Source organism: Sphingomonas lycopersici, assembly GCF_026130605.1.
GTDB classification, from domain to species: domain Bacteria; phylum Pseudomonadota; class Alphaproteobacteria; order Sphingomonadales; family Sphingomonadaceae; genus Sphingomonas; species Sphingomonas lycopersici.
The window spans coordinates 1-55,915 of sequence record NZ_JANFAU010000002.1; the positions used below are offsets into that span (position 1 = coordinate 1).

At 67.5% G+C, this 55,915-nt stretch carries 56 protein-coding genes and 2 tRNA genes (1 of these 58 cut by a window edge); 26 read left to right on the top strand and 32 right to left on the bottom strand.

The features are described 5' to 3' along the window. The first annotated feature begins 164 nt into the window (after positions 1–164). Positions 165–1,304, top strand: a complete 1,140-nt coding sequence (locus NED98_RS03220) for an aromatic ring-hydroxylating oxygenase subunit alpha (RefSeq protein WP_179511416.1) — start codon at positions 165–167, stop codon at positions 1,302–1,304. Then, entirely contained in the window at positions 1,304–2,149 is an 846-nt protein-coding gene (locus tag NED98_RS03225; RefSeq protein ID WP_265312296.1) for an HpcH/HpaI aldolase/citrate lyase family protein, read from the top strand. Before NED98_RS03220 ends, NED98_RS03225 begins: the two co-directional genes overlap by 1 nt. Positions 2,150–2,291: 142 nt before the next feature. On the opposite strand, the gene NED98_RS03230 is transcribed toward NED98_RS03225, so the two are convergent. The 6 genes from NED98_RS03230 to NED98_RS03255 form a co-directional block, all read right to left on the bottom strand. After that, positions 2,292–3,521: a M20 metallopeptidase family protein gene (locus NED98_RS03230; protein WP_265311943.1), complete on the bottom strand. Its 1,230-nt coding sequence runs from the start codon at positions 3,519–3,521 to the stop codon at positions 2,292–2,294. 179 nt (positions 3,522–3,700) lie between these two features. Then, positions 3,701–4,804 carry a PA0069 family radical SAM protein gene (locus NED98_RS03235; protein ID WP_265311944.1) on the bottom strand — a complete coding sequence of 368 codons (1,104 nt, stop codon included), beginning with the start codon at positions 4,802–4,804 and terminating at the stop codon, positions 3,701–3,703. Positions 4,805–4,835: 31 nt separating this feature from the next. After that, positions 4,836–5,042 (bottom strand): DUF2842 domain-containing protein, encoded by a 207-nt coding sequence (locus NED98_RS03240; RefSeq protein ID WP_179511420.1) that lies wholly within the window; start codon positions 5,040–5,042, stop codon positions 4,836–4,838. Next, positions 5,039–5,590: a 5-formyltetrahydrofolate cyclo-ligase gene (locus NED98_RS03245; RefSeq protein ID WP_179511421.1), complete on the bottom strand. Its 552-nt coding sequence runs from the start codon at positions 5,588–5,590 to the stop codon at positions 5,039–5,041. The genes NED98_RS03240 and NED98_RS03245 overlap by 4 nt, the downstream gene beginning before the upstream one ends. Positions 5,591–5,889: 299 nt before the next feature. Beyond that, complete coding sequence (gene zapA / locus NED98_RS03250; protein ID WP_265311945.1) at positions 5,890–6,195, bottom strand: cell division protein ZapA; 306 nt, start codon at positions 6,193–6,195, stop codon at positions 5,890–5,892. Then, positions 6,195–6,371, bottom strand: coding sequence for a hypothetical protein (locus NED98_RS03255; protein ID WP_179511423.1), 177 nt, complete (start codon positions 6,369–6,371; stop codon positions 6,195–6,197). The genes zapA and NED98_RS03255 overlap by 1 nt, the downstream gene beginning before the upstream one ends. Positions 6,372–6,533: 162 nt before the next feature. Between NED98_RS03255 and gap the strand changes: the two genes are divergently transcribed. The 3 genes from gap to NED98_RS03270 are packed head-to-tail and all read left to right on the top strand — an operon-like array spanning position 6,534 to position 9,215. After that, positions 6,534–7,538, top strand: coding sequence for a type I glyceraldehyde-3-phosphate dehydrogenase (gene gap / locus NED98_RS03260; RefSeq protein ID WP_218850056.1), 1,005 nt, complete (start codon positions 6,534–6,536; stop codon positions 7,536–7,538). A 28-nt stretch (positions 7,539–7,566) separates the two neighbouring features. Beyond that, a complete protein-coding gene (locus NED98_RS03265; RefSeq protein ID WP_349293241.1) occupies positions 7,567–8,100 on the top strand; it encodes an MOSC domain-containing protein in 534 nt (177 codons plus the stop codon). Continuing rightward, positions 8,025–9,215 carry a phosphoglycerate kinase gene (locus tag NED98_RS03270; protein WP_265311946.1) on the top strand — a complete coding sequence of 397 codons (1,191 nt, stop codon included), beginning with the start codon at positions 8,025–8,027 and terminating at the stop codon, positions 9,213–9,215. Before NED98_RS03265 ends, NED98_RS03270 begins: the two co-directional genes overlap by 76 nt. A 164-nt stretch (positions 9,216–9,379) precedes the next feature. On the opposite strand, the gene NED98_RS03275 is transcribed toward NED98_RS03270, so the two are convergent. Continuing rightward, positions 9,380–9,838, bottom strand: coding sequence for a TlpA family protein disulfide reductase (locus NED98_RS03275; protein ID WP_265311947.1), 459 nt, complete (start codon positions 9,836–9,838; stop codon positions 9,380–9,382). A gap of 167 nt (positions 9,839–10,005) precedes the next feature. On the opposite strand from NED98_RS03275, the gene NED98_RS03280 reads away from it, so the two are divergent. The 3 genes from NED98_RS03280 to NED98_RS03290 are packed head-to-tail and all read left to right on the top strand — an operon-like array spanning position 10,006 to position 12,082. Then, positions 10,006–10,914, top strand: coding sequence for a class I fructose-bisphosphate aldolase (locus tag NED98_RS03280; protein WP_179511427.1), 909 nt, complete (start codon positions 10,006–10,008; stop codon positions 10,912–10,914). A gap of 5 nt (positions 10,915–10,919) precedes the next feature. Beyond that, complete coding sequence (locus tag NED98_RS03285) at positions 10,920–11,603, top strand: O-methyltransferase (RefSeq protein WP_179511428.1); 684 nt, start codon at positions 10,920–10,922, stop codon at positions 11,601–11,603. Next, on the top strand, positions 11,600–12,082 hold the full coding sequence (locus tag NED98_RS03290) for a hypothetical protein (protein WP_265311948.1): 483 nt from the start codon (positions 11,600–11,602) through the stop codon (positions 12,080–12,082). The genes NED98_RS03285 and NED98_RS03290 overlap by 4 nt, the downstream gene beginning before the upstream one ends. A gap of 75 nt (positions 12,083–12,157) precedes the next feature. Here NED98_RS03290 and NED98_RS03295 read toward each other — a convergent pair whose 3' ends face one another. From NED98_RS03295 to yaaA, 4 genes are all read right to left on the bottom strand, one after another. Further along, entirely contained in the window at positions 12,158–12,517 is a 360-nt protein-coding gene (locus NED98_RS03295) for a DUF952 domain-containing protein (protein WP_179511430.1), read from the bottom strand. Next, positions 12,514–15,228 carry a DNA gyrase subunit A gene (gene gyrA / locus NED98_RS03300; RefSeq protein ID WP_265269158.1) on the bottom strand — a complete coding sequence of 905 codons (2,715 nt, stop codon included), beginning with the start codon at positions 15,226–15,228 and terminating at the stop codon, positions 12,514–12,516. The genes NED98_RS03295 and gyrA overlap by 4 nt, the downstream gene beginning before the upstream one ends. A gap of 111 nt (positions 15,229–15,339) precedes the next feature. Further along, positions 15,340–15,690, bottom strand: coding sequence for a hypothetical protein (locus tag NED98_RS03305; protein ID WP_265311949.1), 351 nt, complete (start codon positions 15,688–15,690; stop codon positions 15,340–15,342). Positions 15,691–15,823: 133 nt separating this feature from the next. Then, positions 15,824–16,570 (bottom strand): peroxide stress protein YaaA, encoded by a 747-nt coding sequence (yaaA, locus tag NED98_RS03310; RefSeq protein WP_265311950.1) that lies wholly within the window; start codon positions 16,568–16,570, stop codon positions 15,824–15,826. 139 nt (positions 16,571–16,709) lie between these two features. Between yaaA and NED98_RS03315 the strand changes: the two genes are divergently transcribed. After that, the gene (locus tag NED98_RS03315) at positions 16,710–17,990 is read left to right on the top strand and encodes a YfgM family protein (protein ID WP_179511434.1); all 1,281 of its coding nucleotides are present in this window, start codon (positions 16,710–16,712) and stop codon (positions 17,988–17,990) included. Positions 17,991–18,202: 212 nt separating this feature from the next. On the opposite strand, the gene NED98_RS03320 is transcribed toward NED98_RS03315, so the two are convergent. Further along, positions 18,203–18,664, bottom strand: a complete 462-nt coding sequence (locus NED98_RS03320; protein WP_265269161.1) for an Lrp/AsnC ligand binding domain-containing protein — start codon at positions 18,662–18,664, stop codon at positions 18,203–18,205. Positions 18,665–18,843: 179 nt separating this feature from the next. On the opposite strand from NED98_RS03320, the gene NED98_RS03325 reads away from it, so the two are divergent. The 4 genes from NED98_RS03325 (at position 18,844) to NED98_RS03340 (ending at position 22,069) form a co-directional block, all read left to right on the top strand. Beyond that, entirely contained in the window at positions 18,844–20,571 is a 1,728-nt protein-coding gene (locus NED98_RS03325; RefSeq protein ID WP_349293242.1) for a sensor histidine kinase, read from the top strand. Between the two features lie 41 nt (positions 20,572–20,612). Beyond that, positions 20,613–21,584 (top strand): polysaccharide deacetylase family protein, encoded by a 972-nt coding sequence (locus NED98_RS03330; RefSeq protein WP_265312297.1) that lies wholly within the window; start codon positions 20,613–20,615, stop codon positions 21,582–21,584. Between the two features lie 33 nt (positions 21,585–21,617). Further along, a tRNA-Pro gene (locus NED98_RS03335) sits at positions 21,618–21,694 on the top strand. 111 nt (positions 21,695–21,805) lie between these two features. Continuing rightward, positions 21,806–22,069, top strand: coding sequence for a GlsB/YeaQ/YmgE family stress response membrane protein (locus NED98_RS03340; protein ID WP_179511436.1), 264 nt, complete (start codon positions 21,806–21,808; stop codon positions 22,067–22,069). Positions 22,070–22,087: 18 nt separating this feature from the next. On the opposite strand, the gene NED98_RS03345 is transcribed toward NED98_RS03340, so the two are convergent. The 11 genes from NED98_RS03345 to miaA form a co-directional block, all read right to left on the bottom strand. Next, positions 22,088–22,163 (bottom strand) — tRNA-Ile (locus NED98_RS03345). A 157-nt stretch (positions 22,164–22,320) separates the two neighbouring features. After that, positions 22,321–22,545 (bottom strand): hypothetical protein, encoded by a 225-nt coding sequence (locus NED98_RS03350; RefSeq protein ID WP_179511437.1) that lies wholly within the window; start codon positions 22,543–22,545, stop codon positions 22,321–22,323. A gap of 139 nt (positions 22,546–22,684) precedes the next feature. After that, the gene (locus tag NED98_RS03355) at positions 22,685–24,091 is read right to left on the bottom strand and encodes a M20/M25/M40 family metallo-hydrolase (protein ID WP_265311951.1); all 1,407 of its coding nucleotides are present in this window, start codon (positions 24,089–24,091) and stop codon (positions 22,685–22,687) included. A gap of 191 nt (positions 24,092–24,282) precedes the next feature. Next, positions 24,283–25,941, bottom strand: coding sequence for a 2-isopropylmalate synthase (gene leuA / locus NED98_RS03360; protein ID WP_179511439.1), 1,659 nt, complete (start codon positions 25,939–25,941; stop codon positions 24,283–24,285). Between the two features lie 249 nt (positions 25,942–26,190). After that, positions 26,191–26,802: a TMEM175 family protein gene (locus NED98_RS03365; RefSeq protein WP_179511440.1), complete on the bottom strand. Its 612-nt coding sequence runs from the start codon at positions 26,800–26,802 to the stop codon at positions 26,191–26,193. Between the two features lie 6 nt (positions 26,803–26,808). Further along, positions 26,809–27,426, bottom strand: coding sequence for a YceI family protein (locus NED98_RS03370; RefSeq protein WP_179511441.1), 618 nt, complete (start codon positions 27,424–27,426; stop codon positions 26,809–26,811). Positions 27,427–27,621: 195 nt separating this feature from the next. Next, positions 27,622–28,395, bottom strand: coding sequence for a hypothetical protein (locus NED98_RS03375; RefSeq protein ID WP_179511442.1), 774 nt, complete (start codon positions 28,393–28,395; stop codon positions 27,622–27,624). A gap of 102 nt (positions 28,396–28,497) precedes the next feature. Beyond that, the gene (ilvC, locus tag NED98_RS03380) at positions 28,498–29,517 is read right to left on the bottom strand and encodes a ketol-acid reductoisomerase (protein WP_179511443.1); all 1,020 of its coding nucleotides are present in this window, start codon (positions 29,515–29,517) and stop codon (positions 28,498–28,500) included. Positions 29,518–29,597: 80 nt separating this feature from the next. Continuing rightward, the gene (gene ilvN, locus NED98_RS03385) at positions 29,598–30,113 is read right to left on the bottom strand and encodes an acetolactate synthase small subunit (RefSeq protein WP_179511444.1); all 516 of its coding nucleotides are present in this window, start codon (positions 30,111–30,113) and stop codon (positions 29,598–29,600) included. A gap of 68 nt (positions 30,114–30,181) precedes the next feature. Then, positions 30,182–31,927, bottom strand: coding sequence for an acetolactate synthase 3 large subunit (locus NED98_RS03390; RefSeq protein WP_265269165.1), 1,746 nt, complete (start codon positions 31,925–31,927; stop codon positions 30,182–30,184). Between the two features lie 78 nt (positions 31,928–32,005). Next, on the bottom strand, positions 32,006–32,932 hold the full coding sequence (gene miaA, locus NED98_RS03395) for a tRNA (adenosine(37)-N6)-dimethylallyltransferase MiaA (RefSeq protein WP_265311952.1): 927 nt from the start codon (positions 32,930–32,932) through the stop codon (positions 32,006–32,008). Here miaA and serB point away from each other — a divergent pair. Continuing rightward, positions 32,925–33,806: a phosphoserine phosphatase SerB gene (gene serB, locus NED98_RS03400; protein WP_179511446.1), complete on the top strand. Its 882-nt coding sequence runs from the start codon at positions 32,925–32,927 to the stop codon at positions 33,804–33,806. The two genes, miaA and serB, sit on opposite strands and share 8 nt — an antisense overlap. Before the next feature lie 140 nt (positions 33,807–33,946). Here serB and NED98_RS03405 read toward each other — a convergent pair whose 3' ends face one another. Continuing rightward, entirely contained in the window at positions 33,947–34,927 is a 981-nt protein-coding gene (locus tag NED98_RS03405; protein WP_265311953.1) for an SPOR domain-containing protein, read from the bottom strand. A 237-nt stretch (positions 34,928–35,164) separates the two neighbouring features. Here NED98_RS03405 and NED98_RS03410 point away from each other — a divergent pair, with 237 nt between their 5' ends. From NED98_RS03410 to NED98_RS03420, 3 genes are read left to right on the top strand one after another with little or no spacing between them, the layout of a single operon-like run. Next, the gene (locus tag NED98_RS03410; protein ID WP_265269168.1) at positions 35,165–35,881 is read left to right on the top strand and encodes a ParA family protein; all 717 of its coding nucleotides are present in this window, start codon (positions 35,165–35,167) and stop codon (positions 35,879–35,881) included. Next, positions 35,881–36,345, top strand: coding sequence for a hypothetical protein (locus NED98_RS03415; protein WP_265269169.1), 465 nt, complete (start codon positions 35,881–35,883; stop codon positions 36,343–36,345). Before NED98_RS03410 ends, NED98_RS03415 begins: the two co-directional genes overlap by 1 nt. A gap of 14 nt (positions 36,346–36,359) precedes the next feature. Beyond that, positions 36,360–37,658 (top strand): SPOR domain-containing protein, encoded by a 1,299-nt coding sequence (locus tag NED98_RS03420; protein ID WP_265311954.1) that lies wholly within the window; start codon positions 36,360–36,362, stop codon positions 37,656–37,658. A 108-nt stretch (positions 37,659–37,766) separates the two neighbouring features. Here the strand turns inward: NED98_RS03420 and NED98_RS03425 are convergent, their stop codons facing one another. The 4 genes from NED98_RS03425 to NED98_RS03440 are packed head-to-tail and all read right to left on the bottom strand — an operon-like array spanning position 37,767 to position 41,558. After that, positions 37,767–38,981, bottom strand: coding sequence for a dihydroorotase (locus NED98_RS03425; protein ID WP_265311955.1), 1,215 nt, complete (start codon positions 38,979–38,981; stop codon positions 37,767–37,769). After that, positions 38,978–39,961, bottom strand: a complete 984-nt coding sequence (locus tag NED98_RS03430; RefSeq protein ID WP_265311956.1) for an aspartate carbamoyltransferase catalytic subunit — start codon at positions 39,959–39,961, stop codon at positions 38,978–38,980. Before NED98_RS03430 ends, NED98_RS03425 begins: the two co-directional genes overlap by 4 nt. 44 nt (positions 39,962–40,005) lie before the next feature. Beyond that, positions 40,006–40,464 (bottom strand): Holliday junction resolvase RuvX, encoded by a 459-nt coding sequence (ruvX, locus tag NED98_RS03435; protein WP_179511452.1) that lies wholly within the window; start codon positions 40,462–40,464, stop codon positions 40,006–40,008. Beyond that, positions 40,461–41,558, bottom strand: a complete 1,098-nt coding sequence (locus tag NED98_RS03440; RefSeq protein WP_265311957.1) for a DUF3089 domain-containing protein — start codon at positions 41,556–41,558, stop codon at positions 40,461–40,463. Before NED98_RS03440 ends, ruvX begins: the two co-directional genes overlap by 4 nt. 95 nt (positions 41,559–41,653) lie before the next feature. On the opposite strand from NED98_RS03440, the gene gatC reads away from it, so the two are divergent. The 3 genes from gatC (at position 41,654) to NED98_RS03455 (ending at position 44,633) form a co-directional block, all read left to right on the top strand. Then, entirely contained in the window at positions 41,654–41,941 is a 288-nt protein-coding gene (gene gatC, locus NED98_RS03445; RefSeq protein ID WP_179511454.1) for an Asp-tRNA(Asn)/Glu-tRNA(Gln) amidotransferase subunit GatC, read from the top strand. 58 nt (positions 41,942–41,999) lie between these two features. Then, entirely contained in the window at positions 42,000–43,484 is a 1,485-nt protein-coding gene (gatA, locus tag NED98_RS03450; protein WP_265311958.1) for an Asp-tRNA(Asn)/Glu-tRNA(Gln) amidotransferase subunit GatA, read from the top strand. Between the two features lie 186 nt (positions 43,485–43,670). Next, positions 43,671–44,633: a glycosyltransferase gene (locus tag NED98_RS03455; RefSeq protein ID WP_265269175.1), complete on the top strand. Its 963-nt coding sequence runs from the start codon at positions 43,671–43,673 to the stop codon at positions 44,631–44,633. Here NED98_RS03455 and NED98_RS03460 read toward each other — a convergent pair whose 3' ends face one another. Further along, positions 44,634–45,434 (bottom strand): FkbM family methyltransferase, encoded by an 801-nt coding sequence (locus NED98_RS03460; RefSeq protein ID WP_265311959.1) that lies wholly within the window; start codon positions 45,432–45,434, stop codon positions 44,634–44,636. Positions 45,435–45,585: 151 nt separating this feature from the next. Here NED98_RS03460 and gatB point away from each other — a divergent pair, with 151 nt between their 5' ends. From gatB to NED98_RS03475, 3 genes are all read left to right on the top strand, one after another. Then, complete coding sequence (gene gatB / locus NED98_RS03465) at positions 45,586–47,037, top strand: Asp-tRNA(Asn)/Glu-tRNA(Gln) amidotransferase subunit GatB (RefSeq protein WP_265311960.1); 1,452 nt, start codon at positions 45,586–45,588, stop codon at positions 47,035–47,037. Positions 47,038–47,110: 73 nt separating this feature from the next. Continuing rightward, positions 47,111–47,773 carry a hypothetical protein gene (locus NED98_RS03470; RefSeq protein ID WP_265311961.1) on the top strand — a complete coding sequence of 221 codons (663 nt, stop codon included), beginning with the start codon at positions 47,111–47,113 and terminating at the stop codon, positions 47,771–47,773. After that, entirely contained in the window at positions 47,770–48,678 is a 909-nt protein-coding gene (locus NED98_RS03475) for a hypothetical protein (RefSeq protein ID WP_265311962.1), read from the top strand. The genes NED98_RS03470 and NED98_RS03475 overlap by 4 nt, the downstream gene beginning before the upstream one ends. 33 nt (positions 48,679–48,711) lie before the next feature. Here the strand turns inward: NED98_RS03475 and moaB are convergent, their stop codons facing one another. The 3 genes from moaB to NED98_RS03490 form a co-directional block, all read right to left on the bottom strand. Beyond that, positions 48,712–49,236, bottom strand: a complete 525-nt coding sequence (gene moaB / locus NED98_RS03480) for a molybdenum cofactor biosynthesis protein B (protein ID WP_179511461.1) — start codon at positions 49,234–49,236, stop codon at positions 48,712–48,714. Positions 49,237–49,346: 110 nt separating this feature from the next. Continuing rightward, positions 49,347–51,185, bottom strand: coding sequence for a lytic transglycosylase domain-containing protein (locus NED98_RS03485; RefSeq protein WP_432423286.1), 1,839 nt, complete (start codon positions 51,183–51,185; stop codon positions 49,347–49,349). After that, on the bottom strand, positions 51,182–51,952 hold the full coding sequence (locus NED98_RS03490) for a uracil-DNA glycosylase family protein (protein WP_265311963.1): 771 nt from the start codon (positions 51,950–51,952) through the stop codon (positions 51,182–51,184). The genes NED98_RS03485 and NED98_RS03490 overlap by 4 nt, the downstream gene beginning before the upstream one ends. 122 nt (positions 51,953–52,074) lie before the next feature. On the opposite strand from NED98_RS03490, the gene NED98_RS03495 reads away from it, so the two are divergent. The 3 genes from NED98_RS03495 to NED98_RS03505 form a co-directional block, all read left to right on the top strand. Then, positions 52,075–53,736, top strand: a complete 1,662-nt coding sequence (locus NED98_RS03495) for an electron transfer flavoprotein-ubiquinone oxidoreductase (protein WP_179511463.1) — start codon at positions 52,075–52,077, stop codon at positions 53,734–53,736. Between the two features lie 152 nt (positions 53,737–53,888). After that, positions 53,889–55,472 (top strand): tetratricopeptide repeat protein, encoded by a 1,584-nt coding sequence (locus tag NED98_RS03500; protein WP_265311964.1) that lies wholly within the window; start codon positions 53,889–53,891, stop codon positions 55,470–55,472. After that, positions 55,469–55,915: the 5' portion of a 4-(cytidine 5'-diphospho)-2-C-methyl-D-erythritol kinase gene (locus NED98_RS03505; RefSeq protein WP_265311965.1), read on the top strand. It continues 381 nt past the right edge of the window; the window shows 447 of its 828 coding nt (coding positions 1–447); the start codon lies at positions 55,469–55,471; its stop codon lies off the right edge, out of view. Before NED98_RS03500 ends, NED98_RS03505 begins: the two co-directional genes overlap by 4 nt.

Below are 55,915 nucleotides of genomic sequence, written 5' to 3' on the forward strand. Positions count from 1 at the left end.
CCCTTCGGGGCGGGCGGATTTTGGCGCCAGGCGTCGTCGCGCGTCGGTTACGATGCATGGGCATCGCTCCCTCCTTGCTCCTAGCCTGGCGCCAAAATCCGCTCCGTCACGGCGTTGTCCTGAGCGGGTTTGGACCCTAGCGGGAAAAATGTGAGAGGACAGCCATGAACGCACCCACCGGCCGCCTCCAGCCAACCGCCGGGCAGCTCGCGCTGGCGGCGGCGCTGGCCGACGGCGGCACCGAGCGGGCGGCGCGCATCACCTATGTCGACGCCGCCGCTTATACCGATCCGGCGCGGCACACCGCCGAGCAGCAGCGCATCTTCGCGCATGCGCCGCTGGTGATCGCGCCCTCTGCGCTGCTGCCCGAGCCCAATATGGCGGTGGCGCATGACGGGTTCGGCAAGCCGCTGCTCGTCACCCGCGACAAGGCGGGGGAGGCGCATGTCTTCCTCAACGTCTGCCGGCATCGCGGGACGCGGCTGGTCGAGGGTGGCGAGATCGTGTGCGGCGGGCGGCTGGTCTGCCCCTATCATGCGTGGAGCTATGCGCTCGACGGCACGCTCGTCGGGTTGCCGCGCACCGATGCCTTTCCGGGCCTCGACAAGGCCGATTACGGGCTCAAGCGATTGCCCACGCGCGAGGCGGGCGGGCTGATCTGGTTCAGCTTCGACGAGGCGGCGGATTTCGCCGAGGCCGACGCGCTCGGGCATGATTTCGACGCCTTCGGGCTCGCCGGGCTGCATCTGTTCCGGCGGCGGACGCATGACGTGGCGGCCAATTGGAAGCTGATCATGGATGCGTTCCTCGAAAGCTATCATGTGCTCCGTCTCCACGCGAACACGATCGGGCCCTTCTTCAAGGACGGGGTGTCGACCGCCGATACGATCGGGTCGCATCTGCGCTCGGCTGTCGGGCGCGAGGTCGAGGCGGCGGCGGTGCGCGCGGGCGACTGGCCCACGCTGCGCTCGGCGATCACCTTTACCTATCAGATGTTTCCCGGAACGGTGCTGATCGTCAGCCCCGATTATGTGAATCTGATGGTGCTGATGCCGCAGGCCCACGATCGCGTGCTGGTGGAGGATTTCATGCTGATCCCCGAACCGCCCGCGACCGAAAAGGCGCTGAAACATTGGGAAAAGAGCTGGGAGTTGCTCGACGCCGGGGTGTTCGGCGGGGAAGATTTCCGTGCCGCTGCGCTGGGGCAGGAGGGGCTGGCCTCGGGCGCGATCGAGCGGCTGACGATCGGCGCGATGGAAGGCGGCATCCGCACCTTCCACGATCAGGTGGAGGCGCGGCTGTGATCAGGCCCCGGCGCAGCGCGCTTTATATGCCCGCGTCGAATGTGCGCGCGATCGAGAAGGCGCGCGGGCTCGATTGCGACGTGGTGATCCTCGATCTCGAGGATGCGGTATCGCCCGACCAGAAGGAACTGGCGCGCGAGCAGGCGGTGGCGGCGGTGCGTGAAGGCGGGTTCGGACGGCGCGAGCTGGTGGTGCGCGCCAACGGCCTCGACAGCGAATGGGGGGCGGCGGATCTTGCCGCGATCGCCAAGGTGCGGCCCGATGCGGTGTTGCTGCCCAAGGTCTCCTCGCCCGAGACGTTGCGGGAGGCGCGCGCTGCGCTCGGCAACGGGCCGGCCTTATGGGCGATGATCGAGACGTGTCGGGGAATCGTCGATCTGCCGGCGATCGTCGGTGCGGCGGCGGCGACCGGGCTGGCGGTGTTGGTGCTCGGCCCCAATGATCTCGCCAAGGAAATGCGCTGCCGCCCCGGCGTGGATCGCGCGCCGTTGCTGCCGGCGATCTCGCAACTGGTACTGTGCGCGCGGATGGCGGGGCTCGCGGCGCTCGACGGCGTGTGCAACACGATCGACGACCTCGCACGCGTCGAGGCGGAATGCCGGCAGGGGCTGGCCTGGGGGTTCGACGGCAAGACGCTGATCCACCCGGCGCAGATCGCGCCGGCCAATGCGGTGTTCAGCCCGAGCGAGGAGGAAATCGCCTGGGCCCATACGGTCGTGGAGGCGTTCGACGATCCGGCCAATGCCGGGCGCGGCGCGATCCGCGTCGCGGGGAAGATGGTCGAACTGCTCCACCGCGACGAGGCGCGGCGCACACTGGCGATCGCGGCGGCAGTGGCGGGGTAGGGCGCGCGCCGCCAAAGCTTTCCTCGTCATTCCCGCGAAGGCGGGAATCCATTCCGGTCGGCCTCCGCGATAGCATCGAACGCTCAGCGTTTATGGATTCCCGCCTTCGCGGGAATGACGGAGCAGGGCTGGAAACGCGGGCTCAGTCGAACCCGTTCGCCAGGAAATGCTCCGCCGCCGCGACGTGCATCGCGACGCCCTTGGCCATCGTCGCTTCGTCGATCGTCATCTTCACATTGTGCAGCGGGGGATTGGTACGCGGGTCGGTGCCCTCGCTGGCGACCCCGATGAACGCCATCGCGCCGGGCACCTCGCGCAGCACATAGGAGAAATCCTCCCCGCCCATCATCGGCGCGGGCATCGTCGACCAGCCGCCTTCGCCCGAAATCTCGGTCGCCAGCGCGCGCATGATCCCGGTCGCGCGCGGATCGCACATCGTCACCGGATAGCCCGGCTTGATCTCGACCTGGGCGGTGCAACCGTGCGCGGCGGCGATCTGCGCGACGACATGACGGATCGCCTCGCGGCCCTTCTCGCGCGTCGTTTCGGAGAGCGTACGTAGCGTGCCCTTCAACTCCACCTCGTCTGGGATGACGTTATACGACGCCCCGGCGTGGATCTGGGTGACGGTCAGCACCGCCGGGTCGGATACCGGGATGCGGCGCGCGATGAAGGTCTGCAGCGCGACGACCACCTCGCACCCGACCGGGATCGGATCGATCGCGTCGTGCGGCATCGCGGCGTGACCGCCTTTGCCGCGGATCTTCACGTTGAACGTGTCGGTCGAGGCGAGCAGCGGCCCCTCGCGCCCGATGAACACGCCCGCCGGGGCGTTGGGCGAGATATGCAGCGCGAAGGCGGCATCGGGCTTGGCGATATCGAGCAGCCCGTCCTCGATCATGAAGCGCGCGCCGTGATGCCCTTCCTCGCCGGGCTGGAACATGAACACGATCGTGCCCGCGAGTTCGTCCTTGCGCGCGCACAACGCCTTGGCCGCGCCGGCGAGCATCGCGCTATGCGCGTCATGCCCGCAGGCATGCATCGCGCCGGGGATGGTCGAGGCGAAATCGAGCCCGGTTTCCTCGGTCATCGGCAGCGCGTCCATATCGCCGCGCAGCAGCACGGTGCGGGTATTGCTGCCGGTGCCGGCCTGCCCGCCGCGCAGGATCGCGACGAAGCCGGTGGTCGAGGTGCTGTCGTGGATTTCGAGCGGCAGTCCCTCCAGCGCGGCCTTGAGCTTGGCGGTGGTGCGCGGGCAATGGTTGCCGATCTCGGGCTCGGCGTGGATCGCGCGGCGCAGCGCGATCACATCGGCAAGCTCGGCGGCGCCGATCGCGCTCCAGTCGGTCTGGCGGTCGATCGTGGTGGTCATGGGGGAGGCTCTCCTTTGCCCCCGATCCTACGCGCCTGAGCGGTGAAGGGTCCAGCCCCGGCGCCAATTGCCCACCAACGCCATTCCCGCGAAGGCGGGAATCCATTCGCGCAGGTCGGGGAAAGAATCGAGAGGCCAGCCAGAATGGATCCCCACCTCCGCGGGGATGACGGGGGGGATCAGAACAATTCCCCCTGGGCCCCGCGCGGCGGGTGGAACAGATCGGTGCGGAGCTGCATCTTCTCGCCGTTGCGATCGATCCCGAAGCGGCGCCGCGCGATGAGGAAGCGCGCGCGCAGCAGCTCGGCCCAGGCGCCTTGTCCGCGCATCCGGGCGAAGAAATTGGGATCATTGTCCTTGCCGCCGCGCAGCGAGTTGATGATCGACATCACCTTGCCCGCGCGATCGGGGAAATGCTCGTCGAGCCACGCGCGGAACAAGGGCGCCACTTCATAGGGCAATCGCACCGGGATGAACGAGACGCCGCGTGCGCCCGCCTCTGCGGCGCGCTCGACGATCGCCTCGACCTCGCTGTCGGTGATCGCGGGGATCACCGGCGCCATATTGACGTAAACCGGGACGCCGGCGTCGGCGAGCCGGCGCACCGCGGTCAGCCGCCGTTCGGGATGCGGCGCGCGCGGCTCGATCGTCATCGCGATCTTCGGCACCAGCGAGGTGACCGATACCGCCACCGCCGCCAGCCCCTTCTTCGCCATCGGCTCGAGCAGATCGAGATCGCGCAGCACGCGATCCGATTTGGTGGTGATGAACAACGGGTGATCGCATTCGGCGAGCACCTCGATCACCCCGCGGGTGACGCGCCATTCGCGCTCGATCGGCTGATAGGGATCGGTATTGGTCCCCATCGCCATCGGCTGGCAGACGTAGCCCGGCTTGGCGAGTTCGGCGCGCAGCAGCTCGGCCGCATCGGGCTTGGCGAACAGCTTGGTCTCGAAATCGAGCCCGGGGGAGAGATCGTGGAAGGCGTGAGTCGGTCGCGCGAAGCAATAGATGCAGCCGTGCTCGCACCCGCGATAGGGGTTGATCGAGCGATCGAACGGCACGTCGGGCGATTTGTTGCGGCTGATGATCGTCTTGGGGCGCTCGATCGTGACCGTAGTGCGCAGCGGCGCTGGCTCGCCGTCGATCAGGTCGCGATCGTCGAGCCAGTCGCCGTCCGCCTCGGTCTGCGGCAGGTTGAAGCGGCGGCTCGAATCGTTGCGCGTCGCGCCGCGCACGGCGCGGGCCTTGGAGCGATCATGGTGGGGGCGGGCATGATCCATTGCCCGACAATATCAGAACAAAGTAAGAACATCAACGCCAGCGGCCGGTCTCCATCCAGCGTAGCAGCGGCTTCAAGGGCGTGATCCAGATGATCCCGGTGACGATGTAAAACGGCAGTTGCAGCGCCCAATGCCACGCGCCGACAATGCCCGACAGGCTGACGACGGCGACGCACCAGATCGCGATGAGCGCGAGGATGATCAACATCCCGGCAGGTTTGCGCCAGCTTGGCGTCATGCGGTGATCCATTCCCTTTCGGTGGCGATCGCGTGGAGCGGCATGTCCCACGGATCGACCGGCAGCGCCTTCACTTCCTGCGCGGAAAGCGCAACCCCGATCCGCTTCGCATCGGGAAAACGCGCGAAGGCGCGGTCGTAATGCCCGGCGCCTTGCCCGAGCCGGTCGAGCGCGCGGGTGAAGGCGACGAGCGGGGTGAGGATGATATCGGGCTCGAGCTCGGCGGCATGGTCGTGCGGCTGCGAGAGGCCGAACGGCCCGGCGGCCAGCGCCGCCTCGGTATCCCAGGCGAGGAAACGGATCGGGGTGGCGCGATCGACGACATGCGGCAGCGCGATCGCGCACCCGGCTTCGACCGCGACACGCGCGAGTGCCATCGGATCGGCCTCGCTGCCGACGGGGACGTAGCTTGCCACCGTCAGCCCGTGCGAGAGGAGGGTGCGAAACGGGGCGGGGCAGGGCACGACCCGCCCGTGCGCCGCGACGAAGCGCGCGCGCGCGGCACGGGTGGCGGCGCGGATCGCACTCTTGTCGGTCAGATCGATCATGCCAGCCCCTGTCGTTCCACCCCGGCGAAGGCCGGGGTCCAGTTGCGACCGGCTCGAAGCTGGACCCCGGCCTTCGCCGGGGTGGAGAATGATATTTTGCTCGCCCCGCCTCAAGCGGGATCAAAGGACGGTGGCGGGACCGCCATGGCCGTTTGCCGGAATATCCACTGACGCCCAGTACGTCAGGTGGGGACCATGTACGTCAGACCAGGATCTGCGCAGGGACAGCCCCCATGGATGATGAATAGCCTCAGGGATAAGTCTTGGCTCGTACCGGGCAGTGCCCGCCGTCGACCGATCTAGGGGTTCGCGGGCCGTTTCTCAAGGCGTGTCGCGAGCGCTTCGAGCTTCTCGGCGACCGCGGCCAGCGCATCGGCCTCTTCCGGGGTGCGCGCGCCGCCCGATTGCGCGTCGGCCAGATCGTCCGCCAGCATCAGCGCCGCAAGCAGCAGCGCCTGCAGCGTCCCCGAATTGCCCGCGACGCGCGCCGCATCGGGCCAGCGCTCGGCGATCATCGATCCCAGCAGTTCGAGTCGCGCTTCCTCGCCGTCGCGGCACGCGACCGGCCAGCGGTGGTCGCCGATCTCCAGCGTCACCGTCGCCATCAGCCATTTTCCTTTGCGATGATCTCGTCGAGCGCGGCCACGGCGCGCGTCATCGTTTCGCGCAACGTGGCGTGGCGACGCGCGAGCGAATCGCTCTCCTTGCGCTGGGCTGCGGCGGCGGCTTCGATCCGCGCGACCGCCGCCTCGATCCGGTGCAACAGCGAGGGGTCTGTCATCGCGCCACGATAGGAACCAGCCGGTTTCGGGACAAGCCCGCCGCACGCGGCCCGTCGCACGGTTGACGCAAGCCGTGTCCCTCGCGCAAAGGCACGCGCGAGTTCCTTAGGGTTTTGCCCGCCGCGAGCGGTCCACCGGTATCGGGAGGTTATGAGGCTATTATGACGAAGGTTGCGATCAACGGTTTCGGGCGCATCGGCCGCCTGGTGGCACGCGCGATCCTGGAGCGCGGCGGCGAGCTCGAGCTGGTCGCGATCAACGATCTGGCCGATGCCAAGTCGAACGCCTGGCTCTTCTCGCGGGATAGCGTCCACGGCCGCTGGCCGGGCACCGTCACCGCCGAGGGCCAGGATCTGGTGGTCGACGGCAAGCGCATCCGCGTCACCGCCGAGCGCGATCCCGCCAACCTGCCGCACAAGGAACTGGGGGTCGAACTGGTGCTCGAATGCACCGGCTTCTTCACTGACCGCGCGTCCTGCCAGAAGCATATCGATGCTGGCGCCAAGAAGGTGCTGATCTCCGCCCCGGGCAAGAATGTCGATCTCACCGTCGTGTACGGCGTCAACGACGACAAGCTCGAGCCCAGCCACACGATCGTGTCGAACGCATCGTGCACCACCAACTGCCTCGCCCCGGTGGCGAAGGTACTCAACGACGCGATCGGCATCGAGCGCGGGCTGATGACCACCGTCCACGCTTATACCAACGACCAGAAGATCCTCGACCAGATCCACCCGGACCTGCGGCGCGCGCGTGCTGCGGCGATGTCGATGATCCCGACCACCACCGGCGCGGCGCGCGCGGTGGGCGAGGTGCTCCCGGAACTCAAGGGCAAGCTCGACGGCTCGGCGATCCGCGTGCCGACCCCGGACGTCAGCCTCGTCGACCTGACTTTCACCCCGAAGCGCGACACGACCAAGGAAGAGGTCAACCAGATCCTCAAGGCCGCGTCGGAAACCGGCCGCCTCAAGGGCATCCTCGATTTCACGGACGAGCCGCTCGTCTCGATCGATCTGATGCACACCCCGGCCTCGTCGACCGTCGACAGCCTGGAGACCGCGGTGATCGACGGCAAGCTGGTGCGCGTCGTCAGCTGGTACGACAATGAATGGGGCTTCTCCAACCGCATGGTCGACACCGCGACCGCGATGGCGCGGCTGGGGTAATGGGCAACGCGCGATATCGGTGGAGGCAATGACGGACGTCGGCCGCCTCGCCGGAATCGCGCGTCACGCCTTTCCCAAGGCGCCGATGGAGACGATCGCCCGCGCGACGGTGACGCTGGAAGGCGGCATCGCTGGCGACTATCGCGGCGGCGTCAAGGGGCGCCCGCATAAGAGGCAGGTGACGCTGATCGAGCGCGCCGACTGGGATCGCGCAATGGCCGCGCTGGGCGCGGATGTGCGCTGGGCCGAGCGTCGCGCGAACCTGCTGGTCGAGGGCGTCGATCTGCCGCAAATTCCCGGCGCGCGGATCGTTATCGGCGATGTCGTGCTCGAAGTGACCGTCGAATGCGACCCGTGCAGCCGCATGGAGGCGGTGGCGCCGGGGCTCAAGGATGCGCTGACCCCCGATTGGCGCGGCGGCGTATGTACCCAGGTGATCGCCGGCGGCGAGATCGCCGTCGGGGATGAGATCAGGATCGAACAATCATGTCCAAACCCTTCCGAACGCTCGACGATATCGGTGACGTCCGCGGCAAGCGCGTCCTCGTCCGCGAGGATCTGAACGTTCCCGTCGCCGACGGCCGGGTGACCGACGACACGCGGCTGCGCGCCACTGTTCCCACCGTCGCCGAACTGGCCGACAAGGGTGCGATCGTTCTCGTCCTCGCGCATTTCGGGCGGCCCAAGGGGCAGCCGAGCGTTGAGAATTCGCTGGCGCCGATCGCCGAAGCCTATGCCGATGTGCTCGGGCGCCCGGTGAAATTCATCGACTGGGAAGGCGCCGATGCGGCGGCGGCGGAGCTCGTCGCGGGCGACATCGCGGTGCTGGAGAATACGCGCTTCTTCTCGGGCGAAGAGAAGAATGACGAGAAAGTCATTGAGCGGTTTGCGCAATTTGGCGATCTCTACGTCAACGACGCTTTCTCCGCGGCGCATCGCGCGCATGCCTCGACCGAGGGACTGGCGCGGCGCCTTCCGGCGTTCGCCGGCCGCGCGATGGAAGCCGAACTCGACGCGCTGGAAAAGGCGCTCGGCAACCCCGAGCACCCGGTCGCGGCGGTGGTCGGCGGCGCCAAGGTTTCGACCAAGCTCGATGTGCTCAAGCATCTGGTGGCGAAGGTCGATCATCTGATCATCGGCGGCGGGATGGCCAATACCTTCCTCGCGGCGCGTGGCGTCAACGTCGGCAAAAGCCTGTGCGAACATGATCTTACCGGCACGGCTGAAGAGATCCTCGAAGCGGCGGACCGCGCCGGCTGCACCGTCCATCTGCCCTATGACGTGGTGGTGGCGAAGGAATTCCGCGCCAACCCGCCGACGCGCACGATCAACGTGCATCAGGTCGCGGCGGACGAGATGATCCTCGACGTCGGCCCGGCCGCGGTCGAGGCGCTGGCCGATGTGCTCAAGACCTGCCGCACTTTGGTGTGGAACGGCCCGCTCGGCGCGTTCGAGACTCCGCCATTCGACGCCGCGACCGTCGCGCTTGCCCGCACCGCGGCGGCGCTGACCCAGGACGGCAGCCTCGTGTCGGTGGCCGGCGGCGGTGACACGGTGGCGGCGCTCAATCATGCCGGGGTGGCGGACAGCTTCACCTTCGTCTCGACCGCAGGCGGGGCCTTCCTCGAATGGATGGAAGGCAAGGAACTGCCCGGCGTGAAGGCGCTGACGCAGTAAGGTCGCCGCGTAGTAGCGAGATTGCCTCTCCCCGTTCGGGCTGAGCCTGTCGAAGCCCTGCACTTTTCTTCGCAAAGAAGAAGTACAGCCCTCCGGCGGGTCCCATGAAAGTATTACTTTCATGGGCGCCCTCACAAGCTCAGGGCGAACGGTGGTGGGGGAGGCTAACCCGCCGACCGCTCGTTGAGCAGCGGGACGAGGATCCTGTTGAGATCGTCGAGGTCGAACGCCCCGGCCTTGGCGTAGCGCACCACCCCCGCGCGATCGATCACGTAATTGGTCGGCACCCCGCCCATCACCGCGAACGGCCCCTTGATGTGGCGCACCGGCGGGATTGCCATTTTCTTGAACAGCGGCTTGAGCTGGTAGGTGGGCACCGAATCCTCGGTGGTTACCGCGAACACGCGCAGCCCGGCCGGCTGCTGTATCCGATAATAGCTGTCGAGCGTGGGGAGTTCGGCGCGGCACGGCACGCACCAGGTCGCCCAGAAGTTGAGCACCACCACCTGCCCCTTGAGATCGGCGAGCCGCACCTTGCTGCCGTCGATCATCGTCAGTTCGAAATCGGGGGCGGGCTGGCCGACCTTTGGCGCGCGTTCCGCGGCGGCCGGCGCAGTCAGCATGACGGCACCCAGCGCCAGTATGATATCGCGTATGCGCACCCTCATCGTCCCCCTGTTTCGACAGGAGACAATGACGGGGCGACGGGGCGCGTCAATCCCTCTGGCGCGAGACGCCCCCCCTCGCTAACAGGCCGGGGATAAAACTGAGGTCAGGCAAAGGGAAAAAGATGACGCCGACGGTCAAGGCCATTCTCGACAAATACGAATCGGATTCGCCCGCCACCAAGGCGAATCTCGCCCGCATCCTGATGCACGGGCGGCTGGGCGGCACCGGCAAGCTGATCATCCTGCCGGTCGATCAGGGGTTCGAGCATGGCCCGGCGCGCAGCTTCGCGATCAATCCGCCGGCCTATGACCCGCATTATCACTATCAGCTCGCGATCGACGCCGGGCTGTCGGCCTATGCCGCGCCGCTCGGGATGCTCGAGGCGGGCGCCGACACCTTTGCCGGGCAGGTCCCGACGATCCTCAAGGTCAACAGCTCGAACAGCTGGGCGACCACGGTCGATCAGGCGGTGACCGCGGGGGTCGACGATGCGCTGCGGCTCGGCTGCGCCGCGATCGGCTTCACCATCTATCCAGGCTCGGATCAGATCTTCGAGCAGATGGAAGAGATCCGCGAGCTTTCCGCCGAGGCGAAGGCCGCCGGCCTCGCAACGGTGATCTGGTCCTATCCGCGCGGCGGCAACCTCTCCAAGGCGGGCGAGCTGGCGCTCGATGTCGGCGCTTATGCCGCACATATGGCCGCGCTGCTCGGCGCGCATATCATCAAGGTCAAGCTGCCGACCGACCATATCGAACAGGCCGATGCGAAGAAGGCCTATGAGGGTGGCGACTGGTCGACCCAGGCCAAGCGCGTCGCGCATGTCGTCCAGTGCAGCTTCGCCGGGCGGCGCATCGTGGTCTTCTCGGGCGGCGCGGCGAAGGGCGCCGATGCGGTCTATCAGGACGCGCGCGACATCCGCGACGGCGGCGGCAACGGCTCGATCATCGGCCGCAACACCTTCCAGCGCGAGCGCGGCGAGGCGCTGGCGATGCTCGACAAGCTCGTCCGCATCTACAAGGGCGAGGAATAAGCAAGATGGTCGACCGCACCCAGCCCCAGGACGCGGGTTGGGCCGCGGTCGATCACTATATCGGCGACAAATTGCTCGGCGCGGATGACGCGCTGAGCGCCGCGCTCGCCGCCAATGCGGCGGGCGGGTTGCCCGATATCGACGTTTCCCCGGCGCAAGGGAAATTGCTCCATCTGCTGGCATTGGCCGCCGGCGCGCGGCGCGTGCTCGAAGTGGGGACGCTCGGCGGCTATTCGACGATCTGGCTCGCGCGTGCGGTCGGCGACGGCGGGCGGGTGACGACGCTGGAGATCGACCCGCATCACGCCGATGTGGCGCGCGCGAACCTCGCCGCGGCGGGGATGGGGGGGCGCGCGGAGGTGCTCACCGGCGCGGCGCTCGATACGCTGGCGCGGCTCGACGGGCCGTTCGATCTGATCTTCATCGACGCTGACAAGGAAAACAACGCCGCCTATGTGCGCGAGGCAATCCGGCTGTCGCGGCCGGGGACGGTGATCGTCGTCGACAATGTGATCCGCGAGGGCGGGGTGGTCGATACGGCGAGCGAGGATCCGCGGATTCGCGGGACGCGGGCGCTGTTCGATTATGTGTCGAGCGAACCGCGCCTCACCGCCACTGCGATCCAGACGGTCGGGGTGAAGAAGTGGGACGGGTTCCTGCTGGCCGTGGTGGACGTGGACGGGGCGTGACCGCCTTCGCCTATCATCGCGCGATCGCGCCGATGTTATGGGTGTTTGCCGGGCTGGCGTCGATCGAACTGGTGGTCGTGCATCTGCTGGTGTCGTTCTGGCATCCGCGGGTGGCGCTGGTGTTGTCGCTGGTCAGCCTTGCCGGGCTGGTGTGGCTGATCTGGGCGATTGCCCTGATGCGCCGGCCGCCGGTGGAGATCGCGCCGGATGCGCTGTTGATGCGGACCGGCGGGTTCAAACAGGTGCGCGTGCCGCTCGATATGATCGCGGCGGTGACGGCAGCGGGCAACGAGCGAGACCGCAGCGCGCTCAACCTCGCGCTGATCGCGCATCCCAATGTGCTGGTCGAATTGCGCGCGCCTTTGCGCGGGCGGCGTGCGGCGCGTCGGATCGCGCATCGGTTGGACGATCCGCAGGGGTTTATCGTGGCGCTCGAGACGGCGATTTCCCGTCATTCCCGCGAAGGCGGGAATCCATAAGCACGGCGGTCGCGATTCTACCGCGAGGTCAGGATGAATGGATTCCCGCCTTCGCGGGAATGACGAACTGGCAGATTACCCCGCCACCGGCAGCCTCACCCGCCCGTCGGCGTCACGCTCCAGCGGGCCATAAGCGATCACCGTCTCCAAGAGCAGCGGCCCATCGTAGAGATGCGGAAACAATTGCCCGCCGCGCGAGGCTTCCCAGCGCAGCGAGATGTCGTCGAACGAGGTGAGGTCGACCGCCGCGACATGCAGGTCGCTTTGCCCGGCGAAATGCTTGTCGACCGTCTCGGTGAGCTGCGCCGCGGTGGAGAGGTGGATATAGCCGTCGGCCAGATCCACCGGCGCCCCGGCGAAGCCGCCGTCGCGCTCCAGTGCCGCCATCTGATCGGCGGTCAGCACCTTGTACGCGACGGTCGGCCGGTCGCTCATGCCTCGGCTTCCGGGGTTTCGAGGTCGACGTCGACCACCGCTTCGGCGTCTTCCTCGCTTTCCTCGATCCGCGCGGCGGAGACGACATGCTCGTCGTTCGCCACGTTGAACAGCCGGACGCCGGCCGAGCCGCGCCCGATGACGCGCAGATCGGCGAGCGGGATGCGGATCATCTTGGCCTGATCGGTGACGAGCATCAGCTGTTGCGCCTTGGTCGCCGGGAAACTGCCGACGACCGGCCCGTTGCGCGCGATATTGTCGATATTGGTGATGCCCTGGCCGCCGCGCCCGGTGCGGCGATATTCATAGGCTGAGGAGAGCTTGCCATAGCCGTTGGCGCAGATCGTCAAGATGAACTGCTCCTTTTCCGACAGATAGGCATAGCGCTCGTCGTCCATCACGCGCGGGGTGCGCTCGGGATCGTCGCCCTTCCACGGTGCGTGGCGCAGATAATCCTCGCGCTCGTCCGAATCGCGGATGCCGATCTTGTGGAGGATCGAGAGCGAGATCACCTCGTCGCCCTTCGCCAGCCGCATCCCGCGCACGCCGGTCGACGCGCGGCTCTGGAATTCGCGCACGTCGCTGCCCGGGAAGCGGATCGCCTTGCCCTGGCGGGTCGCCAGCAGCACGTCATCCTCCTCGTCGAGCAAGGCGACGCCGATCAGCCGGTCGTCCTCGTCCTCGCCCTCGAACTTCATCGCGATCTTGCCGTTCGAGGGGACGTTGGTGAAGGCATCCATGCTGTTGCGCCGCACATTGCCCTTGGCGGTGGCGAACATGACGTGGAGCTTGCCCCATTCGGCCTCGTCCTCGGGCAGCGGCAGCACGGTGGAGATCGTCTCCCCCTCGGCGAGCGGGAGGAGGTTGATCATCGGCCGCCCGCGCGTCGCGGGGCCGCCCTCGGGCAGCTTCCACACCTTGAGGCGATAGACCTTGCCGAGCGTCGAGAAGAACAGGACCGGGGTGTGGGTCGAGGTGACGAACAGCTCGGTCACCACGTCCTCGTCCTTGGTCGCCATCCCGCTGCGGCCCTTGCCGCCGCGCGCCTGCGCACGGAATGCCTCGAGCGGGGTGCGCTTGATATACCCCTGCATCGTCACGGTGACGACCATCTCCTCGCGCTCGATGAGATCCTCGTCCTCGATCCCGTCGGCGGCGGCGGCGATCTCGGTGCGGCGCGGGGTGGCGAAGAGCTCGCGCACCTCGGCCAGCTCGTCGCGCATCACCTGGTAGAGCTTGACGCGGTTGGCGAGGATTTCGAGCAGTTCGGCGATCGACGCCGCGAGCTGTTCCAGCTCGGCGCCGATCTCGTCGCGGCCCAGCGCGGTGAGGCGATGCAGCCGCAGATCGAGGATCGCGCGGACCTGGATCTCGCTCAGGCGATAGCTGTCGCCGGCGACTTCGGCCTCGACCGCCTCGACCAGTCGGATATAGGGCGCGATCTCGGCGATCGGCCATTCGCGTGCAAGCAGGGTGGCACGCGCCTCGGCCGGGCTCGCCGACCCGCGGATGATCCGCACCACCTCGTCGAGATTGGTCACCGCGATGACCAGCCCGAGCAGGATATGCGCGCGATCGCGCGCCTTGGTCAGCTCGAACTTCGAGCGGCGAGTGATCACCTGTTCGCGGAACTGGATGAACGCCTGGATGATGTCTCTGAGCCCGAGCATCTCCGGCCGGCCGCCGCGGATCGCGAGGATATTGGCCGGGAAGCTGCCCTGTGCCGGGGTGTGCCGCCACAATTGGTTGAGCACCACCTCGGGGGTCGCGTCGCGCTTGAGGTCGATGACGATGCGCACGCCGAGACGGTTCGATTCGTCGCGGATATCGCTGACGCCCTCGATACGCTTGTCCTTGGCGGCCTCGGCGATCTTCTCGACGAGCGCGTTCTTGCCCTGCTGATAGGGGATTTCGGTGAGGACGATCGAGCGGCGATCGCCGCGTCCTTCCTCGATCACATGGCGCGAACGCACGATGATCGACCCGCGCCCGGTGGCGTAAGCGGAGCGCGCGCCCGAACGGCCGAGGATGATCGCGCCGGTCGGGAAATCCGGCCCCGGCACGATCTCCATCAGTTCCTCGGTGGTGATCGCGCCATTGTCGAGATAGGCGAAACAGGCGTCGATCACCTCGCCGAGGTTATGCGGCGGGATATTGGTCGCCATGCCGACCGCGATGCCGCCGGCGCCGTTGACGAGGAGATTGGGGAAGCGCGCGGGCAGGACCTGCGGCTCGCTTTCCGATGCGTCATAGTTCGGCTGGAAGTCGACGGTATCCTTGTCGAGATCGTCGAGCAGATAATCCGCGATCTTGGCGAGGCGCGCCTCGGTGTAGCGCATCGCGGCGGGCGGATCGGGGTCCATCGAGCCGAAATTGCCCTGACCGTCGATCAGCGGCGCGCGCATCGACCAGTCCTGCGTCATGCGCGCCAAGGCGTCGTAGATCGCGGTATCGCCGTGCGGGTGATATTTACCGATCACGTCACCGACGATGCGCGCCGATTTGCGATACGGGCGGTTCCACACGAATCCGCTCTCGTTGGCGGAATAGAGGATGCGGCGATGCACCGGCTTCAGCCCGTCGCGCACATCGGGCAACGCACGGGCGACGATCACGCTCATCGCGTAATCGAGATAGCTGGTCTTCATCTCCTCGACGATGGAGATGGGGGCAATGTCCGAAGGGTCGGCGAGGACGGTCTCGTCGGTCAAGAATCAGTGCTTTCGGCTTGTGTCGTTTCGATGACGAACCCTAGCCGAGAGTAGAAGCGCTGACCACCCCCGCGCGCCTGCGCGCGCGAGGGCGGTGCGTGGAATATCAGCTTATTTGCACGCCTTCTTGTTGGCGTTGCCGGCCTTCGAGCAATCATAATGCACGGTCTTGCCGGTCTTGGTCGTGGCGGTGACGATGCGGCCCGACGGGGCGGCGGCCTTGTGCCAGGTGGCGGCCGGCTTGGCGGCGGTCGTCACGGCCGCGGTCTTGACCGTGGTGGTGGTCTTCGTCGCGGCGGCCTTGGCCGGGGTGGTCACGGTCGTCTTCGCGGCGGTCGTGGTCTTGGCCGCGGTCGTCTTCACTGCGGTGGTCGCCTTGGCGGCCGGGGTCTGCGCATAGGCCATGCCGCCCGACGCAAGTGCTGCGGCGGAAATGGCGGCGAGGATTGCGGACTTGATCATGGCATCACTCCATTGCGAACGCCTTTCCCGGCGTCGGGGTGTGTAATGCCAAAGCACTGCTCGCCGGCGAATGACGCGGAGATTAAATATCCTTCAGGGAATTGAAGGGCTTCGTTCGGGCTGGATTAAGCTTCTACTGGCGGCGGAAGGTCCAGTTGTCGCCCGCGCTCGCGGCGGCATCGAACGCATAGCCGTCGCTGTCGAACCCGCGCATCGCCTCCACATCGGTGATGCGATGCTCGACCAGCCAGCGCGCCATCATCCCGCGCGCCTTCTTGGCGTGGAAGCTGATGAAGCGCCCGTCGGCCTCGCGGAAATCGACCGTGACGATGCGGGCGCCGCGCGGCAGCCGCCCGTCGACCGCCGCCCAATATTCCTGGCTGGCGAGGTTGAGCACCGCTCCCGATCCTTCCGCGGCGACATCGGCGGCGAGCGCATCGGCGATGCGCTGGCCCCACCAGTCGGTCAGCTTCTTACGGCGCGGCGCCCAGCGCGTCCCCATCTCCAGCCGATAGGGGCGCATCCGGTCGAGCGGGCGCAGCAGCCCGTAAAGCCCGGAGAGCATCCGCAGATGATCCTGCGCGAAATCGATCGCCGCCTCGTCGAGCGTCGCGGCTTCCAGCCCGGTATAGACGTCCCCGGCGAAGGCGCGGATCGCCGGCCGCTCGGGCAGGGTATCGAATCCGCGGAACCGTTCGACGTTGAGCTGCGCCAGCTTGTCGGAAATGTGCATCAGCTCGCCGAGCTTCTTGCGCGACAATTTCGCCGCCGCGGTGGCGAGCGTCGCCGCTTCGTCGGCGAAGCGCGGCGCGGTGGTCGGCATCGCGGGCAGCGGGGTGGCGTAATCCAGCGTCTTGGCGGGGGAGATAACGGCGATCATCGTGGGATTGCGCCTATCGACGGAACCCGTCACGTTCAATCCATGTTCAGTGCCTCTCGGGTTTCTTGAACCGGCAGAGGCAGGGGAGTAGAGCGACGGCGAGGCGCCGGCCGCCTTCCAGTATGGAGAGACTAACGCGATGAAAACCATCTACCGGGCCGCGATCGCCGCCGCCCTTCTTTCGGGCGTCGGTGGGGTCGCGCTCGTGGCGCCCGCGTCCGCCAAGGAAAAAGACAAGAAGGAAGAGGCCGGCAAGGCGCCGCCGCTGAAGCTCAGCAAGGACGTCCAGCCGCTCGCGGTGAAGGCGCAGACCGCGCTTCAGGCGAAGGATTATGCCACCGCCGAGCCGATCGTCCAGCAGGTGGCGGCCGCCGCGAAGAGCGACGACGACAAATATATCGCGTCGGTGTTCCAGCTCCAGCTCGCCGTCGGCAAGATGGGCAACCAGATCGACGACAATCAGATCAAGGGCCCGCTCGACGCGCTGATCGCCAACCCGCGCACCCCGCAGGCCGATCAGGCGCGCTTCAACTATCAGCGCGGCATCATCGCCGCCAATGCCAAGCAGCCGCAGGAGGCGATCGCCTTCTTCCAGCGCGCGCAGCAGCTCGGCTACACCGATCCCAACCTTCCGCTCCAGATGGTCAAGATCAAGATGGAGGGCGGTGACGTCGCGGGCGGCTCGGCCGATCTGCAGAAGGCAATGGATGCGCAGATCGCCGCCGGCCAGAAGCCCGACGAATCGCTCTATCGCTACGCGATGGCCAAGACGCTGCAGAAGCGCATGATCCCCGACACGATCGGCTGGATGAAGCGCTATATCGCGGCCTATCCGAACGCCAAGAACTGGCGCGACATCCTGTTCGTCTACGGCCTGCAGCAGGGCAGCGCGCTGACGCTCGACAAGGGGCAGAAGGTCGATCTGTTCCGCCTGCTGCGCCGCGAAAAGGCGCTGGCGGACCAGTATGACTACGAGATCTACGCGCAATATGCGATCGATCTCGGCCTGCCGTACGAAGGCAAGACGGTGATCGACGAGGGCCGCGCGGCGGGCAAGCTGCCGGCGGATTCGGCGACCGCCAACGATCTCTATCGCGTCGCCAAACAGTCGATCGCCAACGAAGGCTCGCTCGATCCGCTCGAGGGCAAGGCCAAGGCGGCGGCCAACGGCAAGCTCGCCGCCGGCACCGCCGACGCGCATCTCGGCGCGGGCAATTATGCCAAGGCGATCGAGCTGTATAAGGTCGCGCTGCAGAAGGGCGGGGTGGATGCCGATGCGGTCAACACGCACCTCGGCATCGCGCTCGCCGGGTCGGGCGACACCGCCGGCGCCAAGGCGGCCTTCGCGCTGGTGAAGGCCTCGCCGCGCGCCGATATCGCCTCCTTCTGGGAGACGGCGCTGGGCACCCCGGCCGCCTGACACGCCGGCTCAGGACAAAAGGAAAGGGCGGTCCCGCAAGAGGCCGCCCTTTTTTTGTTGGGTAGAATGGAACCTCCGTTCGCCCTGAGCTTGTGAGGGCACCCATGAAAGTATTACTTTCATGGGACCCGCCGGAGGGCTGCACTTCTTCGCTCGAAGAAAGTGCAGGGCTTCGACAGGCTCAGCCCGAACCGGATTGGGTAGTCCCTGAATTACTCCAGGATCGGCACCCCCGCCGCCGACTTGGCGCTGCGGATCGTCAGCGAGGATTTGACGCTGGCGACATTGGGTGCGGTGGTGAGGTGGGTGGTCAGGAAGCGCTGGAAGCTTTCCAGATCGGTCGCGACGATCTTCAGCACGAAATCGATCTCGCCGTTGAGCATATGGCATTCGCGCACCTCGGGGAGCGCGGTGACATGCGTCTCGAACGCCGCAAGATCGGATTCGGCCTGGCTTTTGAGGCTGACCATCGCGAACACCGTAATCGGGAATCCGAGCTGTGCCGCATCGCATTCGGCGTGATAACCGCGAATCACGCCCGCCTGCTCCAGCGCGCGCACCCGCCGCAGGCAGGGCGGGGCGGTGAGGCCCACGCGATCCGCCAGCTCAACGTTGGTCATCCGCCCGTCTTCCTGGAGATAGGCCAGAATCTGTCTGTCTATCCGGTCGAGCACGTTATTCTCCGTTATCGCCACGCACATTCATGGCGATTTCAATGCCGTCGTTCATAGGATTATTGCGCATAAACGCAATTGTCCCACATTGCGACGTGTAGAAATCGGTTGTTCCGCAAGCGGGCGATGGCGGTTAATTGTTAAGCTCCGGTGGCGGAATGGTCGTCTGCCGGAACAGGGTGATTCGATTGCGATTCGACGACAGCCTCAAGACCGTCCTCGCTGCGGACGCCTCGACGCCTTTCGGCGCGCAGGCGGCGTTCCGTCAGATCGCGGATCTGGCGGCGCGCGGCCGGATCGAGGAGACGCCCGAGCTGCTGGCGCGGCTGCGCGAATTGCGCGAGCGCGTGCCGCTGGCGGTGCGTGCCGCCGCGGCGCGTGCGCTCGCGCTGGCGACGCCGTCCGCGGGGCTTGTCGCGGTGTTCGCCGAGGATGACCAGTCGGTCGCCGCGCCGGTGCTGCGCGCCGCACGGCTCGACGATGCCAATTGGTGTGCGCTGCTGCCCTCGCTCGGGCCGACCGGGCGCGCGATATTGCGTCATCGCGACGATTTGAGCGAAGCGGTGACGCGCGCGCTGGAAAGCTTCGGCCCGGCCGATTTCGCGCTCGGCCATGATCGTGCCGAAGCCGAGCCGGTCGAAGCAGCGCCGGCCGAGGTGATCGAGGAGCATCCGGTCGTAAGCTCTGCCCCGCCGCCCCAGCCGGCGCCGCTCGCCGCGGTGCTCGGGATCGAGCCGGCGACGGCGCCGGGCGGCGGGTTCCAGATCGCGGCGCTGGTCGATCGCATCGCCGCCTTCCGCCAGCTCCACGGCGAACATCCGGTTGCCACGGCCGAGCCGGTCGAACCGCGCGCCGCCGAACCGGCGGCCGCAGCACCGATCGAGCGCTTCGGATTCGAAACCGATGCGAGCGGGGTGATCCGCTGGGTCGACGCCGCGCCGCGCGCGGCGGTGATCGGGATCGGCTTTCTCACCCCCGGCGGCGACGGCCGGCCGCATGTCGACGGCGTGGCGAGCGGCGCGTTCCGGCATCGCACCGCATTCAACGACGCGCGGCTCAGCATCGCCGGGCGATCCGCGCTGGCGGGCGACTGGCGGATTTCGGGCGTCCCGATGTTCGATCCCGCGAGCGGCCGCTTCGTCGGGTTCCGCGGCGCCGCGCGGCGCCCGCGCGTCGACGAGGGCGCGATCGGCCGCCGCGCCGACAATGGCGGGGTCGAGGGGCTGCGGCGACTGGTCCACGAGCTGCGCTCGCCGACCAATGCGATCGCCGGCTTTTCCGAGCTGATCGAAACCGCGATGCTCGGCCCGGTGCCCGATGTCTATCGTCAGCGCGCCGCGGCGATCCGCACCCAGGCCGCCGATCTGGTCGGTGCGATCGAGGATCTCGAACTGGCGGCGCGGATCGAGGGCGATGCGCTCGATCTGCACGAGGGCGCGGTGGCGCTCGCGCCGCTGCTGGCGCGCACGCTCGACGAACTGGCGCCGCTGATGCGGTTGCGCGGCTGCACCGTCGATCTCGCCCCGGTGCCGCCGGCGCTGGCGCTGGCGTGCGACGAACGGATCGCCGAGCGGCTGGTCGGGCGGCTGGTCGCCGCGCTGATCGCGAGCGCCGCCGATGGCGAGCGGCTGGCGATCGACGTGCGCGACGAGGGCGCCGATGTCGCGATCGACATCACGCGTCCGCTGGCGCTGGCGACGATCCCCGATACCGCGCTGCTGACGCTCGATGCCGAGCGCGAGGTGGAGATGCCGGGCGCGCCGTTGCTCGGCACCGGCTTCGCGATCCGGCTCGCGCGCAATCTGGCGACCGAATTGGGCGGGGCGCTGATCATCGATGCGGATCGCTTGACTCTGCGCCTGCCGACGGGGTTGATCGACGATATGGGCCAGGCCTCGACCAACTGACGATCGTGGTGGCGCCCGCGATCGTTGCGCACCGCTGGCGCATGCCGCCGCCGGATGCGGCCGCGCTGATCGACTGGCCGACGGATTTCGGCACGCGCTACGCGATCTTCGTCGATACCGAGGAGGAATTCGACTGGTCGGCGCCCTTCTCGCGTGATGCGCACGGGCTGTCGGCGCTCGCCGCGCTGCCCGACGCGCATCGCCGGCTCGTTGCCCGTGGCGCGGCGCCGGCCTTCTTCGTCGATTATCCGGTGGCGAGCGATCCGCGCGCGGCGGATGTGCTGCGCGCGATCCTCGCCGATGATCCGCGCGTGGCGATCGGGGCGCAGCTTCACCCCTGGGTCAATCCGCCGTTCGAGGAGCCGCTGTCGGCGCTGGCCTCCTATGCCGGAAACCTCCCGCCGGCATTGCTCGAAGCGAAGCTCGACGCGTTGACCGAAGCGATCGCCGCGGCGTTCGGGCGCCGTCCGCTTGCGTTCCGCGCCGGGCGCTACGGGCTGGCGCCCGGGCTGCTCGGGTTGCTCGCCCGTTCCGGCTACCGGCTCGACAGCTCGGTCCGCCCCGGTTTCGACTATCGCGCCGACGGCGGCCCCGATTTCACCCGCATCGACGCCGCAGCGTGGCGCGACGCGGTGATCGAGTTGCCGCTGTCGACGGTCTTCACGGGTCTGCTGCGGCGTCGCGGCGCGCGGCTCCACGCGGCGCTGGGGGCGGTTCCCCGCGCGCGCGGGGCGTTTGCTCGCACCGGGCTGCTCTCGCGCGTGCCGCTGACCCCGGAGGGCGTGCCCGTCGCCGAGGCGCTGGAGGCGATCGCGGTGGCGCTGGGGGAGGGGAGCCGGCTGCTCAACTTCGCCTTCCATTCGCCGTCGCTCGTGCCGGGGCACACGCCCTATGTCCGCGACGGCGCCGATCTGGCGCGCTTCTGGCGCTGGTGGGATCGCGTGCTCGATCTGCTCGACCGGCGCGGGGTGCGGTCGGCATCGCTCGACGACCTGCTCGCGGCGCTTGCGTAATCCGTGCGCGACGCGTACCGGCTCCCCTCGCGTCGGGGAGTGGCGCAGTCCGGTAGCGCGCCTGCTTTGGGAGCAGGATGTCGCAGGTTCGAATCCTGTCTCCCCGACCATTTCCTTCACCGCTGTCCCTGATTGGCACGAACCAAGAAAATGGTGGCGCATCAGCGGGAAAGCATGCAGTCTCCATGCATCCGGGAGGGAAGCATAGGGAAGGATTTGCCATGCATCTGATCATCGCGTTGATCATGGGAGGCATAATCGGCTGGGTCGCAGGCATGGTGATGCGCGATCAGGGCGGAATAATCTGGAATGTGCTGATCGGCTGCGTCGGCTCGATCGTCGGGCGTTTCCTGTTCGGCGCGCTGTCGAACAACAGCCACCTTCGCGAAAACCCGTTCGACCCGATGACCTTGCTCGTCGCGTTCCTCGGCGCGATCGTGCTGCTCGCGATCTACAACCTCGTGCGGCGCGGGTCGCTTCGCTGAGCGCGGCGCGGGAATGCGTGGTGGGCCCGGCAGGACTCGAACCCGCAACCTAGCCGTTATGAGCGGCCAGCTCTAACCATTGAGCTACAGGCCCACGCCGATCCGTGACTAGCAGCGCCGTGCGGTGGCGCAAGAGCAAGTCACCGCCCGGGTTCGAAGCAATCGCGCCAGGGCAATGAAAAAGGGGCGCTCCCGCAGGAGCGCCCCTTCTCGTATTCGTCGGATCGGGCCGGGAAGGCCCGATCAGCCGATTACTGCGCGTTCGACGCGTTGCCCAGCGCGTCCGCCGAGTTGGCGAGCGAGTCAGCGGCAGTGGCGTTCGAAAGGTTACCCGCGGCCGCGTCGAGGTTGTCGGCGGCGCTCTGCAGGTTGTCCGCCAGCACGTCCGCGTTGTTTTCCGCGGGGGCCGGCGACTTCGAGCAAGCCGCAACGGACATCAGGCCGGCGGCAGCAAGAACAAAGGCAAACTTCTTCATTCGGATGCTCCCAAGCATAGCATTCTTCGCGGCCGACCCTGTCGCCGTCGCGAGACACCGCAAATACCGAACCGTTTCGGTGGGTCAATGAGGAAATTCACCGAAGCGAAACGATACGCGTCCTCGATCGCGCATTTTTTCAATGCGATTTGCGCTGAACCGGGCCGATTTCCTCGGGTGCGTCGGCGACGACGGCGAGCATCGCGGTCCATGCGGCGACATTCTGGCGCAGCTCCTCGCGGTCCACCCGATCGAGCGTATCGTCGGGCGTGTGGTGCGTATCGAAATAGCGCAGCCCCGATTGATTGAGGTCGATTCCCGCGACGCCGGTGGCGATCGTCGGCCCGATATCCGATCCGTCGCCGCCGTCACCCTTGCCGTGGACGATGCCCAGCGGGGCGAGCGCGCTGGCGAGACGATCGGCCACCGCCTTGGCGCTGTCGGGCAAGGTCGCCTGGAAACGCCACACGCGATCCGCGCCGAAATCGCTCTCCGCGGCGACTGCATGACGCTCCGCGCCGTGTCGCCGGGTGTAATCGCGCCCGCCATAGCCGCCGACCTCCTCCGCGCCGAACCACACCACGCGGATCGTGCGGCGCGGCTGGCGCCCGCTGTCGAGGATGCGCTTCGCCGCCGCGGCGGTGATCGCGACGCCCGAGGCATCGTCGATCGCCCCGGTGGCGAGATCCCAGCTATCGAGATGCCCACCGATCAGCACCACGCCGGCATTGGGGTCGCTGCCCGGCACTTCGGCGATGACATTGCCCGATTCCTGCTCGCCGATCTGGCGCGGGGTGAGCACCAGCTTCATCGAGATCGGCCGTCCGCGCGCCGCCATCGCCTCGATCAACTTGGCGTCGGGCACCGAAAGCGCGGCGGCGGGGATCGGCTTCACCCCCTCGGGGAAGCTGGTCATGCCGGTGTGCGGCAGCCGGTGCGTATCGGTGCCGATCGAGCGGATCACGATCGCCGCCGCGCCCTTGCGCGCCGCCACCGCCGGCCCGACGAACCGCGCGACGCCGGCCTGGCCGTAGCTCGATCCGTCCTGCGTCGGTGCCATCGCGTTGCCGACATAGGCGATCTTGCCCTTCAGGCTCCCGTCGGGCGCGTTGGCGAGATCGGAATAGGTCTTGAACACCACCACCTCGGCGGTGAGCCCGGCGGCCGGGGTGGCGCCCGAATTGCCGAGCGCGGCGAGCGTCAGCTTCTGCGGGAAGGGGGCGGTGATCTCGGCACGCTCCTCGCCGCGCACCCAGACGGGCATGCGATAGGTTTCGATCCGCACGTTCTTGAAGCCGAGCGCATTGAGCTTCGCCGCCGCCCATTGCCGCGCGCGCGCCTCCGCCTCGGTCCCGGCGAGCCGTTGGCCGACCTCGGTCGTCAGCCCTTCGACGATGTCATAAGCGACATCGTCCTTGAGCGCGGCGTCGCGCAGCGCAGCGACCGCGGGGTCGGCGGCCGGCGGCACCGGCGGCTCGGCGCGCTGTGCGAGGGCAGGGAAGGGCAAAGCGAGCGCCAGCACGGCGGCGAGGAAGCGGTTCGTCATGCGCGAGGGGGTAAGGCGGCGCATGGCGACGGGCAAGTGGTTGCCGGGGTAACTTTCTCGCGCTGCGATGGCAGTTGAGCGCCACGCCTCCGCCGTTCGCCCTGAGCCTGTCGAAGGGCTGCCCTTCTTCCTTGCGAAGAAAAGGGCAGGGCTTCGGCAGGCTCAGCCCGAACGGGGAGAGGGGGGCTAGGTCAGGCCCTGTTCGCTGCGCTCAACACCGCCCTCACGCTGGCGGTGGCGATATCCGAATCGATCCCGACCCCCCACACGGTGCGCCCGTCCGCGGTGCGGCATTCGAGATAGGTCGCCGCCTGCGCATCGGCGCCGTGGCCGATCGCATGTTCGCTGTAATCGACCACTTCCAGCGCGGGCCCGGTCGTCTCGGCCAGCGCGGCGATCACGCTGGAAATGAGCCCGTTGCCGCGCCCGGAGAGTGACCGCTCCTCGCCGTCGATCGCGACGCGGCCGACGAAGCGCCGGTCGCCCGCCGCGCCCGTCTCCTCATAATCGCGCAGCACGAAGCGATCGTTCGCCGCGGGCAGATAGGTGCGCTCGAACGCCCCCCAGATATCGGCGGCGTTCAGTTCGCGGCTGGTCTCGTCGGCCAGCGCTTGGACGATGCGGCTGAAATCGGCCTGCATCCTCTTGGGCAGCTTGAGCCCCTTGTCCTGTTCGAGCACCCAGGCGACCCCGCCCTTGCCGCTCTGCGAATTGACCCTGATCACCGCCTCGTAGCTGCGCCCGAGATCGGCGGGATCGATCGGCAGATAGGGGACCTCCCACAATTCGTCGTTGCGCGCGGCCTGCGCGGCGAAGCCCTTCTTGATCGCATCCTGGTGGCTGCCGCTGAACGCGGTGAACACCAGATCGCCGGCATAGGGCGTGCGCGGGTGGACGGTGATGTTGGTGGCATATTCCACCGTCTTCACCACCTCGTCGATATCCGACAGGTCAAGCTTCGGATCGACGCCCTGGGTGTACATGTTGAGCGCGACGGTCACGAGATCGCAATTGCCGGTGCGCTCGCCATTGCCGAGCAGGCAGCCCTCGACGCGATCGGCGCCGGCCATCAGCCCCAGTTCCGCCGCCGCGACCCCGGTGCCGCGATCGTTATGCGTGTGGAGCGAGATCACCACGCTGTCGCGATTGGGGATATTGCGCCCGAACCATTCGATCTGGTCGGCATAGACGTTGGGGGTCGCACATTCGACCGTCGCCGGCAGGTTGAGGATCAGCGGGTTTTCCGGCGTCGGGCGCAGGATATCCATCACCGCCGCGCATACCTCGACCGAGAAATCCAGCTCTGCGGTGGAGAAGGTCTCGGGGCTGTATTCGAAGCTCCATTTGGTGTCGGGCTGCTTCGCCGCCTCGTCGCGCAGCACCTTGGCGCCGTCGATCGCGATCTGGCGGATTTCGTCGCGCGACATGCCGAACACGATCTTGCGCCACGCCGGGGAGACGGCGTTGTAGAGATGGACGATCGCCTGTTTCGCGCCCTTGAGGCTCTGGAAGCTCGTCTCGATCAGGTCGCGCCGCGATTGCGTCAGCACCTGGATCGTCACGTCGTCGGGGATGCGATTCCCCGCGATCAGGCTGGAGATGAAATCGAATTCGGTTGCGCCCGCGGCGGGGAATCCGACCTCGATTTCCTTGAGGCCGATCTTCACCAGCAAATCGAAGAAGCGGTTCTTCTTCTCGGCGTCCATCGGGTCGATCAGCGCCTGATTGCCGTCGCGCATATCGGTGGAGAGCCAGCGCGGCGCGGTGGCGATCACCTTCGACGGCCAGGTGCGGTCGGGGATGTCGATGGTCGGAAACGGTCGGTATTTGACGGAAGGATCGCGCAACATGACGGGCTCTCGCTATCGGGAGGAGGCGTTGGGGTCGTTCGGCTTGGCCCTTAGGCGCGTCGGCGTGCCAGGCACGCGGGCTGGTTCGCGCCTAAGGGCGCGTAAGTCGAAGGAGGAGGCCGAACACCTGCGTCATCGCCCTTGCGGTAACCCCGGACGGGCGGCGCTGTCCAGCGGAGTTTTAGCGTTCGTTGGGAAAAGGCGGTTTCACCGCCTGAAATGACCCGGAGGGGCGTTTCCAAACAGCTTTTAATGCCGTTCGGCAAAAAGCCGATCGAGCGGGGTCTGCGGGACGATCCAGAATAGCGCGACGAGCATCGCGCAGATGATCCCGAACCACGGCGAGACGAAGGTGAGCGCGAAGCCGGCCGTATAGACCGCCATCGCGAAATAGCCCTTGCGCGTCGTCTCGACGTGATAGCGGTGCGCGCGCTCGTGCTTCACCCCGGTCCGCACCACGACGCGCTGCAACCAGATATAGCCGATCGAGGGCAGGATCAGCGTGACGAGATAGAGCTGGGTCGCGGTCCGGCTGAACTCATGCTCGCCGAGATAGGCGGTGCCGAACGGAACGAGGCTGAGCCCGAACAGCAAGGCGAGATTGGACCAGATCAGCCCGTTGGTCACGCGCCGCGCGTGGCCGAGCAGCCGGTGGTGATTGCCCCAATAGAGCCCGACATAAAGGTAGCTCAGCGCATAAGCGAGAAACAGGTGCCACATCGACAGGATGTGGCCGAGCCCGTCTTCCACCGGCACCTTGAGCTCGAGCACCATGATCGTGATGATGATCGCGATCACGCCGTCCGAAAACGCCTCGACCCGGCCGAGCCCGGTGCCTTCCGCCTCCTGTTCTTCCGCCATATGCGCTTATTTGACGAAGGCGGCGCTGATCTTGAGCTTCACCTCGTCGGAGACCAGCGGCACGCCGAAACCGACGCCGAACTCGCTGCGGCGGATCGTCGTCTTGGCGGTGAAGCCGATATTGTCCTTGCCCATCATCTTGCCCGCGCCGAAGAATTTGGCCTCGAGCGTCACCGGCTTGGTCACGCCGTTGAGCGTGAGGTTGCCGTCGATCTGCGCGGTCTGGCCCTTGGCGGTCACCTTGGTCGACACGAAATGCGCGTCGGGCGGGTTGGCGCCGAAGAAATCGGCCTTGGCGCCGTCCTTCGGCGCGCGGAGCAGATGCGCAGTGAGATCCGGGCTGGTGGTCAGCACCTTGGAGACCGGGATCGTCACATCGACCTTCGCCGCGTCGGGCTTGGCGGGATCGATCGTCAGCGTGCCAGACGTCTCACCGAACAGCCCGAAATAAGGCGTGAAGCCGAGGTGGTTGACGGTCCATTCGATCAACGTGTGGTGCGGATCGACGGTATAGCTGCCCGCGACCACCGCGGCGGGATCGGCCGATCCCGGCGGCGCCTTCGGCATCTGCGCGACGACGGCGGTGGAGGCAAGCGCAAAGGCGGCGAGATAGGCGAAGCGCATTGGGAATCTCCCTTTTCTTTGACGGTGTTGAACCACAAGCCGGGGCGAGGGGGAAGCGCGTAAATCAAGGCGACCGGTTAAATCGGACCTACCTCTCGCCGTTCGCCCTGAGCTTGTCGAAGGGCTGTCCTTCTTCAAGGCAAGAAAAGTGCAGGGCTCCGACAAGCTCAGCCCGAGCGGGCGGCAGCGCGCGCGTTACTTAACCGCGCCCTGGATCACATCGAATTTGATCCGCACCCACGCGCCGATCAGCGGCTTGCCGCCGATGCGCGGCGGGCGCACGAGGAACTGGAACGATGCCTGCCTCAGGGCGCGGGCGATGCCCGAGCCGGGGCTCTCGCCCAGTTCGCGGCAATCCTCGACGCGATAGCGTGGTGCGGTGCGGCACGCGATCATCCCCCAGCCGACCTGCTGCCGCGCGGGAAGATAGGTCGCCATCTCGGCATGCGACGGCTCGCGATACCATTCGGCGTAATAGAGATCCTCCCCGCCCGGCGCGCCGCCCGCCGCGGCGACCTGCGCGCCGTCGTCGGCGGCGGTGTCGCCCTTGTCGCCATTGGCCTTCGCCAGCTGGTCGGGGCTCGGCTTGATCCGCCCGACGTCCGACGCGACGAAATCGGCGTGCGAGAGCATGATGACCCCCGGCAGCGTGATCGGCGGGGTCGGCATCGGGGTGGCGCGCGGCGGCGGGGCGGCGTGGTGTTGGCGGTCCTGTTCCTTGGCGACCTTGGGGCGCTGGACGACCTCCTTGCTCTTGTTGACCTGCTCGCCGTTGGCGCGGGCGACGTTGAAGGTCGAGAGCGGGCGGACGTCGATGAACTTCGGCACGCCGCTGATCGCGCCGAGCGTGATCAACGCGATGACGACGAGCACCCCCGCCGCCAGCGCAAGCAGCAACGCGCCGGCGCGGCCACGCGCGCCGACGGGGGATTGATATGTCGAGGAGCGGTAGGCCGCCGTTCGAATCACGCCCTCGCCTCTAGGGAGGCGAGGGCGTGATTGCATCCGTCTTCGAGCGGGTCGAACACGGTTCGTCGCGGATTCGCGATTACAAACGGATTACGCGGCGCGTCAGTTGCGCTCCTTGTCGACCAGCTTGTTCGCGCCGATCCACGGCATCATCGCGCGCAGATTGGCGCCGACTTGCTCGATCGGATGCGCCGCGGCGAGCTTGCGCGCGGCCTTGAGCTCGGGCTGGCCGGCGCGGTTGTCGAGGACGAAGTTCTTGACGAAGCGGCCCGACTGGATGTCGGCCAGCACGCGCTTCATCTCCTTCTTGGTCTCGTCGGTGATGATCCGCGGGCCGGTGGTGATGTCGCCATATTCGGCGGTGTTGCTGATCGAATAGCGCATGTTGGCGATGCCGCCCTCATACATCAGGTCGACGATCAGCTTCACTTCGTGAAGGCATTCGAAATAGGCCATTTCCGGCGCGTAGCCGGCCTCGACCAGGGTCTCGAACCCGGCCTGGATCAGGTGGCTGAGCCCGCCGCACAGCACCGCCTGCTCGCCGAAAAGATCGGTCTCACACTCTTCACGGAAATTAGTCTCGATGATCCCCGAGCGGCCGCCGCCGACGCCCGACGCATAAGCGAGCGCGATATCATGCGCATTGCCGCTGGCGTCCTGGTGGATCGCGATCAGGCAGGGGACGCCGCCGCCGCGGGCATATTCGCTGCGCACGGTGTGGCCCGGGCCCTTCGGCGCGATCATGATCACGTCGATATCGGCGGGCGGCTCGATCAGCCCGAAATGGACGTTGAGGCCATGCGCGAACGCAATCGCCGCGCCGGGGCGCATATTGCCCTTGATGTCATCTTCCCAGATCGCCGCCTGATGCTCGTCGGGGGCCAGGATCATCAGGATATCGGCCCATTTCGCCGCTTCCTTGTTCGACATGACCTTGAAGCCGGCGCCTTCGGCTTTCTTCGCGGTGGCCGAGCCCTCGCGCAGCGCGATCGCGATTTCCTTGACGCCCGAATCGCGCAGGTTCTGCGCATGGGCGTGGCCCTGCGAACCATAGCCGACGATGGCGATCTTCTTGCCGGTGATCAGATTGAGATCGGCGTCGCGATCGTAATAGACACGCATTGTTCAGTTCCTCTTGCGATGTGCTCCCGCGAAGGCGGGAGCCCAGACTGGGTCCCCGCCTGCGCGGGGACACATGGATTTCAGGCCGCCTCGCGCCCCCGTGAAATGGCGACGATGCCGGTGCGGGCGACCTCGATCAGCCCGACTTCGCCCATCAGTTCGACGAACTTGTCGATCTTCTCGATGCTGCCGGTCACCTCGAACACGAAGCTCGACGTAGTCGCATCGACCACCCGCGCGCGATAGACGTCGGCGAGCCGCAGCGCCTCGATCCGGTGGTCGCCGGTGCCGCGCACCTTGACCAGCGCCAGCTCGCGCTCGACGTGATCGCCCTCCGCGGTCAGATCGTGGACGCGGTGGACCGGCACCAGCCGATCGAGCTGCGCGACGATCTGCTCCAGCGTCGCCGGGCTCGCCGAGGTGACGATCGTGATCCGGCTGACCTGCTTGTCGGCGGTGATCTCGCTCACCGTCAGGCTTTCGATATTATAGCCGCGCGCGGTGAACAGGCCGGCGATCCGGGCGAGGATGCCCGGCTCGTTGTCCACGATCACCGCCAGCGTATGGCGTTCGGCGGTTTCTTCCTTGATGTGCACCGATTTCGTCACCCCGGCGGCGGCCGGGGTCTCCCTGTTGTAGAGCTATCCCTTGCGACGCCGGCGCGTCACACCAGCGCCTTGGCCTCGTCGTCCATGATCCCCGAAACCTCGGTCGCCTGCAGGATCATGTCGGTGTGCGCCGCGCCCGAGGGGATCATCGGGAAGCAATTGGCGAGCTTCGCCACGCGACAGTCGACGATTACCGGTCCGTCATAGGCCAGCATCTCCGCGATGCCGGCGTCGAGCTGGTCGGGCCGCTCGATGCGGATGCCTTTCCAGCCATAGGCTTCGGCGAGCTTGACGAAATCGGGCAGCGCATCCGAATAGCTTTCGGAATAGCGGCTCTCATAGGTCAGCTCCTGCCACTGGCGGACCATTCCCATATATTCGTTGTTGAGGATGAAGATCTTCACCGGCAGGCGATATTGCGTCGCGGTGCCGAGCTCCTGGATGTTCATCTGGATCGAGGCTTCGCCGGCGATATCGATCACCAAGGCATTGGGATTGCCGAGCTGCGCGCCGATCGCGGCGGGCAGGCCATAGCCCATCGTGCCGAGACCGCCCGAGGTGAGCCACTTGTTCGGGCTCTCGAAACCGAAATGCTGCGCCGCCCACATCTGGTGCTGGCCGACCTCGGTGGTGATGATCGGCGCTTTGGCATGGGTCGCCTCCCACAAGGCCTTGATCGCGCGCTGCGGCATGATCTCCTTGCCGTTTTCCGGGAAATCGAGGCTCTTGACCGCGCGCCAGCCGTCGATCCGGCGCCACCATTCGGCAATATCGGGCTTGGGATGCTGGCGCGATTTCCAGATGCGCAGCATGTCTTCCATCGCATGGCCGGCATCGGCGAGGATCGGCAGATCGATCCGCACCGTCTTATTCATCGACGAACGGTCGACGTCGATATGCACCTTGCGGCTGTTGGGGCTGAAGGCATCGAGCCGCCCCGTCACGCGATCGTCGAACCGCGCGCCGATCGCGACGATCAGATCGGCCTGGTTCATCGCCAGGTTGGCTTCATAGGTGCCGTGCATCCCGAGCATCCCCAGCCATTGCGGGCTGGAAGCGGGGAAGGCGCCGAGCCCCATCAAGGTCGAGGTGACCGGCGCGCCCGTCACCTTGGCCAGCTCGCGCAGCAGCTGGCTCGCCGCCGGGCCAGAATTGATCACGCCGCCGCCGGTATAGAAGATCGGGCGCTCGGCCGCCGCGAGCATGTCGACCAGTTGCTCGATCTCGCCGCGGTCTGCCTTGACCGGCGGGCGATAGGTCTTGTGCTGGATCGGGCCGGGCTTGGCGTAGCGCGCGGTGGCGACCTGCACGTCCTTGGGGATGTCGATCACCACCGGGCCGGGGCGGCCCGAGGTGGCGATATGAAACGCCTCATGGACGATCGAGCCGAGCACCGCCGGGTCTTTCACCAGATAATTGTGCTTGGTGCAGTGGCGGGTGATGCCGACGGTATCGGCCTCCTGAAAGGCGTCGGAACCGATCAGATGCGTCGCCACCTGGCCGGTGATCACCACCATCGGGATCGAATCCATCAGCGCATCGGTGATCCCGGTGACCGCGTTGGTCGCGCCGGGGCCGGAGGTGACGAGCACCACGCCGGGCTTGCCGGTCGAGCGCGCATAGCCCTCCGCCGCATGCGTCGCCGCCTGTTCGTGGCGGACGAGGATGTGGCGAATGCGCTTCGAGCGGAAGATCGCGTCGTAGATCGGAAGGACCGCGCCCCCTGGATAGCCGAAGATGACCTCCACGCCGAGATCGCACAGCGCCTCGACCAGGATGTCTGCTCCGCTCTTCTCAGCCACGTCGGTCACTCCTCTTTCATGCTGCGCGAGCGAATAGCCCGTGCGAGCAGCGGGCGCTAGGGTATCAAAAATTACGCGTCAAGGATTAATGTTGAAATATTGTTTCAAATTGTCTTTCGGCACCTGCGAAATGCGCGGCCAATCGGCCGGGGGCTGGTGGCGGAACCAGGTATATTGCCGCTTGGCGTAGCGCCGCGTGGCGAGTTGCGCCGCGGCAAGCGCCGCCTCGCGGGTTAGCGCGCCGGCGAGCATCGCGGCGATCTCGGGCACGCCGATCGCGCGGCGCACCGGGGCGTCGGAGGGCAGATCGGTGCGGGCGAGCAGCGCTGCGACCTCCTCGACGCCGCCGTGGTCGAACATCTCGACGAGGCGCGCGTCGCAGCGTGCGACGAGTTCCGCGCGCTCGGGGAGCAGGATCAGCGGGTGAAGCTCGATCGACCCGCCGATCCCGCCGCTGCGGGTCGCCTGCCAATCGGCGAGCGTGCGCCCGGTCGAGCGCACCACCTCGAGCGCGCGCGCGACGCGGGTGGTATCGGCGGGGGCGAGGCGCGCGGCGGCGGCGGGGTCTTCGCGGGTGAGCGCCTCATGCGCTTCGGCAACGGGCATCGCGCGGACCGTGGCGCGCACCGCCGCGTCGATCTCGGGCACCGGCGCGATCCCGTCGAGCAGGGTGCGCAGGTAGAGTCCCGTTCCCCCGACGAGGATCGGCAAATGCCCTTCGCGATGCGCCGCGTCGATCGCCGCGCCTGCATCGGCCGCCCATTGCGCCGCGGAGCAGGCCGCCACGCCGTCGCGATAGCCGAACAGGCGATGGGGCACGCGTGCTTCGTCGGCGGCGTCTGGGCGGGCGGAGAGGATGCGCAGATCGCGATAGACCTGGCTCGCATCGGCGTTGATCACCACGCCGTCGGCATTTTCCGCGAGCGCGATCGCCAGCGCGGACTTGCCGCTGGCCGTCGGCCCTGCGATGAGCGCGACCTTCTTGTTGGAGGCAGGATTGTTCACGGCGACGCTGATAGCAACGGGACGGCTCACCACCCAAATCCTGCATGACGCGCTCGATCGGCTCGACGCGGCGGGCTGCGTGCCGAGCGGGGTCGGCTGGCTGGATGACGGCGATGCGGCCGATGTGCATTTTGATGAGGCGCCCGATGCGGCCCGCGCGGTGTTGGAGGGCGCGTTCGAGCGGGTCGATGTCGTGGTCCAGCCGATGGCCGGGCGCGAGAAGCGGCTGCTCGTTGCGGATATGGATTCGACGATGATCACCGTCGAATGCATCGACGAACTCGCCGATTATGCCGGGATCAAGCCCGAGATCGCCGCGATCACCGAGGCGGCGATGCGCGGCGAGCTTGATTTCGCCGCCGCGCTCGATGCGCGCGTTGCGCTCCTCAAGGGATTGGGCGCCGATGCGATCGAGCGATGCCGCGTCGAGCGGGTGGCCTTGATGCCCGGCGCCGAGACGTTGGTGAAGACGATGCGCGCGCGTGGCGCGACCGCGATCCTCGTCTCGGGCGGGTTCACCGCTTTCGCCGAACCGGTGGGGGCGGCGATCGGGTTCAACCGCGTGATCGCCAATCACCTGGAGATCGGCGACGGGCAATTGCGCGGGACGGTGACCAAGCCGATTGTCGATTCATCGACCAAGGAACGCACGCTGCGCGAGGCACGCGCCGAACTGGGGCTCGCCGACGCCGCGACGCTCGCGGTGGGTGACGGGGCGAACGATCTGGCGATGATCAACATCGCGGGGCTGGGGGTCGCCTATCACGCCAAGCCGATCGTCGCGGAAGCGGCAGCGGCGCGGGTCGATCACGGCGATCTCACCGCCTTGCTCTGGGCGCAGGGGATCGCACGGAAGGATTGGGTGACCGAGTAAGAAGGATTGGGTGACCGAGTAAAGGGTCGACCCAATGAATTGGGAAAACCTCCGTTCGGGCTGAGCTTGTCGAAGCCCTGCACTTTTCTTCCGCGGAGGAAGGGCAGCCTTTCGACAAGCTCAGGGCGAACGGTTCATGGTTACTGGGCAACGACCACGCACGGCACGCCGGCCTTGCTGCACGCCGCCTGCGCCGCGGCGTGGCTGGCGAAGCCGGTCGCCTGCAACCGGGTGACCTCGCCCGCCTTGGCATAAGCGACCCGCCCGCCGGTCTTGCCACCGACCTTGCCCCACAATGCACGGGCATTGGCCTCGTCGCGGAAGGCGCCGAGCTGGATACGCCAGTTGCCGCCAGCCGCCGCCACGGGTTCCTTCGGCTTGGGCTTGGTTTCCTTGACCACGGCGTGCGCCACCTTCTCCGGCGCCCGGGCAGGGGGCGAATAGCTCGCGCCCGGCGGCGCCTTTGCCATCGCTTTCGTGGGCGAGGCGGCGGGCAGTTCGAGCGGAGCGGTGCGCGACGGGTTGGTCGCCGCGGCGAGCCGGCGCGTATGGCCCTCGCTCTCGATCTTGCTCGCCAGTTCGGTGCCCTTCTGGCGCTGCTCAGCGGAGATATATTGATCCATCTGCGCCAATGTCTGCGACGCCTGCGTCAGCCCCTGCCGCGACGAGCGCGAGACGAGCGCATAGGCGCGCACCCAATCCTTCTTCACCGCATCGCCGTTGAACAGCATCGTCCCCAGCACCAGCTCGGTGCGCTTCTCGTCACGCGCGACCGATTTTTCGAGCCACGGCACCGCATCGGCCTTGCGCCCCTCCTGGAACAGCATCAGCGCATAATTGTCCTCGGCCTGCGCATGGCCCTGCGCGGCGGCCTTGCGGAACCATTCGATCGCCTGCGCCTGATCGGTCGCGACCCCGCGCCCAAGCTTATAGGCCTGCCCCATGTTGAACTGCGCATCGGCATCGCCCGCGATCGCCGGGCCGCGCCACTCGGCGACCGCTTTGTCGTAATCGCCGCGGCTCCACGCATCGACGCCTGCCTTCACATCGGCCAGCGCCGGCATCGCCCCCGCCACCGTCATCGCCAGCAGCGCCGCCGCGCCGAGATACGCAACCCTCATCGCCTCGACCCCAATTCCCGCCGTTTCAATACCATGCCCCAAGCCTTGGCATGGGGCAATCATGAGGGCAAACGACGGTTAACCAAAGCGCGCGTCTCATCGCGCGCGGCGGCCGATTGGTCTCGATCGCGGCGTTTCAAACGCAAGGTCGGCGCCGGAACATCCCGGCTTCATTTACCTTTCTTTATCCCCGCGCATGTCATTTCGGTCCGCGAACAGGCGGATTTTGGGGGATACATGCGCGTTCTGGCTATGGCGTCGCAAAAGGGAGGCTCGGGCAAGACCACCTTGTCGGGCCACCTGGCGGTGCAAGCGCAGCTTTCGGGCGCAGGCCCGGTGGTGCTGATCGACATCGATCCGCAGGGCTCGCTCGCCGACTGGTGGAACGAGCGCACCGCCGAATATCCCGCCTTCGCGCAGACCACCGTCGCGCGGCTCGCCGCCGATCTGGAGGTGCTGCGCCAGCAGGGGTTCAAGCTCGCGGTGATCGATACCCCGCCGGCGATCACGATGGCGATCCAGAGCGTGATCCAGGTCGCCGAACTGATCGTCATCCCGACGCGTCCGAGCCCGCACGATTTGCGCGCGGTGGGGGCGACGGTCGATCTGTGCGAGCGCGCGGGCAAGCCGCTGATCTTCGTCGTCAATGCCGCCACCCCCAAGGCGCGGATCACCGGCGAGGCGGCGATCGCGCTGTCGCAGCACGGCACGGTCGCGCCGATCACCGTCCACCAGCGCACCGATTTCGCGGCGTCGATGATCGACGGCCGCACCGTGATGGAGGTCGATCCCAAGGGCCGCTCCGCTGCCGAAGTCACCGCTTTGTGGGACTATATCTCCGACCGGCTGGAGAAGAATTTCCGCCGCACGGTCTTTTCCGTGCCCAGCCCGGTCACCGGCTTCGCCGCCGCGCGGCCCGCAGCGACCGGCTTCGGCCGGCGGGTGGTGGGCTGATGCTGAGTTCGCCGAAGCCGCTCGCCTCGCTCTCGTCGGGGCTGCTCGCGCGCAAGGGGCAGGCCCGCCCCGCGATGCGCCCGCAGGGGTACGCCAATCTCGCCAGCGCGGGTGACGCGCTGGGCTGGAACGACATGGGCGATGCGCCCGCCGTCGCGCCCGCGCCGCCGGTGCTCGCCGAGCGGGAAGCGCTGCGCGAGGAGGTCGAGCGCGCGCCGGCGCCGGCCGCGATCCACGTCTCGGTGGCGACCGCGGTGCGGCTCCGTCGCGAAACCGCGCACCGCCGCAAGGCCGCCTTTACCTTGCGGCTCGACGAGGATCGCCATCTGCGGCTCCGCCTCGCCTCGGCGACGCGCAACCGTTCGGCGCAGCAGATCGTGACCGAGGCGCTGGACGCCTTCATCGCCAGCCTGCCGGAAGTGGAGACGCTCGTCGCGCAGCTCCCGCCGCGCAAGAAGCGCTGATCGGAGCAATCGACATGGTCTTGAGGATTCGGGCGATCGCCGGCCTTGGCCTCCCGGCGTTGATTTTCGGCAGCACGCTGGTCGGTTGCGCGCATGACGGCGGCGGGATCGCCGCCGCCGGGAGCCGCGCCGTGGTGCGCAGCGAAGAACGCGCCGCAGCGAATGCGGCCAAGGCGCGCGAGGCGCTCGAACAAGGGAGGCCGGCCGAGGCCGTTTCGCTTGCCGAGGCGGCGGTTGCGATGCAGCCGGTCGATGCGCGCTATCGCATGTTGCTCGCGCAAAGCTATCTCAAGGCAGGGCGCTTCCTCTCGGCCGAGGCGGCCTATGGCGACACGTTGAAGCTCGCGCCGGGCGATGCGCGCGCGGCGCTCAATCTGGCGCTGGCGCAGATCGCGAGCGGGCATATGGCGGCGGCGCTGACCACGCTGGATACGCATCAGGCACTGATCAACCCGGCCGATCGCGGGCTCGCGCTGGCGCTGGCCGGCGACGCGGAGGCGGGCGTACAGGTGTTGACCGCCGCCGTCCGTTCCCCGGATGCGACCGCCAAGGCGCGGCAGAATCTCGGGCTCGCGCTCGCATTGTCAGGGCATTGGATCGAGGCGCGCAGCATGGCGGGGATCGATCTGTCGCCGACCGAGGCCGACGAGCGGGTCATGCAATGGGCGGCATTCGCCAAACCCGATCATGCGTCCGATCAGATCGCCGCGCTGCTCGGGGTGAAAGCGGCGAAGGATCCGGGGCAACCGGTTGCGCTGGCGCTCAACGCGTCGGTGCCGGTTGCCGTGGCGAAGGGCGAACCCGTCCAGGTGTCGCAGCCGGTGCCTGCCGCGGTTCCGGCGTCTGCGCCTGTTGTTGTCGCATCCGTGCCGTCACCCGTGGCGCCGAGGATCGTCTTTGCGCCACGCGTCGAGGTGGTTCAGGCCGTGCCGCCGGCGATCCCCTACAAGCGCCCGGTCGTTACCGCGCGCGCCGATGTGGCGCCCCGTCGTCCGGCACCTTTGCGGGCGGCGCAGAAGGGCGATTGGTTCGTCCAGATCGGCGCTTATGATTCGGCCGGGGCCGCGAAGAGCGCATGGTCACGCGCCCAGCAGCGTTACGCGGGGTTTGCGCGCGAGGCGCCGACGGGGATGACCGTCAAAGCCGGCGGTCGCGAATTCTATCGCCTGTCGGTCGGCGGCTTCGCGCGTAGCGATGCGGAGGCCACCTGCCGCGCCTATCGTGCGAAGGGCGGCACATGCTTCGTCCGCACCGGGGCGGGCGACCAGACCGCGGCTTGGAGCAAGGGTAAGGTGCAGATCGCGGCGCGGTAAGCGGGGCCTCTCAACCGTTCGGGCTGAGCCTGTCGAAGCGCTGTCCTTTTCTTCGCAAGGAAGAAGGACAGCGCTTCGACAAGCTCAGGGCGAACGGAGCGGGAGTTGCTACCCTAGTTCGCGCCCGCCCTTGAAGATCCGGCGGACGCGGCCCTGTACCGGCAGGCCGTCGAATGGCGTATTGCCGGCGCTTCCTGCCAGCGCCTCCGAATCGATCAGCCACGGCGCCTGGACGTCGATCAGGATCACGTCGCCCGGCGCGCCCGGCCTCAGCACACCTGCCTCGACCCCCAACACCCGCGCCGGATTGCGCGCGAGCAGCGCGAACAGCCGATCGAGGGGGAGCCCCTGGTCGCGCGCAAGCCCCAGCGCGAGCGCGAGCAGCGTCTCCGCCCCCGAGGCACCGGGGCTCGCGTCCGCATAAGGCAGGCGCTTTTCCTCAGGTCCGCGCGGGTCGTGGCCCGAGCACAGCACATCGATCGTCCCGTCGGCCAGCGCGGCGAGCGCGGCGCGGCGATCCTCCTCGCTGCGTAGCGGCGGGGAGAGAAGCGCGAAGGTGCGGAAATCGCTCATCGCGATATCGGACAGCAGCAGGTGCGCGGGGGTGATCCCGCACGTCATCTTCACCCCGCGGCGCTTGGCCGCACGCACCAGATCGAAGCCCGCGGCGGTGGTCACCTGCCGGACGTGGATCGTCGCGTCGGCATCCTCCGCCAGCATCAGATCGCGCGCGATCGCCAGCGCTTCGGCGACCGCCGGCGCGGACGGCAGCCCGAGGCGGGTCGCGGTCTCGCCGCTCGTCGCGACCGCGTCGCCGGTCAGGCCGGCATCCTCGGCATGCGTGATCAGCGCCAGCCCGAGATCGCGCGCATAATCGAGCACGCGCCGCATCACCCCCGAATCGGCGATCCAGCGCCGCCCGGTGCCCACCGCGCGCGCGCCGGCCGATTCGCAGATCGCCATTTCGGCGAGCTCCGTGCCTGCCAGCCCACGCGTCGCGGCGGCGATCGGGTGGATCCACAGATCGGGCCGCCCGATCAGCGCCGAGCGCTGGACGATCCCCGGTTCGTCGAGCACCGGGGATTGATCGGGCATCAGCCCGACACGGGTGATCCCACCGGCGCGGAACGCCGCGCGGTCGATCGCCGCGACGCCGAGATCGACGATCCCCGGCGCGAGCACCAGCCCGTCGCAATCGATCACCGTCGCGCCCTCAGCGGGCGCGGCCGCGATCATCCCGTCGGTGACATAGAGGTCGCCGCGCCGCTCGCCGCCCGCGGGGCAGACGATCCGCGCGTCGCGGAAATGCAGCGGCGCGGTCATGCCCAGCCCTCCACGCCGCGCGCGCGGCGCGTCAGCACGTCGAGGCAGGCCATGCGCACCGCCACCCCCATCGCCACCTGCTCGGTGATCGCCGAGCGCTCGGCATGATCGGCGACGCTCGAATCGATCTCGATCCCGCGGTTCATCGGCCCCGGGTGCATCACCAAAGCATCGGGCTTGGCGCGCGCCAGCCGCTCGGGGGTAAGTCCGTAACGCAGGCGATATTCGCGCGGGGAGGGGACATAGCCGCCCGACATACGCTCCGTCTGGAGGCGGAGCATCATCACGACGTCAGCCCCGTCCAACGCCGCGTCGAAATCGGTGAAGGCGGTGACCCCCATCCGTTCGATCGCCGGGGGCATCAACGTGGTCGGCGCGCAGACCCGCACCTCGGCGGCGAGCGCAGTGAGCGCCAGGATGTTCGATCGCGCGACCCGGCTGTGAAGCAGATCGCCGCAGATCACGACGCGCTGATGCGCGATCGCGCCGCGGCGGCGGCGGATCGTCAGCGCGTCGAGCAGTGCCTGGGTCGGATGTTCGTGGCGCCCGTCGCCGGCGTTGAGCACCGGGCAATCGACCTTGTCCGCGATCAGCCGCACCGCCCCCGACGACATGTGCCGGATGACGATCACGTCGGCGCGCATCGCGTTGAGCGTCATCGCGGTATCGATCAGCGTCTCGCCCTTCTTCACGCTCGATTGCGCGGCGTGCATGTTGACCACATCGGCGCCGAGCCGCTTCCCCGCGATCTCGAACGAGAGCAAGGTGCGGGTCGAATTCTCGAAAAAGGCGTTGATCTGGGTCAGCCCGGCAAGGCGCTTGTCGGGTGCGGCATGCTCGGCATTGGGCATGATCCACCGTTCCGCTTCGTCGAGCAGGAACATGATTTCATGCGGTTGAAGGCCCTCGATCCCGGTGAGGTGGCGGTGCGGGAAAACGGCGCCGCCGGGGATCAGGGTGGCGGGGCGGTGGTCCGACATGTCAGGCATCGAAGCCGGGCGGATAATAGCCGGATGCCGCGCAGTCAAACCCGGACCAGCGCATCGATCGCCCCCTGCAGAATATAAGCGGCGGCCATCTTGTCGACCAGCTCGGCGCGCTTGGCGCGGCTGGCGTCCTGCTCGATCAGCGTGCGCGTCACCGCCTGGGTCGACCAGCGCTCGTCCCACAGCAGGATCGGGCCGAGATCGGCGAGGTTGCGCGCAAAGGCGCGGGTCGACTGGCTGCGCGGGCTTTCGCTCCCGTCGAGGTTGATGGGGAGGCCAATGACGATCCCCGTCACGGCCTGCGCGCTCATCAACTCGGCGAGCGCGGCCTTGTCCTTGGTGAATTTGGTGCGGCGGATCAGCAGCGCGGGGCTGGCGAAGGTCCATTGCGCGTCGCACAAGGCGGTGCCGATCGTCTTGGTGCCGACATCGAGACCGATCAGCCGCCCGCCGTGCGGCAGCGCCTCGCGAAATTCGGCGGCGGCGAGGGTGATCATTTCGCCGCCAGCCGCCGCGCCGCGTCCGCGCGGACATCGGCCCAGAACAAGGCGTAATCGTAGACGTGGTAATTGTTGCCCGGCAGCACATAGGGGCCGAGCTGCGGCGCTTCGCCGATCAGCAGGAAGCCGCGCCCGGCGCAGCGCGCGGGTACTTCGCGCGGTTTGGCGGTCGCACCCGACATGTCCTGCGCCGGGAACAGCGTGCCGTGGTTGGCGCTGGCGGGCGCGGTGGCGTTGGCGGTGCCGGTCAGCGGGTTGGTGCAGACCATTCGCGTGCCGCGGCGCGGCTTGCCGTCGAGCCCGGTCGAGGCGTCGAACGTGTCGAGAATAAGGGTCGGATCGGCGGGCTCGGCGAAGCTTTGCCACGACAAGAGGCAGCCGCGCTGATCGGGCGCGGTGCATTCGGGCAGCCCGAGTGCCGGCAGATCGGCGGTGCGGCTCACCGGCCAGCCGACGACATAGGCCGCAACGACGCGCTTCATGAGCGGCGTTCCCGCAACACGCTCGCGGAGCAGCCGGGTGAGGTGCAGCGCGCCCTGACTATGTCCGGCGAGGATGATGGGGCGATCCGGCCCGACCGCCTTGAGGAACACGTCGAATGCCTGGGTCACGTCGCCATAAGCGAGATCGAACGCGCGCTGCGCCTCGGCCTTGCCCGTCATGAACGCACCGAAGGTCGCCTGACGGTAGCGCGGTGCCCAGATGTCGCCGGCGGCGTTGAACGCGCTCGCCTGTCCGCGGAGGTACAAGGCGGCGCGCTCATTGGCCTCCTTGTCGTCGAGCGCCGCGTTCCAGTGGTCGCGTTCGAGATAGGAGGTGGGGTGGATGAAGAAGATCGCCGCGCCTTGCCCCGGCTTCGGCTTGTAGCCCGGCGGGGTCCAGAGCGCGGGATTGTCCTTGATGTCCGGCCGCGCCAGCCACATCTTGGCCGAGTCATAGCTATTGCCGGGCAGTGCTGCCTGGGGCTCGAACGTGCCGGTGGGAACGAACCGCCAGCGGATCAGCTCATTGCCCCAGATGCGGAACACGAACGCCGCGATGATCACCAGCGCGGTGACAAAGGCGACGACATAAAGGAATTTGCGGGCCATCGCGCGCCTGCCTGCCCCAGCGGGGCGGCCTGCGCAATGGTCGGCGCGAAAGGCGGGCATTGCCTTTGCGCGCCGCACAATGGTAGCGGCGGCGCATGTCAGTCGACACCGCCACCGTGAAAAAAGTCGCGAGCCTCGCCCGGATCGCGATCGACGATGCCGCCGCCGAGCGGCTCGTGCCCGAATTGAACAATATCCTTGGCTGGATCGAACAGCTCGGGGAGGTCGACACGCAAGGTGTCGCGCCGATGACCGCGGTGATCCCCAATACGTTGCGCCTGCGCGACGATGTCGTCACCGATGGCGGTATCCGCGACGCGGTGCTGGCCAATGCGCCGGCGGCCGAGCACGGCTTCTTCACCGTGCCGAAAGTGATCGAATGACAATCACCGATCGCCATTCGATCCTCCAGCATCACGTCCGTTTCCGGGGCAAATTCGCATGACCATTCTTACCGACCTCGGCATCCGCCAGATTCGTGACGGCGTGCGCGCCGGCGAGTTTTCCGCGCGGGAAGTGGCGGACGCCTTCATTGTCGCGGTGAGCCGCGCCAAGCCGCTCAACGCCTTTCTCGTCGAGACCCCCGATCACGCGATCGCCGCCGCCAATGCCGCGGATGCGGCGCGCGCCGCCGGTGAAGCGCTCAAGCCGCTCGCCGGGGTGCCGATCGGGATGAAGGATCTGTTCTGCACCAAGGGCGTGCCGAGCACCGCGGCGAGCCACATTCTCGAAGGCTTCACGCCGACCTACGAATCGACCGTCTCGCAGAAATTGTGGGATGCCGGCGCGGGGATGCTCGGCAAGCTCAACATGGACCAGTTCGCCATGGGCTCGTCCAACGAGACCAGCGCGTTCGGCAACGTCGTCTCGCCTTGGCGGCGCAACGATGGCGGCAATGCCGCGCTCGCCCCGGGCGGATCGTCGGGCGGGTCGTCGGCGGCGGTCGCCGCGCGGATCGCGCCGGGCGCGACCGGCACCGATACCGGCGGCTCGATCCGCCAGCCCGCCGCCTTCACCGGGATTTCGGGGATCAAGCCGACCTATGGCCGCTGCTCGCGCTGGGGGGTGATCGCCTTCGCCTCGTCGCTCGATCAGGCCGGGCCGATGGCGCGCGACGTGCGCGATTGCGCGATCATGCTCGAGGCGATGACCGGGTTCGATCCCAAGGACGCCACCTCGCTCAACCTGCCGGTGCCGACGTGGGAGGCGAACCTCAATGCCAGCCTTGCCGGCAAGCGCGTCGGCGTCCCGCGCGAATATCGCGTCGACGGGATGCCGGCGGAGATCGAGGCCTTGTGGCAGCAGGGGATCGAATGGATGCGCGATGCCGGCGCCGAGGTGGTCGAGGTATCGCTGCCGCACACCAAATATGCGTTGCCGGCCTATTACATCATCGCCCCCGCCGAAGCCTCGTCGAACCTCGCGCGTTATGACGGGGTGCGTTACGGGCTGCGCGACCTGCCCGACGGTGCGAATTTGCAGCAAATGTATGCCGCGACGCGCGCCGACGGCTTCGGCGACGAGGTGAAGCGCCGCATCCTGATCGGCACCTATGTGCTCTCGGCCGGCTTCTACGACGCTTATTACACCCAGGCGCAGAAGGTCCGCACGCTGATCGCGCGCGATTTCGAGGCCGCGTGGGAAAAGTGCGACGTGCTGCTGACCCCGACCGCGCCTTCCGCCGCCTTCGCGCTGGGCGAGAAGCAGGCCGATCCGCTCGCAATGTACCTCAATGACGTGTTCACCGTGCCCGCCAGCCTTGCCGGCCTGCCCGCGATGAGCGTGCCGGGCGGGGTGGATGCGGCGGGGCTGCCGCTCGGGCTGCAGATCATCGGCAAGCCGCTCGACGAACAAAGCGTACTCGACGCCGCACTGGCGATCGAAGAGCGCGCCGGCTTCGTCGCGCGGCCGCATGCATGGTGGTGATCTGACGCTGGGTGCCCCCGGAAGCGATCGTGCGGACGGTGAAACATCTGTCGGCTGTGGCGTTTTTACGACCTGCGAGGTTGCCACCGCATCCTCGATCCGTAGGTTAAGGACTGATTATCCTGCGGAGCAGCAATGTTAGGGGAAGCGACGATCGACTATCTTGATCGCCCGACGGCGAAAGCTGTGGCTTCGCGTCTGACCGGGCGGATCGGGCTGTTGTCGAACGCCAATCTTTCGCCGTGGATCAATTGGAGCACGCTCGCTCCGCCCTTGTTTCACGAGATCGGCAAGCTGACCGATAGCGTGGAGATCGCACCCCCGCCGTTGCGCTCAGGACGGATCGGGGGCTGGGCCGGGGCGCTCGGCCAAGCATGGTCGGTCCGCCACATGTTCCAGTTCCAGTCGTCATCGAAGCCCGAAACGCCGCTGCTGCTCGTGTCGGCGATGCGCGGGCTGGTTCATCGTGCGGCATTCGTCGTCGATCCGTGGCGGCCGCAGCTGAAGAAGATCGCGATCGGCGCGCGGCTGCAGCGGCTCGATCACGTTTTCATTCCCTATCACGAGGCATGGGAAGAGCTGTCGCGCGGCGGCGCGGACGAGCGCTATCACTGGCTGCCGTTCGGGATCGATACCAATGTGTTCGACAGCCACGCGGCGACGCGTGACGTCGATATCTATTGGATGGGCCGGCGCTACGATCCGCTGCACCGCGCGTTGCTCGATTACAGCGAGCGGAACGGTCTCAATTACGCTTATACCGGCAAGATCAGCATGTTCGACGATCCGGCGGCGCTGGGCCATTTCGTCAGCCGGTGCCGCTATTTCGTGGTGACGCCGCCCGATCTCGACAATCCGGTGCGCACTGGCGGGTTCAGTCCGTTGGTGATGCGCTACCTTGAGGGGTTGGCGGCGGGGTGCCGGCTGCTCGGTGTCTTGCCGAAAAGCGGGGAGTTCCAGAATTTGCTGCCACGCGATGCGATCCTGGAAGTCGCGCCGGACGGGCACGATCTGGCGGAAAAACTGGCGTTCGATGCGACGAACACGGCGGGGTGGGAAGCGTCGGCAGCCGCGACCCGCCTGGTCCGCGAGCATCACGGCTGGTCGGCGCGCGCACATTCGATCGTCAACGCGCTCGCGGCGGGTTGATCAGCGTGGGCTCGACAATAGCGCCAGCAGGTCGGGCTCGCGCGTCGCGATCATGTTTCCCATGCGGAAATTCTCGTCGGCGTAGCTGTAATCCCTGAACTCGACGTGGTGCGGGTAGAGCCTGCCGATCTTATATCCGCATGCCGCGAGCATGGCGCTGGTCTGGTAGAGCAAGCGGCCGGCGGGAATCCAGGTATCGCCATATTCGAACTGGATCATCCTTGGCGCGCGATCTCCGCCGAGCAATTGGTTCGCGCCGTCGAGCACGAAGGCATCATGCCCTTCGACGTCGACCTTGAGCAGATCCGGCGGCGGCGCGCCCTCCGCGATCAACTGGTCGATTGTGCTGACCGGGCAGGTGATCGTTTGGAGGTCGCCGCCCGCGAACCATTTGCTGCTCGAACGCGGGGTGATCGAATTGGTCGTGTCATGATCCTTGTTCCAGGTGACCTCGACCGATCCCGCCGCATCGGACAGCCCGATATTGCGGATCGTCAGCCAATCCGCATCGCGATGCCGCGCGGCCAGCAATTCGGCGATCGGCGGAAGGATCTCGAAACTGGTGACCCGTGCCGTCGGCATCGCGCTATGCACCGCATCCGCCCATTCGCCGTGATGCGCGCCGACGTCCCAGATCGTCAGCGGGCGGGCACCGGCCCATCGCGCGAAACATTGTATCGCGAAACGCTCGCCGTTGCGGTCGAACTCGAAAAAAGCGTCATTGTGCCAGGCGCGCAAGTATTTTTCGCATATCACTGCGATGCCCTTGATCGGCGCGCTGCGCCGGTGGGAACGGATCATCTGGCGTGCTGTTCGTCCCAGCATGCTTTCACCCTCTCTTGTTCTCCCCGGCCGCTATGGGCATAGCCGATCTGCGAACGGCGGCGAGAGGCCAATGGGGCCACTCGGGGCTTTTGAAAGCCGTACCGTCGGGAATATTGCGGAAAGACAGATGAACGAGTTCAGGATCAAGGGCGCCACCGGCGATTGGGAAGTCGTGATCGGCCTTGAGGTGCACGCCCAGGTCACGTCGCAGGCGAAGCTGTTTTCCGGCGCGGCGACCGCGTTCGGCGCCGAGCCTAACACCCAGGTCAGCCTGGTCGACGCGGCGATGCCGGGGATGCTGCCGGTGCCTAACCGCGAATGCATCCGTCAGGCAGTGCGCACCGGGATGGCGATCGATGCCGCGATCAACAAATGGTCGCGGTTCGATCGCAAGAATTATTTCTACGCCGATCTACCGCAGGGCTATCAGATTTCGCAGCTTTATCATCCGCTTGTCGGTGAAGGCTCGATCGAGATCGAGGATGGCGACGCGATCAAGACGATCGGGGTGGAGCGGATCCACGTCGAGCAGGATGCCGGCAAGCTGATGCACGATCAGCATCCGACGCGCTCTTATGTCGACCTCAACCGCTCGGGCGTGGCGCTGATGGAGATCGTCAGCCGCCCGGACATGCGCTCGCCGGCGGAGGCCGGGGCCTATCTGCGCAAGCTGCGCGCGATCCTGCGCTATGTCGGGTCGTGCGACGGCAATATGGAAGAAGGCTCGATGCGCGCCGACGTCAACGTCAGCGTGCGCAAGCCCGGGGAGCCGTTCGGCACGCGGACCGAGACCAAGAACGTCAATTCGGTGCGCTTCGTGATGGCGGCGATCGAGCATGAGGCGAACCGGCAGGTCGACGTGCTCGAATCGGGCGGGACGATTGTTCAGGAGACGCGGCTGTTCAATCCCGACACCGGCACCACGCGGTCGATGCGCTCGAAGGAAGATGCGCATGATTACCGCTACTTCCCCGATCCGGATCTGTTGCCGCTCGAACTCGACGATGCGTTTCTTGAGGAATGTCGCGCGTCGCTGCCCGAACTGCCGGACGCCAAGCGCAAACGCTACGAGGCGCTCGGGATCACCGCTTACAACGCCGGCGTGCTGACCGCCGAGGTCGAGACCGCGCGCTGGTTCGATGCGCTGCTGGAGGCCGGCGTGGCGCCTGTGCCCGCGTCCAACTGGGTGACGGGCGAATTATTCGGCGCGCTCAACCGGATCGGCAAGGGCATCGAGGAATCGCCGATCCTGCCGGGGCAGGCGGCCGAATTGCTCGCGCTGGTGGCGGACGGCACGCTGTCGGGCAGCCTCGCCAAGCAGGTGTTCGAGGTGATGCTCGAAACCGGCGATGCGCCGGGCAAGATCGTCGAGGAGCGCGGGCTCAAGCAGACCTCCGATACCGGGGCGATCGAGGCGGTGATCGCCGACGTGCTGGCGAAGAACCCCAATCAGCTCGAACAATATCGCGCGGGCAAGGAGGCGCTGTTCGGCTTTTTCGTCGGCCAGACGATGAAGGCGATGGCGGGCAAGGCCAATCCGCAGGTGGTTAACGACTTGTTGCGCAAGGCGCTTGCCTGAGCGGTTGAACCGCGTTTAGCATTTCCTCCGTCGACGGCGCACGGGAGCGTCGTCGCACCGGGGGAAATGTTGAATGACAACAGGAGTAGGATCGCGCGTCGCCGCGTTGCTGGCGGCGGGCGTGTTATGCGTCGCGTCGGTCGCTGCGACGGCGCAGGAAACGCCGGCGGCGGCCGGGGCCGGCACGGCGACGCAGGCCTATCTGCCCGATAGCGCCTCGCCGTTCGGGCCGGTGGCGATTTCGAATGAGGATGCCAAGACGGTCACGATGCCGGCGCTGGCGTTCACCGAAACGCCCGCGGACGCCGATGATTTCGACAAATATTATTATTTCCACCGCGCCGACACCGATTTCGCCACCGCTTATGCCGATATCGTCGAATGCGACGGCTTCGCGCGCGGGCTGCGCGCGGTGGTAGCGGGAACCCCGACGGTTTACGTTCCGGGCAGCGCCGCCGGCGTCGCGGGCGGCATTATCGGAAGCGCCGTGATCGGGACGATATTCAACCGGATCAGCGCATCGGCGGAAATACGCCGGGTGCGGCGCGTGAACATGCGCCGCTGCATGAACTTCAAGGGCTATGCCCGCTATGGCCTGCCGAAGGGATTGTGGGAAGCGTTCAACTTCGAGGAGAGCTTCTCGGCGGTCGGCGCGGAGGAGCGCGCGCGCAATTTGAAACAACAGGCGCTCGTCGCTTCCGGCGCGAAGCCCGCCGGGAAGGAGTTGGGGCTGTGAGAGGCGCGCTGTCCTGCGCGATCGCCGCGCTTTCGTTCGTCTCGCCCGCCGCGTTCGCCGCGACGCCGGCGTATGATTTTCAGGCCAGCGAGCCGGTGAAGGACAAGCCGACCGTCGCGCTGGCGAGCGATCGCGCTTATGTCTATCTGCGCAGCGCCGCCGCGATCCCGATCTATCTGGTGCGCGAGCCGGAAGGCGCGGACCTCGCGGCATATGACCGGTTTCGCGCCGCAGCGCTGGCCGAAGCGCGGGAGAAATATGCGAAGAAGCTCGCCGCCTATCAGGCGGAGGTGAAACAGGCCAAATCGGCGCCGGTAGGCACCTATGGCGTGGTCCCGTCGCTCAAGGACGTCGAGCCGACCGCGGAAAATTTCGAGGCCACGCCATTTTACATGCTGTCGAAGGTCGCGATCGGGCCGCTCAATCGCTTCGCCAAGGGAAGTGGCGGGGAATCGGCCTATCTCCACGCGCTCAAGCCTGGCACCTATCGGCTCTACGGTGCGATTGCGGAGACCGGCAATGCGATTACCGGCACCTGCCTGTGCATGGGGAGCGTCCGCTTCACGGCGCGTGCCGGCGAGGTGGTGGATATGGGGCGCGTCCTCATGGACGCCGGCCCCGGGATCAGCGCCGGCGATGTGATGAAGGCGGCGCTCACTTTCGGCCTGGCCGGGAAGCCGAAGGGAAAGAGCGCTATCGATGCCGAGGGCCTCGCGCTCGAGCCGGCGACGGCCGCGATGCCGGTCGATCCGCGGCTCGCCGCGCTCAAGGTGCGCGCGGCGGACTTTCGTCCCAGTGGGAAGCTGCCGAACTATTATGGGCTGAGGATCGATCGGTTGCCGGCGATCGCCGGGGTGATGCGCTACGAACGCGATCGGATCGTCGATCTGACCGTGGCGAAATGAACGAAGAGCGGGCGGCGCGGAAGGCGCTGCCCGCTATTCGATCAGCCGCGGCATCAGCTCGACGAAGTTGCACGGACGGTGGCGGCTGTCGAGCTGATCGCGGAGGATGCCGTCCCACGCATCCTTCACCGCGCCGGTCGAGCCGGGCAGCGCGAAGATATAGGTGCCACGCGCGACGCAGGCGCAGGCGCGCGACTGGATCGTCGAGGTGCCGATCGTCTGGAAGCTCAGCCAGCGGAAGAGTTCGCCGAAGCCCGGGATCATCTTGTCGGCGACCCGCTCGACCGCCTCGGGGGTCACGTCGCGTCCGGTGACGCCGGTGCCGCCGGTGGTGATGATGCAATCCACCGTCTCGTCGTCGATCCAGCGGTGGAGCTGGGCGACGAGCACATCGGCGTCATCACGCAGGATCGCGCGTTCGGCAAGGTCGTGCCCCGCCGCGGTCAGCCGCTCGACCAACGTGTCGCCGGAACGGTCGTCCGCCGCGCTGCGAGTGTCGGAAACAGTGAGCACGGCAATGCGCACCGGGCGGAAGGGGCGGCTCTCGTCGATCGGCATAACGGCGGTGTTAGAACCTCCGTCACGCCAGCGAAAGCTGGGATCGTGTCCGCTGGGGTATCGCTGGTGGTTTGAGATCCCAGCTTTTGCTGGGATGACGGGTTGTTAGGTCAACCCCCGCTTGGGCCGCCCGGGCTCACCGTGGTTGACGCCGCGCCGACGCGGCCGTCGACCGCGATCGCGGTTTGCGCGGTGGGCGCCTTGATCCGCACCGCGCTCGGGCCGGGAAGGCCGGGGAAGCGTGGCCACAATCCTTGCGCCAGCGCCGCGCGGCTGGCCGAGGTCGCGCGACCCGCCTGCGCCTCGTACATCCAGTAGTTGCGCAGCACGATCGTCACGTAGCCGCGGGTTTCCCAATAAGGGATGCTCTCGATGTAGAGCAAAGGATCGCCGCCGTCGTGGACCAGTGCGTTCCAGTCCTGCACCGGCTTCGGCCCGGCGTTATAGGCCGCGATCACCTTGGGCAGCAGCCCCTGGGTCAGCCCCATGTCGCGGAGCTTTTCGAGGTGGCGCTGGCCGATATCCACATTGGTCGAGGGCCGGGTCAGCGCGGTGCGGTCCACCGTCATCCCGCGCTCGCGCATATAATCGGTCGCCGCGGCGGGCATGATCTGCATCAGGCCATAGGCGCCGGCCGCGCTGACCACCTTGTTGCGGAACCCCGATTCCTGCAGCGTGTGCGCCCATACCAAGGCCTTGTCGACGCGCCAGCCGGTATCCGGGGTCCAGTTCGGGGTCGGATAGCGCGCTTCGGCCGTCGCGGTGACGCCCTGCGGGCAATTGTGCGCCAGCCACACCACGCTCGCCGGCAGGTCCATCTGCTCGGTCACGCGGATCAGCGCGGCGAATTCATTGGGGGCGCCGATCCGCGCCTGTTGCCGGATCACCTGATCGGCGGCCTCATTCTCGCCGACCTCGACCAAAGCGGCCGCGACGCGCACGTTCGGGCGGCGTTCGAGCTGCGCCCAATCGGCGGTGACGCGCTCAGGCTGGGCGGCGCGCGTCGTCATCCCCAGCGCCTGCCGCGCGAGCTGCCCGTAGAAAGCCTCGCGATATTGCGCCGCGTTCTTCAGCCGCGGCTCGACGCGATCGGGGCGGCCGCAGCGCATATCGGCGCGCGCCGCCCAATACAGCCCCGCCGCGCGCAGATCGATGTCGCCGGCGCGGGTCGAGACGCCCTCGAAGCCGTTCGCCGCTGCCGCGCAATCGCCGGTGCGCCACGCCGAGAGCGCGGAGGTCCAGCGCGCCTGCACCGCCCAGTCGCCATAGCCGGTCGCGCCGCGATCGCCGAGCCGCCGGGCATCGGCGTCGAGCCCCTGGAGGAAATAGATCCACGCGACGCGCGCGGTCCATTCGGTCTGCGCCTCGGGCGAGAGACCGCTGGTCGAATCGAGCAGCGCCTCGGCCTCGCGCCCCATATCGGCCTTCACATAAGGCTGCATCTGCGCCGCGAGCGTCGCGGCGATCTGGTCGCTGCGCGTCGCCTTGGCGCGGATGCGGTTGGGGGCGCCGTCCTGCCAGATCAGCCGCTGTGCACCGGGAAGCGGAGGCAGATCGGTCGCGCCACGCGCGCGGGCGAGCCGGGTGAGCGCCTCGGCCTGCGGCAATTCGGGCGCCTCGGTGAGCAATTTGACCAGCGCGTCGAGCTCGACGCGCGGCGACCCCTTGGCGGTGTAAAGCTCGGCCAGCGCATAGCTGTGGAGCGGCCCCGGCGCCATTGCGGCGAGCCCGAGCTGCGCATCCTGCCAGCGTTGCTCGCGGATCGCGGCGAACACCGCACGATAGCCGCTGCGCTGTTCGGGGGTGAGTTGCGCCGGGATCGCCGATCGCGCGGCGGAAAGGGTGGCGGTAGCAGAAGCGGAAGCCGCAGCGGACGGCAGGGGATCGGCCGTGGCAATCCCCGTCGCCAGCGCGGCAAAGCCCGCCGCTGCGACGAATTTCGCAATCACGCCTGCAACCCCCCGATCAGCAACTGTAGGTCCCTCCACGCATCGGCCTTCGCGGCCGGGCGTTCCCGCAACAGACGCGGGTGATGGCTGGCCACCACCTCGGTCCTTCTTCCACCTTTATGTTCAACAAGGTGCAAACGCCCACGGGTTTCCGCGACATCCGCCGCCAGCAACGCACGACTCGCCGCATTTCCTAGCGCGAGCAGCCTTTTCGGGGCGACCAGCGCGACATGATGGCGGGTGATTTCGAACAATGCCGCCTCGGCTTCGCGCGGCACGCGGCCGGCGATCGGTCGTGCCGCGGCGACCGCCGCGAGATGCACCTCGGCGCGGGTCAATCCGATCGCCGCGAGCATCCGATCGAACAATCGCGCCAGCTCGCCCGAGAGCAGAGCGTCGCGGTCGTCGCGTTCGGGGCAATCGACCAGGATCATCACATCGGCGACCGCGGGGCCGCTCGCCGGAACGAGCGCGCCGCCCCACGCCGCTTCGGGCGCATCCGATCCGAGCCGCCACGCGAGGAACCCCTCCAGTGTCGGCGGGAGGACGAGCGGCGCGCGTGCGACGGCGACGGCGGGCGCAGCGGGTGCCTCGCCGCGCCGCTCGGGCATGCGCTGCTCCGCGACGCGCGGTTCCGCTTCGGGCTCGGGCGCGGCCAGCCAGTCGAACGGCTCGTCGCTCGCGAGCATGTCGACCCCGGCGGCCTGCCACCATTCCAGCGTGCTCGCCGCTGCCTTGTTCCAGTCGAAAATCTGCTCAGCCCCCATCGCGTCTATTAGGATTGGCGTTGACGCGCGGGTCAATTGCCGTGAGAGCCGTTCGGGGACAAGTCGTTGTCGGATCGCGCCCGGATGGGAACACGGGAGTGTCGGGGGCACGGGAGAATATGATGAGCGAACGCGAATCGATGCCTTATGACGTGGTGATCGTCGGTGCAGGCCCCGCGGGGCTCAGCGCGGCGATCCGGCTGAAGCAACTCGCCGCCGAGAAAGAGGCGGAGATTTCGGTCTGCGTGCTGGAAAAGGGCTCGGAAGTCGGCGCACATATCCTGTCGGGTGCGGTGATCGATCCGCGCAGCCTCGACGAATTGCTCCCGACGTGGCGCGACGACGGCTGCCCGCTGGCCGAGGTGCCGGTGCGCGAGAATCTGCACTGGATCCTGACGCGCGGCCGCAAGTTCGACATGCCGCATTTCCTTACCCCGCCGTTCATGCACAACAAGGGCACCTACACCGGGTCGCTCGGCAATCTGTGCCGCTGGCTGGCCGAGAAGGCGGGCGAGCTGGGCGTGGAGATCTTCCCCGGCTTCGCCGCGGCGGAGATCCTCTATGACGAACAGGGCCGGGTGAAGGGCGTCGCGACCGGCGACATGGGGGTCGCGCGCGACGGCGAGCATAAGCCCGATTACCAGCCGGGGCTCGAGCTCCACGCAAAATATACCTTCTTTTCGGAAGGATGCCGCGGGCATCTGACCAAGCAGCTGATCCGTCAGTTCGATCTCGATGCGGATAGCGATCCGCAGGTCTATGGCCTGGGGATCAAGGAATTGTGGGATATCGATCCCGCGCTGCACGAGCCGGGGCGGGTGATCCACACCCAGGGCTGGCCGCTTTCGGAGACCGACGGGTCGAGCGGCGGCGGCTGGATCTATCACCAGGCGAACGGCCAGCTCAGCATCGGCTTCGTCACCTGGCTCAACTACACCAACCCGCATCTCTCGCCGTTCCAGGAGATGCAGCGCTGGAAGACCCACCCGCAGGTCGCCGCGCTGCTCAAGGGCGGCAAGCGCGTCAGCTATGGCGCGCGCGCGATCAGCGACGGCGGGCTGCAATCGATCCCCAAGTTGACCTTCCCCGGTGGCGCGCTGATCGGCGATTGCGCCGGCTTCCTCAACGTGCCGCGGATCAAGGGCACGCATACCGCGATGAAATCCGGGATGATGGCGGCCGAGGCGGCGGTCGAGGCGATCGTCTCGCAACGCGAGCTCGACGAGCTGACCGCCTATCCCGCGGCGTTCGAGCAGAGCTGGGTCAAGAAAGAGCTGTCGATCGTCCGCAACGTCGTCCCGCTGGTCAAGAAATTCGGCGAGTTCATGGGATCGGGGCTTGCCGGCATCACGATGTGGCTCGAATATCTCGGGATCAAGGTGCCGTTCACGATGCACCACCACCCGGACAACGAGACCTTGTGGCGCAAGGATCTCGTCCCGAAGATCGATTATCCCAAGCCCGACGGCGTGCTGACCTTCGACCGGCTCTCCTCGGTGTTCCTGTCGAACACCAATCACGAGGAAGATCAGCCGGTCCATCTGACGCTCAAGGACCCGTCGATCCCGGTCGATTACGATCTGCCGATGTTCGACGAGCCGGCGCAGCGTTATTGCCCGGCGGGCGTTTATGAGATCGTCGGCGAGGAGGAAGGCAATCCGCGCTTCGTGATCAACGCGCAGAATTGCGTCCACTGCAAGACGTGTGACATCAAGGACCCGACCCAGAATATCACCTGGGTCGTGCCAGAGGGTGGCGGTGGCCCGAATTATCCCAACATGTGAGTGGCGTACGGACGACGCCTTTCCCGCTAGGGATGCTCCACCCCGGCGCAGGCCGGGGTCCAGTTGCCACCGGCCCGATGCTGGATCCCGGCCTTCGCCGGGGTGGAAGGAATAACGTGGATCGTAGCCTCCAAACAGTCGCCAGGAATGCGTTGCTCGCCCTGAGTATGGGCATCGCCGCCGCGACACCGGCGCTCGCGGTGTCGCGCACGGCCGAGAGCGGGCTGCTCGCCTATCTCGCGGCGCGCGCCGACGATGCGGACGGCGACGGATCGGAAGCGGTGCGGCGCTATGCCGCCGCGCTGGCCGATACCCCGGGGAATAGCGAGGTGGCGCTCCACGCCTATCGTGAGGCGCTGGTGGTGGGGGACGATCGGCTGCTCGATCGCGCAATCGCCACGCTGGCCGCGCAGGGCGCCGCGCCCCCCGATGCCGCGCTGGTGTCGCTCGGTGCGGCCGCGCGCGCACGCGATCTCGCCGCCGCCAATGCCGCGATCGACCGGCTCGCGGGCGGGCAACTCGTGATTCTCGCCGCGCCGCTGCGCGCCTGGGCGATGCAGGAGCGCGGCGGCGACGCGCTCGACGTGCTCGCGCAGCGCCCGCGCGATTCGGTCGCGCGGCGGCTCGATGAGGAAAGCCGTGCGCTGCTGCTGATCGCGCGCGGTCGATATGACGATGGCGTCGCCGCGCTGCGCGCCGTGCTCGGCAACGACCAGGCCGCGATCGACCTGCGCATCGCGGCGGCGCGGTTGCTGCGCGGCGCAGGGCAGGACGAGCGCGCACGCGCGATGCTCGGCGGCCCGGCATCGCCGCTCGCCGCTTTGTACGACCGGCTGCCGGCGGCGAAGCCCTCGCTCGCGTTCGGCGCGGCGGTGCTGTTCGTGCGGCTGGCGGACGATCTCGCCGCGGGCGATCCGGGGCCGATGTCGATCGCGCTGTCGCGCGCCGCGCTGCGCGCCGAGCCGGGCAACGATCGCGCGCGGCTGCTGCTCGCCGACGCGCTGTCGCGGCTGGACCGCACCGATCGTGCGCTTGCGGTGCTCGACGGGGTCGACAAGGCGGGGGTCTATGCCGCCACCGCCAATGCCGCGCGGATCGCGATCCTCGCCGGGGTGGAGCGCTACGACGACGCGATCGCGATCGCCGCGCCGCTCGCCCAGCCGCAGGACGCGCCCGATGTCGCGCTCGCCACGCTCGGCGACCTGTTGCTCGCCGCCAACCGGCCGAAGGAGGCCGCGCCGGTCTATCGCCGGCTGCTCGATCGCCCCACAGCGACGGTGCGGTGGGAGCCGTGGCTGCAATATGCCGCGTCGCTCGACGGCGGCGGGGACTGGCCGGCGGCGCGCACCGCATTGCTCCGCGCGCAATCGATCGCGCCCGACGAGCCCGCGGTGCTCAACTATCTCGGCTATGGCGATGTGACCCACGGCGGCGACGTGCCCAAGGCGCTGGCGTTGCTCGAACGCGCCAGCGCGCTGCGCCCGACTGATGCGGCGATCACCGATTCGCTCGGCTGGGCGTGGTATCGCACCGGCAATGTCGCCAAGGCTTTGCCGCTGCTCGAACGCGCCGCGCAGGCCTCGCCCGACAATGCCGAGATCGGCGAGCATCTCGGCGATGCCTATTGGGCCGCCGGACGCCGCTACGAAGCGCGCTATGCGTGGCGCGCGGCGCAGGTGGTGGCCGACGCCAAGGACCGGGATCGTCTCGCGACCAAGATCGCCGACGGCCTGTGAACGACGGCACGATTGTCGAGCTGGCGCCAGCCAAGCTCAATCTGGCGCTGCACGTCCGCCGGCGACGTGCGGACGGCTATCACGATCTCGAAACCCTGTTCGCTTTCTGTCGCGACGGCGATGTGATCAGGCTGGCGCCGGCCGTGGCCGATACGTTTGCGATCACCGGGCCGTTCGGCGCGACGCTGGCGGCGGAGGGCGATAATCTCGTCACGCGCGCGCGCGATGCGTTCCGGGCGGCGTTCGGCGTGGCGCCGCCGTGCGCGATCGAGCTGGAGAAGAACCTGCCGATCGCCTCGGGGATCGGCGGCGGTTCGGCCGATGCGGCGGCGACATTGCGCGCGCTCGCGCGGTGGCACGATGTCGCGCCGGACGAGTCGCGGCTGTTCGGGATCGCCGCGCGGCTCGGCGCGGACGTCCCTGCCTGCCTGCTCGGCAAAAGC

Bases quoted from the DNA above. Each gene is read 5' to 3' on its own strand.
- NED98_RS03220 (WP_179511416.1), top strand. From the start codon at position 165: ATGAACGCACCCACCGGCCGCCTCCAGCCAACCGCCGGGCAGCTCGCG.
- NED98_RS03230 (WP_265311943.1), bottom strand. From the start codon at position 3,521: ATGACCACCACGATCGACCGCCAGACCGACTGGAGCGCGATCGGCGCC.
- NED98_RS03235 (WP_265311944.1), bottom strand. From the start codon at position 4,804: ATGGATCATGCCCGCCCCCACCATGATCGCTCCAAGGCCCGCGCCGTG.
- NED98_RS03240 (WP_179511420.1), bottom strand. From the start codon at position 5,042: ATGACGCCAAGCTGGCGCAAACCTGCCGGGATGTTGATCATCCTCGCG.
- NED98_RS03245 (WP_179511421.1), bottom strand. From the start codon at position 5,590: ATGATCGATCTGACCGACAAGAGTGCGATCCGCGCCGCCACCCGTGCC.
- zapA (WP_265311945.1), bottom strand. From the start codon at position 6,195: ATGGCGACGGTGACGCTGGAGATCGGCGACCACCGCTGGCCGGTCGCG.
- NED98_RS03255 (WP_179511423.1), bottom strand. From the start codon at position 6,371: ATGACAGACCCCTCGCTGTTGCACCGGATCGAGGCGGCGGTCGCGCGG.
- gap (WP_218850056.1), top strand. From the start codon at position 6,534: ATGACGAAGGTTGCGATCAACGGTTTCGGGCGCATCGGCCGCCTGGTG.
- NED98_RS03265 (WP_349293241.1), top strand. From the start codon at position 7,567: ATGACGGACGTCGGCCGCCTCGCCGGAATCGCGCGTCACGCCTTTCCC.
- NED98_RS03270 (WP_265311946.1), top strand. From the start codon at position 8,025: ATGTCCAAACCCTTCCGAACGCTCGACGATATCGGTGACGTCCGCGGC.
- NED98_RS03275 (WP_265311947.1), bottom strand. From the start codon at position 9,838: ATGCTGACTGCGCCGGCCGCCGCGGAACGCGCGCCAAAGGTCGGCCAG.
- NED98_RS03280 (WP_179511427.1), top strand. From the start codon at position 10,006: ATGACGCCGACGGTCAAGGCCATTCTCGACAAATACGAATCGGATTCG.
- NED98_RS03285 (WP_179511428.1), top strand. From the start codon at position 10,920: ATGGTCGACCGCACCCAGCCCCAGGACGCGGGTTGGGCCGCGGTCGAT.
- NED98_RS03295 (WP_179511430.1), bottom strand. From the start codon at position 12,517: ATGAGCGACCGGCCGACCGTCGCGTACAAGGTGCTGACCGCCGATCAG.
- NED98_RS03305 (WP_265311949.1), bottom strand. From the start codon at position 15,690: ATGATCAAGTCCGCAATCCTCGCCGCCATTTCCGCCGCAGCACTTGCG.
- yaaA (WP_265311950.1), bottom strand. From the start codon at position 16,570: ATGATCGCCGTTATCTCCCCCGCCAAGACGCTGGATTACGCCACCCCG.
- NED98_RS03315 (WP_179511434.1), top strand. From the start codon at position 16,710: ATGAAAACCATCTACCGGGCCGCGATCGCCGCCGCCCTTCTTTCGGGC.
- NED98_RS03330 (WP_265312297.1), top strand. From the start codon at position 20,613: ATGCCGCCGCCGGATGCGGCCGCGCTGATCGACTGGCCGACGGATTTC.
- NED98_RS03340 (WP_179511436.1), top strand. From the start codon at position 21,806: ATGCATCTGATCATCGCGTTGATCATGGGAGGCATAATCGGCTGGGTC.
- NED98_RS03350 (WP_179511437.1), bottom strand. From the start codon at position 22,545: ATGAAGAAGTTTGCCTTTGTTCTTGCTGCCGCCGGCCTGATGTCCGTT.
- NED98_RS03355 (WP_265311951.1), bottom strand. From the start codon at position 24,091: ATGACGAACCGCTTCCTCGCCGCCGTGCTGGCGCTCGCTTTGCCCTTC.
- leuA (WP_179511439.1), bottom strand. From the start codon at position 25,941: ATGTTGCGCGATCCTTCCGTCAAATACCGACCGTTTCCGACCATCGAC.
- NED98_RS03365 (WP_179511440.1), bottom strand. From the start codon at position 26,802: ATGGCGGAAGAACAGGAGGCGGAAGGCACCGGGCTCGGCCGGGTCGAG.
- NED98_RS03370 (WP_179511441.1), bottom strand. From the start codon at position 27,426: ATGCGCTTCGCCTATCTCGCCGCCTTTGCGCTTGCCTCCACCGCCGTC.
- ilvC (WP_179511443.1), bottom strand. From the start codon at position 29,517: ATGCGTGTCTATTACGATCGCGACGCCGATCTCAATCTGATCACCGGC.
- NED98_RS03405 (WP_265311953.1), bottom strand. From the start codon at position 34,927: ATGAGGGTTGCGTATCTCGGCGCGGCGGCGCTGCTGGCGATGACGGTG.
- NED98_RS03410 (WP_265269168.1), top strand. From the start codon at position 35,165: ATGCGCGTTCTGGCTATGGCGTCGCAAAAGGGAGGCTCGGGCAAGACC.
- NED98_RS03415 (WP_265269169.1), top strand. From the start codon at position 35,881: ATGCTGAGTTCGCCGAAGCCGCTCGCCTCGCTCTCGTCGGGGCTGCTC.
- NED98_RS03420 (WP_265311954.1), top strand. From the start codon at position 36,360: ATGGTCTTGAGGATTCGGGCGATCGCCGGCCTTGGCCTCCCGGCGTTG.
- NED98_RS03425 (WP_265311955.1), bottom strand. From the start codon at position 38,981: ATGACCGCGCCGCTGCATTTCCGCGACGCGCGGATCGTCTGCCCCGCG.
- NED98_RS03430 (WP_265311956.1), bottom strand. From the start codon at position 39,961: ATGTCGGACCACCGCCCCGCCACCCTGATCCCCGGCGGCGCCGTTTTC.
- ruvX (WP_179511452.1), bottom strand. From the start codon at position 40,464: ATGATCACCCTCGCCGCCGCCGAATTTCGCGAGGCGCTGCCGCACGGC.
- NED98_RS03440 (WP_265311957.1), bottom strand. From the start codon at position 41,558: ATGGCCCGCAAATTCCTTTATGTCGTCGCCTTTGTCACCGCGCTGGTG.
- gatC (WP_179511454.1), top strand. From the start codon at position 41,654: ATGTCAGTCGACACCGCCACCGTGAAAAAAGTCGCGAGCCTCGCCCGG.
- gatA (WP_265311958.1), top strand. From the start codon at position 42,000: ATGACCATTCTTACCGACCTCGGCATCCGCCAGATTCGTGACGGCGTG.
- NED98_RS03460 (WP_265311959.1), bottom strand. From the start codon at position 45,434: ATGATCCGTTCCCACCGGCGCAGCGCGCCGATCAAGGGCATCGCAGTG.
- gatB (WP_265311960.1), top strand. From the start codon at position 45,586: ATGAACGAGTTCAGGATCAAGGGCGCCACCGGCGATTGGGAAGTCGTG.
- NED98_RS03470 (WP_265311961.1), top strand. From the start codon at position 47,111: ATGACAACAGGAGTAGGATCGCGCGTCGCCGCGTTGCTGGCGGCGGGC.
- moaB (WP_179511461.1), bottom strand. From the start codon at position 49,236: ATGCCGATCGACGAGAGCCGCCCCTTCCGCCCGGTGCGCATTGCCGTG.
- NED98_RS03490 (WP_265311963.1), bottom strand. From the start codon at position 51,952: ATGGGGGCTGAGCAGATTTTCGACTGGAACAAGGCAGCGGCGAGCACG.
- NED98_RS03495 (WP_179511463.1), top strand. From the start codon at position 52,075: ATGAGCGAACGCGAATCGATGCCTTATGACGTGGTGATCGTCGGTGCA.